Source organism: Nocardia sienata NBRC 100364 (assembly GCF_001613205.1).
In the GTDB taxonomy this organism is placed as follows: domain Bacteria; phylum Actinomycetota; class Actinomycetes; order Mycobacteriales; family Mycobacteriaceae; genus Nocardia; species Nocardia sienata.
The window spans coordinates 1-57671 of record NZ_BDBX01000038.1 but is presented as its reverse complement, the minus strand read 5'-3'; the positions used below and the strand labels follow the sequence as shown (position 1 = coordinate 57671).

The 57671-nt window shown below is 69.3% G+C and carries 53 protein-coding genes (1 of these 53 running past the window's edge); 18 read left to right on the top strand and 35 right to left on the bottom strand.

Annotation, left to right across the window (positions count from 1 at the left end; all coding sequences use genetic code 11):
* The 4 genes in view from tal to pgl are tightly spaced (at most 5 nt apart) and all read left to right on the top strand, a layout consistent with a single transcriptional unit that may run on beyond the window.
* Positions 1 to 450, top strand: the 3' portion of a protein-coding gene (gene tal, locus NS4_RS20590) for a transaldolase (protein ID WP_063061157.1). Its footprint begins 690 nt before the window's first position; the window shows 450 of its 1140 coding nt (coding positions 691–1140); its start codon lies beyond the left edge, outside the window; its stop codon occupies positions 448 to 450.
* A 5-nt stretch (positions 451 to 455) separates the two neighbouring features.
* Positions 456 to 2030, top strand: coding sequence for a glucose-6-phosphate dehydrogenase (gene zwf / locus NS4_RS20585; protein ID WP_063061156.1), 1575 nt, complete (start codon positions 456 to 458; stop codon positions 2028 to 2030).
* A complete protein-coding gene (gene opcA / locus NS4_RS20580) occupies positions 2027 to 2938 on the top strand; it encodes a glucose-6-phosphate dehydrogenase assembly protein OpcA (protein WP_174552118.1) in 912 nt (303 codons plus the stop codon). The genes zwf and opcA overlap by 4 nt, the downstream gene beginning before the upstream one ends.
* Positions 2928 to 3671, top strand: coding sequence for a 6-phosphogluconolactonase (gene pgl, locus NS4_RS20575; RefSeq protein ID WP_063061154.1), 744 nt, complete (start codon positions 2928 to 2930; stop codon positions 3669 to 3671). Before opcA ends, pgl begins: the two co-directional genes overlap by 11 nt.
* A 110-nt stretch (positions 3672 to 3781) precedes the next feature.
* Here the strand turns inward: pgl and NS4_RS20570 are convergent, their stop codons facing one another.
* Complete coding sequence (locus NS4_RS20570) at positions 3782 to 4219, bottom strand: DoxX family protein (RefSeq protein ID WP_063061153.1); 438 nt, start codon at positions 4217 to 4219, stop codon at positions 3782 to 3784.
* Between the two features lie 92 nt (positions 4220 to 4311).
* Between NS4_RS20570 and NS4_RS20565 the strand changes: the two genes are divergently transcribed.
* Both NS4_RS20565 and NS4_RS20560 read left to right on the top strand, forming a co-directional pair.
* Positions 4312 to 4878, top strand: coding sequence for a TetR/AcrR family transcriptional regulator (locus tag NS4_RS20565; protein WP_063061152.1), 567 nt, complete (start codon positions 4312 to 4314; stop codon positions 4876 to 4878).
* A 172-nt stretch (positions 4879 to 5050) separates the two neighbouring features.
* Positions 5051 to 7381, top strand: a complete 2331-nt coding sequence (locus NS4_RS20560) for a transketolase C-terminal domain-containing protein (RefSeq protein WP_063061151.1) — start codon at positions 5051 to 5053, stop codon at positions 7379 to 7381.
* Positions 7382 to 7400: 19 nt separating this feature from the next.
* Here NS4_RS20560 and NS4_RS20555 read toward each other — a convergent pair whose 3' ends face one another.
* The gene (locus tag NS4_RS20555) at positions 7401 to 8438 is read right to left on the bottom strand and encodes a peptidase associated/transthyretin-like domain-containing protein (protein ID WP_063061150.1); all 1038 of its coding nucleotides are present in this window, start codon (positions 8436 to 8438) and stop codon (positions 7401 to 7403) included.
* 176 nt (positions 8439 to 8614) lie between these two features.
* Complete coding sequence (locus tag NS4_RS20550; protein WP_063061149.1) at positions 8615 to 10663, bottom strand: glycosyltransferase family 39 protein; 2049 nt, start codon at positions 10661 to 10663, stop codon at positions 8615 to 8617.
* A gap of 317 nt (positions 10664 to 10980) precedes the next feature.
* Between NS4_RS20550 and NS4_RS20545 the strand changes: the two genes are divergently transcribed.
* On the top strand, positions 10981 to 11205 hold the full coding sequence (locus tag NS4_RS20545; protein WP_157106146.1) for a hypothetical protein: 225 nt from the start codon (positions 10981 to 10983) through the stop codon (positions 11203 to 11205).
* 197 nt (positions 11206 to 11402) lie between these two features.
* Positions 11403 to 11795, top strand: a complete 393-nt coding sequence (locus tag NS4_RS20540; protein ID WP_063061147.1) for a hypothetical protein — start codon at positions 11403 to 11405, stop codon at positions 11793 to 11795.
* 112 nt (positions 11796 to 11907) lie between these two features.
* On the opposite strand, the gene NS4_RS20535 is transcribed toward NS4_RS20540, so the two are convergent.
* The 3 genes from NS4_RS20535 to NS4_RS20525 all read right to left on the bottom strand — a co-directional run bounded on the left by NS4_RS20535 (position 11908) and on the right by NS4_RS20525 (position 13998).
* Positions 11908 to 12744, bottom strand: coding sequence for an SMP-30/gluconolactonase/LRE family protein (locus NS4_RS20535; protein WP_063061146.1), 837 nt, complete (start codon positions 12742 to 12744; stop codon positions 11908 to 11910).
* Positions 12745 to 12841: 97 nt separating this feature from the next.
* Positions 12842 to 13510: an HAD family hydrolase gene (locus tag NS4_RS20530; RefSeq protein WP_063061145.1), complete on the bottom strand. Its 669-nt coding sequence runs from the start codon at positions 13508 to 13510 to the stop codon at positions 12842 to 12844.
* Between the two features lie 5 nt (positions 13511 to 13515).
* Positions 13516 to 13998, bottom strand: a complete 483-nt coding sequence (locus NS4_RS20525; RefSeq protein ID WP_218020377.1) for a MarR family winged helix-turn-helix transcriptional regulator — start codon at positions 13996 to 13998, stop codon at positions 13516 to 13518.
* 80 nt (positions 13999 to 14078) lie between these two features.
* Between NS4_RS20525 and NS4_RS20520 the strand changes: the two genes are divergently transcribed.
* Positions 14079 to 14948 carry an alpha/beta fold hydrolase gene (locus tag NS4_RS20520; protein ID WP_063061144.1) on the top strand — a complete coding sequence of 290 codons (870 nt, stop codon included), beginning with the start codon at positions 14079 to 14081 and terminating at the stop codon, positions 14946 to 14948.
* Between the two features lie 42 nt (positions 14949 to 14990).
* Here NS4_RS20520 and NS4_RS20515 read toward each other — a convergent pair whose 3' ends face one another.
* On the bottom strand, positions 14991 to 15356 hold the full coding sequence (locus tag NS4_RS20515; protein ID WP_063061143.1) for a DUF2511 domain-containing protein: 366 nt from the start codon (positions 15354 to 15356) through the stop codon (positions 14991 to 14993).
* Between the two features lie 100 nt (positions 15357 to 15456).
* Positions 15457 to 16386, bottom strand: a complete 930-nt coding sequence (locus tag NS4_RS20510; RefSeq protein WP_063061232.1) for an alpha/beta fold hydrolase — start codon at positions 16384 to 16386, stop codon at positions 15457 to 15459.
* A 96-nt stretch (positions 16387 to 16482) separates the two neighbouring features.
* Between NS4_RS20510 and NS4_RS20505 the strand changes: the two genes are divergently transcribed.
* Complete coding sequence (locus NS4_RS20505) at positions 16483 to 17331, top strand: SDR family NAD(P)-dependent oxidoreductase (RefSeq protein WP_063061142.1); 849 nt, start codon at positions 16483 to 16485, stop codon at positions 17329 to 17331.
* An 8-nt stretch (positions 17332 to 17339) separates the two neighbouring features.
* Here NS4_RS20505 and secG read toward each other — a convergent pair whose 3' ends face one another.
* The 3 genes from secG to NS4_RS20490 all read right to left on the bottom strand — a co-directional run bounded on the left by secG (position 17340) and on the right by NS4_RS20490 (position 20902).
* Entirely contained in the window at positions 17340 to 17573 is a 234-nt protein-coding gene (gene secG, locus NS4_RS20500; RefSeq protein ID WP_030521441.1) for a preprotein translocase subunit SecG, read from the bottom strand.
* Positions 17574 to 17802: 229 nt separating this feature from the next.
* Positions 17803 to 19410 (bottom strand): MFS transporter, encoded by a 1608-nt coding sequence (locus tag NS4_RS20495; protein WP_157106145.1) that lies wholly within the window; start codon positions 19408 to 19410, stop codon positions 17803 to 17805.
* A gap of 142 nt (positions 19411 to 19552) precedes the next feature.
* Entirely contained in the window at positions 19553 to 20902 is a 1350-nt protein-coding gene (locus NS4_RS20490; RefSeq protein WP_063061141.1) for an MFS transporter, read from the bottom strand.
* A gap of 145 nt (positions 20903 to 21047) precedes the next feature.
* On the opposite strand from NS4_RS20490, the gene NS4_RS20485 reads away from it, so the two are divergent.
* Entirely contained in the window at positions 21048 to 21842 is a 795-nt protein-coding gene (locus NS4_RS20485) for an META domain-containing protein (protein WP_063061140.1), read from the top strand.
* 274 nt (positions 21843 to 22116) lie between these two features.
* On the opposite strand, the gene tpiA is transcribed toward NS4_RS20485, so the two are convergent.
* From tpiA to gap, 3 genes are read right to left on the bottom strand one after another with little or no spacing between them, the layout of a single operon-like run.
* On the bottom strand, positions 22117 to 22902 hold the full coding sequence (tpiA, locus tag NS4_RS20480; protein WP_063061139.1) for a triose-phosphate isomerase: 786 nt from the start codon (positions 22900 to 22902) through the stop codon (positions 22117 to 22119).
* On the bottom strand, positions 22903 to 24126 hold the full coding sequence (locus tag NS4_RS20475) for a phosphoglycerate kinase (RefSeq protein WP_063061138.1): 1224 nt from the start codon (positions 24124 to 24126) through the stop codon (positions 22903 to 22905).
* 8 nt (positions 24127 to 24134) lie between these two features.
* Positions 24135 to 25154 carry a type I glyceraldehyde-3-phosphate dehydrogenase gene (gap, locus tag NS4_RS20470; protein WP_063061137.1) on the bottom strand — a complete coding sequence of 340 codons (1020 nt, stop codon included), beginning with the start codon at positions 25152 to 25154 and terminating at the stop codon, positions 24135 to 24137.
* A gap of 165 nt (positions 25155 to 25319) precedes the next feature.
* On the opposite strand from gap, the gene NS4_RS20465 reads away from it, so the two are divergent.
* Positions 25320 to 25919 (top strand): GNAT family N-acetyltransferase, encoded by a 600-nt coding sequence (locus NS4_RS20465; RefSeq protein ID WP_063061136.1) that lies wholly within the window; start codon positions 25320 to 25322, stop codon positions 25917 to 25919.
* 87 nt (positions 25920 to 26006) lie between these two features.
* Here NS4_RS20465 and whiA read toward each other — a convergent pair whose 3' ends face one another.
* The 4 genes from whiA to uvrC all read right to left on the bottom strand — a co-directional run bounded on the left by whiA (position 26007) and on the right by uvrC (position 31201).
* A complete protein-coding gene (gene whiA, locus NS4_RS20460) occupies positions 26007 to 26984 on the bottom strand; it encodes a DNA-binding protein WhiA (RefSeq protein ID WP_174552119.1) in 978 nt (325 codons plus the stop codon).
* The gene (locus tag NS4_RS20455) at positions 26981 to 28045 is read right to left on the bottom strand and encodes a gluconeogenesis factor YvcK family protein (protein WP_063061134.1); all 1065 of its coding nucleotides are present in this window, start codon (positions 28043 to 28045) and stop codon (positions 26981 to 26983) included. Before NS4_RS20455 ends, whiA begins: the two co-directional genes overlap by 4 nt.
* Positions 28042 to 28917, bottom strand: a complete 876-nt coding sequence (gene rapZ, locus NS4_RS20450; protein ID WP_063061230.1) for an RNase adapter RapZ — start codon at positions 28915 to 28917, stop codon at positions 28042 to 28044. The genes NS4_RS20455 and rapZ overlap by 4 nt, the downstream gene beginning before the upstream one ends.
* 223 nt (positions 28918 to 29140) lie before the next feature.
* The gene (uvrC, locus tag NS4_RS20445; RefSeq protein ID WP_063061133.1) at positions 29141 to 31201 is read right to left on the bottom strand and encodes an excinuclease ABC subunit UvrC; all 2061 of its coding nucleotides are present in this window, start codon (positions 31199 to 31201) and stop codon (positions 29141 to 29143) included.
* 231 nt (positions 31202 to 31432) lie between these two features.
* On the opposite strand from uvrC, the gene NS4_RS20440 reads away from it, so the two are divergent.
* Positions 31433 to 33385 carry a gamma-glutamyltransferase family protein gene (locus tag NS4_RS20440; RefSeq protein ID WP_063061132.1) on the top strand — a complete coding sequence of 651 codons (1953 nt, stop codon included), beginning with the start codon at positions 31433 to 31435 and terminating at the stop codon, positions 33383 to 33385.
* Between the two features lie 72 nt (positions 33386 to 33457).
* Positions 33458 to 34804 (top strand): DUF1254 domain-containing protein, encoded by a 1347-nt coding sequence (locus NS4_RS20435; protein ID WP_063061131.1) that lies wholly within the window; start codon positions 33458 to 33460, stop codon positions 34802 to 34804.
* A 95-nt stretch (positions 34805 to 34899) separates the two neighbouring features.
* Here NS4_RS20435 and NS4_RS20430 read toward each other — a convergent pair whose 3' ends face one another.
* The 4 genes from NS4_RS20430 to NS4_RS20415 form a co-directional block, all read right to left on the bottom strand.
* Positions 34900 to 35322 carry a PH domain-containing protein gene (locus NS4_RS20430; protein ID WP_245665584.1) on the bottom strand — a complete coding sequence of 141 codons (423 nt, stop codon included), beginning with the start codon at positions 35320 to 35322 and terminating at the stop codon, positions 34900 to 34902.
* 81 nt (positions 35323 to 35403) lie between these two features.
* Positions 35404 to 35883 carry a 6,7-dimethyl-8-ribityllumazine synthase gene (ribH, locus tag NS4_RS20425; protein WP_039825524.1) on the bottom strand — a complete coding sequence of 160 codons (480 nt, stop codon included), beginning with the start codon at positions 35881 to 35883 and terminating at the stop codon, positions 35404 to 35406.
* A gap of 28 nt (positions 35884 to 35911) precedes the next feature.
* Positions 35912 to 37156: a bifunctional 3,4-dihydroxy-2-butanone-4-phosphate synthase/GTP cyclohydrolase II gene (locus NS4_RS20420; protein WP_063061130.1), complete on the bottom strand. Its 1245-nt coding sequence runs from the start codon at positions 37154 to 37156 to the stop codon at positions 35912 to 35914.
* A 77-nt stretch (positions 37157 to 37233) separates the two neighbouring features.
* Positions 37234 to 37854 carry a riboflavin synthase gene (locus tag NS4_RS20415; RefSeq protein ID WP_063061129.1) on the bottom strand — a complete coding sequence of 207 codons (621 nt, stop codon included), beginning with the start codon at positions 37852 to 37854 and terminating at the stop codon, positions 37234 to 37236.
* Between the two features lie 659 nt (positions 37855 to 38513).
* Between NS4_RS20415 and NS4_RS20410 the strand changes: the two genes are divergently transcribed.
* Entirely contained in the window at positions 38514 to 38975 is a 462-nt protein-coding gene (locus NS4_RS20410; protein WP_063061128.1) for a hypothetical protein, read from the top strand.
* Positions 38976 to 39184: 209 nt separating this feature from the next.
* Here the strand turns inward: NS4_RS20410 and rpe are convergent, their stop codons facing one another.
* Complete coding sequence (rpe, locus tag NS4_RS20405; protein ID WP_063038931.1) at positions 39185 to 39856, bottom strand: ribulose-phosphate 3-epimerase; 672 nt, start codon at positions 39854 to 39856, stop codon at positions 39185 to 39187.
* A gap of 236 nt (positions 39857 to 40092) precedes the next feature.
* Between rpe and NS4_RS20400 the strand changes: the two genes are divergently transcribed.
* The 3 genes from NS4_RS20400 (at position 40093) to NS4_RS20390 (ending at position 43749) form a co-directional block, all read left to right on the top strand.
* Positions 40093 to 40515 (top strand): ATP-binding protein, encoded by a 423-nt coding sequence (locus tag NS4_RS20400; protein ID WP_030521463.1) that lies wholly within the window; start codon positions 40093 to 40095, stop codon positions 40513 to 40515.
* 113 nt (positions 40516 to 40628) lie between these two features.
* Positions 40629 to 41402 (top strand): SigB/SigF/SigG family RNA polymerase sigma factor, encoded by a 774-nt coding sequence (locus NS4_RS20395; protein ID WP_063061228.1) that lies wholly within the window; start codon positions 40629 to 40631, stop codon positions 41400 to 41402.
* Between the two features lie 196 nt (positions 41403 to 41598).
* On the top strand, positions 41599 to 43749 hold the full coding sequence (locus tag NS4_RS20390) for a molybdopterin oxidoreductase family protein (protein WP_063061127.1): 2151 nt from the start codon (positions 41599 to 41601) through the stop codon (positions 43747 to 43749).
* A 49-nt stretch (positions 43750 to 43798) separates the two neighbouring features.
* Here the strand turns inward: NS4_RS20390 and NS4_RS20385 are convergent, their stop codons facing one another.
* The 12 genes from NS4_RS20385 to mihF form a co-directional block, all read right to left on the bottom strand.
* On the bottom strand, positions 43799 to 44146 hold the full coding sequence (locus NS4_RS20385; RefSeq protein ID WP_063061126.1) for an MmcQ/YjbR family DNA-binding protein: 348 nt from the start codon (positions 44144 to 44146) through the stop codon (positions 43799 to 43801).
* Between the two features lie 68 nt (positions 44147 to 44214).
* Entirely contained in the window at positions 44215 to 45525 is a 1311-nt protein-coding gene (locus NS4_RS20380) for an RsmB/NOP family class I SAM-dependent RNA methyltransferase (protein WP_063061227.1), read from the bottom strand.
* Between the two features lie 836 nt (positions 45526 to 46361).
* Positions 46362 to 47282: a methionyl-tRNA formyltransferase gene (gene fmt, locus NS4_RS20375; RefSeq protein WP_063061125.1), complete on the bottom strand. Its 921-nt coding sequence runs from the start codon at positions 47280 to 47282 to the stop codon at positions 46362 to 46364.
* Positions 47282 to 47824, bottom strand: a complete 543-nt coding sequence (gene def / locus NS4_RS20370) for a peptide deformylase (protein WP_063061124.1) — start codon at positions 47822 to 47824, stop codon at positions 47282 to 47284. The genes fmt and def overlap by 1 nt, the downstream gene beginning before the upstream one ends.
* 239 nt (positions 47825 to 48063) lie before the next feature.
* On the bottom strand, positions 48064 to 49017 hold the full coding sequence (locus NS4_RS20365; RefSeq protein ID WP_063061226.1) for an esterase/lipase family protein: 954 nt from the start codon (positions 49015 to 49017) through the stop codon (positions 48064 to 48066).
* A gap of 134 nt (positions 49018 to 49151) precedes the next feature.
* Complete coding sequence (locus tag NS4_RS20360) at positions 49152 to 49811, bottom strand: PadR family transcriptional regulator (RefSeq protein ID WP_063061123.1); 660 nt, start codon at positions 49809 to 49811, stop codon at positions 49152 to 49154.
* A 448-nt stretch (positions 49812 to 50259) separates the two neighbouring features.
* On the bottom strand, positions 50260 to 52941 hold the full coding sequence (locus NS4_RS33475; protein WP_245665592.1) for a primosomal protein N' family DNA-binding protein: 2682 nt from the start codon (positions 52939 to 52941) through the stop codon (positions 50260 to 50262).
* A 158-nt stretch (positions 52942 to 53099) separates the two neighbouring features.
* Complete coding sequence (gene metK / locus NS4_RS20350) at positions 53100 to 54311, bottom strand: methionine adenosyltransferase (protein WP_084487542.1); 1212 nt, start codon at positions 54309 to 54311, stop codon at positions 53100 to 53102.
* A gap of 274 nt (positions 54312 to 54585) precedes the next feature.
* The gene (coaBC, locus tag NS4_RS20345) at positions 54586 to 55806 is read right to left on the bottom strand and encodes a bifunctional phosphopantothenoylcysteine decarboxylase/phosphopantothenate--cysteine ligase CoaBC (protein ID WP_063061121.1); all 1221 of its coding nucleotides are present in this window, start codon (positions 55804 to 55806) and stop codon (positions 54586 to 54588) included.
* A gap of 42 nt (positions 55807 to 55848) precedes the next feature.
* Complete coding sequence (rpoZ, locus tag NS4_RS20340) at positions 55849 to 56127, bottom strand: DNA-directed RNA polymerase subunit omega (RefSeq protein WP_030521475.1); 279 nt, start codon at positions 56125 to 56127, stop codon at positions 55849 to 55851.
* A gap of 62 nt (positions 56128 to 56189) precedes the next feature.
* Positions 56190 to 56762: a guanylate kinase gene (gene gmk, locus NS4_RS20335; RefSeq protein WP_063061224.1), complete on the bottom strand. Its 573-nt coding sequence runs from the start codon at positions 56760 to 56762 to the stop codon at positions 56190 to 56192.
* A gap of 20 nt (positions 56763 to 56782) precedes the next feature.
* On the bottom strand, positions 56783 to 57103 hold the full coding sequence (gene mihF / locus NS4_RS20330; RefSeq protein ID WP_039825551.1) for an integration host factor, actinobacterial type: 321 nt from the start codon (positions 57101 to 57103) through the stop codon (positions 56783 to 56785).
* Positions 57104 to 57671: the final 568 nt, after the last annotated feature.

Sequence of the window (57671 nt, the reverse complement as noted above, 5' to 3'; positions counted from 1 at the left end):
AAGGCCGGGGTGGCCAACGCCCGCCTCGCCTACGCCGAATACGAAGACGTTTTCGCCCCCGGCGGCGGTCACGTCTCCACCTACAACCACTTGGCCTCGGCCGGTGCCAACCGGCAGCGGCCGCTGTGGGCGTCGACCGGTGTGAAGAACCCCGACTACCCGGACACCCTCTACGTGACCGAACTGGTCGCAGCAAACACGGTGAACACGCTGCCGGAGAAGACGCTCGAGGCCGTCGCCGATCACGGCGAGGTCCGCGGCGACACCGTCTCCGGCACGGCCGCCGAGGCCGCCGAGGTCTTCGATCGGCTGCGGGCGGTCGGTATCGATCTCGACGATGTTTTCGCCGTGCTCGAACGCGAGGGCGTGGACAAGTTCGAGAAATCGTGGGAGGAACTGCTGGAGGCCACCGCGGCCGAACTCCGGTCCGCGGACGCAGGAGGTAACTGACCACGATGGCCGGCGCTCCGGAGAGCACACAGACGGCATCCGGCACACCGTGGCGTAACCCGCTGCGGGACCACCGGGACAAGCGGATTCCGCGGATCGCGGGCCCGTGCAGCATGGTGATCTTCGGGGTCACCGGGGATCTGTCCCGGCGCAAACTCATGCCGGCCATCTACGATCTGGCGAACCGGGGGCTGCTGCCCCCGGGTTTCGCGCTGGTCGGGTTCGCCCGCCGGGAGATGTCGGACCCGGACTTCGCCGAGATCGTGCACGACGCCGTGCGCGCCCACGCGCGCACCCCGTTCCGTCAGGAGGTCTGGGACCATCTGGCCGAGGGATTCCGGTTCGTGCAGGGCACCTTCGAAGACGATGCCGCGTTCGGCCGCCTCGCCGACACCCTTGCCCGCCTCGACGACGAGCGCGGCACCGGCGGGAACCACGCCTTCTACCTGTCGATTCCGCCGAACGCCTTTCCGGTGGTGCTGGACCAGCTGCACCGCCACCGCCTGACCAGTTCGGCGGCCGCGCTCGGACGCGCGCCGTGGCGGCGGGTCGTGATCGAGAAGCCGTTCGGGCACGATCTCGACAGCGCGCACGAATTGAACGCCCTGGTGAACCGGGTGTTTCCTGAGGAGACGGTCTTCCGGATCGACCATTATCTCGGCAAGGAGACGGTGCAGAACATCCTGGCGCTGCGTTTCGCCAACCAGCTGTTCGATCCGATCTGGAACGCCAACTACGTCGACCATGTCCAGATCACCATGGCCGAGGACATCGGCCTGGGCGGCCGGGCCGGGTACTACGACGGTATCGGCGCCGCCCGCGACGTGATCCAGAACCATCTGCTGCAGTTGCTCGCGCTCACCGCCATGGAGGAGCCGATCAGCTTCGAACCCCGGCAATTGCAGAACGAGAAGATCAAGGTCCTCTCCGCCACCAAACTCGTGGAACCGCTCGACGAGACCACCGCCCGCGGCCAGTACGCCGCCGGCTGGCAGGGCGGCCAGGAAGTGGTGGGCCTGCTGGACGAGGAAGGTTTCGATCCGCAGTCGCGTACCGAGACCTACGCCGCACTGACCCTCGAGGTCGATACCCGGCGCTGGGCGGGGGTGCCGTTCTATCTGCGCACCGGGAAACGCCTGGGCCGCCGGGTCACCGAGATCGCGGTGGTGTTCAAACGCGCCCCGCATCTGCCCTTCGATCAGACCATGACCGAGGAACTCGGCGAGAACGCGCTGGTCATCCGGGTGCAGCCGGACGAGGGCATCACCATGCGGTTCGGGTCGAAGGTGCCCGGGTCGTCGATGGAAGTACGCGATGTGAACATGGACTTCAGTTACGGCGAGGCGTTCACCGAATCATCCCCGGAGGCCTACGAGCGGCTGATCCTGGATGTGCTGCTCGGCGAGCCCTCCCTGTTCCCGGTCAATGCGGAGGTCGAATTGTCCTGGCGCATCCTGGACCCGGTATTGGCGCACTGGGCCGCCGACGGTAAACCCGAACAGTACGAGGCCGGAACCTGGGGTCCGGATTCCGCCGACGCCATGCTGGCCCGCACCGGCCGGGAATGGCGGCGGCCGTGATCATCGATATCCCCGACACCACCACCGGCGCGGTCACCAAACGCCTGGTCCAGTTGCGCGAGAGCAACGGTGTGATCACCATGGGCCGGGTGCTGACCCTGGTGGTGTGCACACTGGACAGTTCCGAGGCCGAGGAGGCCATCGACGCCGCCAACGACGCCAGCCGCGAACACCCCTGTCGCGTCGTGGTTCTCGCGCGCGGCGACCGGTCGGCACCGACCCGGCTCGACGCGCAGATCCGCGTCGGCGGGGACGCCGGCGCCGCCGAGGTGATCGTGCTGCGGTTGCAGGGGCAGCTGGTGAACCACGAGAACAGTGTGGTGATCCCGTTCCTGCTGCCCGATACCCCGGTGGTGGCGTGGTGGCCGCGGGGCGCTCCGGAGTTCCCGTCCCGGGATTCGGTGGGCCGGTTGGCGACCCGGCGGATCACCGACGCCACCTTCGCACCCGACCCGCAGGCGACCATCAAGAAACGGCGCGGCTCCTACGCGCCCGGCGATTCCGATCTGGCGTGGAGCCGGATCACCTACTGGCGGGCGCTGCTGGCCGCCGCGATGGACGAACCCCCGTTCGAGCCCGTTCAGTCGGTCTCCGTTTCGGGTCTGCGTGACGAACCCGCCCTGGATATGCTGGCGGGCTGGCTGGCCCGGCGACTGGGTTGCCCCGTGTATCGGCAGACCGGGGAGCTGCGGGTGGAGTTGCATCGCAAGTCGGTGTCCATCGCCATCGCGCGCCCGCAGACCGGTGTCACCGCCACCCTGACCCGCACCGGCGACCCGGTGCAGCGGATCGCGCTGGCGCGCCGCGAAACCCGCGACTGCCTGGCGGAGGAACTGCGCCGGCTGGACGCGGATGAGATCTATGCCGAGGCCCTGGCCGGAATCGAAGGGGTTACCTATGACCACTAGCTCCGCAGCCGCCGTCGAAGTCCACGCCGACGGTGACGCCCTGACCACCGCCGCCGCCCGGCTGTTCGTCGAGGTCCTGGTGGCCGCGCAGGCCGAGCGCGGATCGGCGTCGGTGGTGGTGACCGGCGGCGGGACCGGTATCACCCTGCTGGAGAAGGTCCGGGACGATCCGGGCGATCTCGACTGGTCGAAACTCGACGTGTTCTGGGGCGATGAACGTTTCGTGCCCGCCGGGGACCCGGAGCGCAACGAACTCCAGGCCCACCGGGCCCTGCTGGACCACGTCCCGGTGGACCCGGCCCGGATCCACACCGTGGCCACCTCCGACGGCGAATACCCCGACCCCGTCGAGGCCGCCGCCGAATACGCCACCGCCGTGCGCGCCCATCTCGCCGCCCACGGCGCGTTCGACCTGCACCTGCTGGGGATGGGCCCGGACGGGCACATCAATTCACTGTTCCCCGGCCATACCGACGCGCTCGAAGAGGAACACGAATACGCGGTCGCGGTCACCGATTCCCCCAAACCGCCGCCGGTGCGGGTCACGCTGACCTATCCGGCGATCCGCCGCTCCCGTCATGTGGTCCTGGTGGTCTCCGGCTCCGGGAAGGCCGCGCCTGTCGCGGCGGCGGTGAACGGAGCCGACACCCGTGAGATCCCGGCGGCGGGTGCGCGCGGTGCGGAGTCGACTCTCTGGTTGCTGGATGAGGACGCCGCCGCCGGACTACGCTGATCGCGGTTCGACGGTAGCCGGCGGTTGCGTGCGAGCCGCGGAACCGGTGGCTGTGGGGCCGCGTGCCGCGCAACCGGGCGCTGCAGCACCGCCCGGCGCGGCGGAGCGTTTCACGCGACCACGACCATCGCGCAAGCGCCGATGAAGAAAACCTGAACCAGGGTGCGCAGCGGTAGCGGCATCGTCTTGATGCCGAGACCCGCCCGGGCGGCACGCACATTGGCCGGGAACATGATCAGCAGCAGGACCAGCAGTGCCGCGGCGGCGAACCGCGAGGTGGCGGGTACGAGCAGTCCGATCGCGCCGGCCAGTTCGAGGATGCCGGTGAGCGTGACCAGCGCGGGCGCCGCGGGCAACCGCGGCGGGACCATGGCGATCAACCCGTCACGCCGTGGCTGCTGGAAATGCGCGCTCGCGGTGAGCAGGAACATGGCCGCGAGGCCCAGCGCGGTCGCGTGCGGCCAGGAGTCGAGCCATTCCAGATCGAATGCCCGGCCGAGGAGCCGGACGAGCCCGGCGACAACGACAAGAGTGATGAGCGGGGCCATTGAACCTCCCGACGAGCGAATCTTGACAACGAAAAGATAGGTTGGCGCGCCAGAACTTGTCAATGGCAAGATTGTGGGCAAGGATCGCTCTTATGGCGAAAACCGGATACCACCACGGCGATCTGCGGGCCGCGATGCTCGCCGCCGCCGCCGAGCAGATAGCGGCCGACGGTATCGACGCAGTGTCCCTGCGCGCACTGGCCCGCCGGGCGGGCGTATCCCATGCCGCGCCGGCCCATCATTTCGGTGACCGCGCCGGGCTGTTGACCGCGCTGGCAGCCGAGGGATTCGGACTGCTGGCCGCCGAATTGGAAGCCACCTCCGACGCCCGCGCGGCCGCGGTCGCCTATATCCGGTTCGCCCTACGATATCCAGGCCATTTCGACGTCATGTTCCGTCGCCGGTTGCTGCGCACCGAGGACGCGGAACTGGTCGCCGCGCGTGCTCGTTCGAGCGCTGCGTTGCGTTCGAGTGTCGTCGATGGCCGCACCGGTGCGCCAAGTGTCGATCAGCAGGCCGTCCAGCTCGCCGCCTGGTCCCTCGTCCACGGTTTCGCCTCGCTGTGGCGCGAAGGCGCCCTGGAGACCTCACCGCTGGCCTCCTCCACCGATCCGGAGACCGCAGCACAACGCATGCTCGACACCGTCCGATTCGAGTGATCGGCGAGGAATCGAGCACCGCGGGCGACACGAGGACGGCCTTGTCGGATACGCCGCGAGGTCCACCCCATCGCACCTCCTGAACGCCCCGGGCCGGCCCGATCCCGCTGCACGACACGAGGCCGGCTCGCTTCGCCACCAGATCACCACTGTCGCGCTTAGGCTGATCACGGTGAGTATCCAGGATCCCGACCAACGGTTCCGCGCGGAGATCACGGCGCTGCACGCCCCCGCGTCGCCCCTGCCCGAGCAGAACCTGCCTCCCGGGTTCACCGGGCGGGACTTCGTGGAGTTGTTCGAGGCGCAGGTGCTGAGCCGGCAGGCCGATCTCGCCGCGCGGCGGCTGGGGGCGAACGGGCGGGGCTTCTACAGCATCGGTTCGTCGGGGCACGAGGGCAATGTCGCGCTGGCTGCGGCGAGCCGCGTCACCGATCCGGTACTGCCGCATTACCGTTCGGGCGCATTCTTCGTCCATCGCGCCCGCCGGGCCGGAGTGGCAGACCCGGTGCGTGACATCCTGCTCGGCGTGGTGGCCGCGGCGGCCGACCCCATCTCCGGGGGCCGGCACAAAGTGTTCGGTAGCGCGGTGGCGAATATCATCCCGCAGACTTCCACCATCGCCTCGCAACTGCCGCGCGCGGTCGGGCTCGCGTTCGCGCTCGAGCGCGCCGACCGGCTCGGAGTGGCCTGTCCGTGGCCGTCGGATGCGGTAGTGCTCTGCAGTTTCGGAGATGCCTCGGCCAACCATTCGACCGCGACGGGTGCGATCAACGCCGCCGTCCACACCGCCCATCTCGGGGTTCCGCTCCCGGTCCTGTTCGTCTGCGAGGACAACGGGATCGGGATCAGTGTGCCCACCCCGCCCGATTGGATCGAGCACGCCTACGGCCACCGGCCGGGCCTGCGCTGGTTCGCGGCCGACGGCTGCGTTCTGTCCGACGCGGTGGAGCGCGCCGTGGCGGCGGTGGACTGGGTACGCGCGCAGCGCCGCCCGGCATTCCTGCACCTGCGCACGGTGCGACTGTTCGGACACGCCGGCTCCGATGTGGAAAACGCCTATCGTGACCCGGCCGCGATCGAAGCCGGCCTGGCCCGCGATCCGGTCACCGCGACCGCGCGAGACCTGATCACCGCCGGTATCTGTACTCCGCGCGAGCTACTCGACCGCTACGACCGCCTCGCCGAGCAAGTGGTCGCGACCGCATACGAGGTATGCGCCGAACCGAAACTCGCCACCGCGGAAGCGGTATCCGCACCGCTGGCCGCCGACCGTGCGAACCTCGCTCGTGACGACCTCCCGCACCTCGATTCGCGCGCGCAGAAATCCGCCGAATCCTCCCCCGCGCCCCCACCGGCAGCGAAGCCCCGCGCCCGCCGAGACGATCGGCCGCCGGGCCCCGTTCACCGGATCGGCCGAGTCGTCGAAATCGAGGGTGATCTGGCCACGGAGGCCCCGGCCGGGGCGGCCGCCGCACCGGAAGCGCCCGCGCAGACCCTGGCGCAGGCGATCAACCGCACCCTCGCCGACCTGCTCGCCCGCGACCCCCATGTCCTGGTCTTCGGCGAGGATGTCGCCCGCAAAGGTGGCGTCTACGGCGTGACCAGAGGACTGCGCAAACGGTTCGGGCCCCGGCGGGTGTTCGATACCCTGCTCGACGAGCAGAGCATCCTCGGCACGGCACTGGGCGCCGGCCTCGCAGGGTTCGTACCGATTCCGGAAATCCAGTACCTGGCCTACGTGCACAATGCGCTGGACCAATTACGCGGCGAGGCGGCGACCCTGTCCTTCTTCTCGGCCGGCCGTTACCGCAATCCCATGGTGGTGCGTATCGCCGGCTACGCCTACCAGCGCGGTTTCGGCGGGCACTTCCACAACGACAATTCCGTTGCCGCGCTGCGCGATATACCGGGTGTGATCGTCGCGTCACCGGCGCGGCCGGATGACGCCGCGGCTGCGCTGCGCACCTGCGTCGCCGCCGCCCGCGCGGACGGACGGGTCTGTCTCTTCCTGGAACCCATCGCGCTATACCACACCCGCGACCTGTACGAACCCGACGACGGGCAGTGGGCGGCAGCCGGCTCGGAAACTGTCTCTGCGCCGATCGGCCGGGCCCGCGTCTACGGCGCCGGAACCGACCTGACGATCGTCGCCTTCGCCAATACGGTCCCGATGAGCCTGCGCGTGGCCCGCCGCCTCGCGCGGCGCGGCATCGGTGCCCGTGTCCTCGATCTGCGCTGGCTCGCCCCGCTCCCGCACGCCGACCTGATCCAGCACGCCGAGGCGACCGGGCGTGTCCTGGTCGCCGACGAGACCCGGCGCAGCGGCGGGGTCTCCGAATCAGTGTGCGCGACACTGGTGGACGCCGGCTTCACCGGCACGCTGACCCGGGTCACCAGCGCGGACTGTTTCGTACCGCTGGGGCCGGCCGCTGCGACCGTCCTGCTGAGCGAGGCCGATATCGAGGCGGCCGCCGATCGTTCGCTCTCCCCGGGCCGGGCGTGATCCGCCGCCGCGCCGCAGATCAGCGGTCGATACCGAGATTGATCGCAGCGAGGTAGGTGTCGTCCTGCCGCCCGATCGCGAACATCCCGGACTCGTCGAAGACGAAATCGGCGGAGTTCTGGGTGTTGTCCGCCCATCCGGGATGGTCGGTGTAGGGCGCGGTGGCGTACACCGCTTTCTTGGTCTCGTCGTCGAAGTAGAGCTGGGTGGTCAGGACCGTCTTCTTGTCGATGTGCACCTTCACATGGATATGGGTGGTCCGGCCGGTGTACCAGCCCGGGAAGATCGTGGTGAAGTAGGCGATCCCGTCCGCGCCGGTGGGCTGCGCGCCACGCAGATAGGTTCCGTCGTCGGTGGTCGCCGACTCCGCGTCGCCCGTGCTGTAGGAACCGTCCGAAGAACCACCGGAACCGGTGCCCTCCACCTGATCTCCCGGCATTGCGCCGGGCGGCGGTCCACCGGGCGCACCGGCGGGCGGCTCACCCTCGGGCATACCGCCGTCCGGCCGTCCCGGCCGCGGGCCGCCCGCCGGGGGCCGGCCCATCGGCGGACCGCCCGCGGGCGGCAGTCCCGTGGGAGGCGCACCGGCCGGCGGCTCGCCGGCTCCCGTTCCGCTACCGGCGGCCACCGAACTCTGTTCGAAACCGGAATAGACCCCGCCCGCGTCGCAATGCCATAGTTCGACTATCGCGTTCGCCACCGGTGCCGCCGTGCCACCGGCGGAACACTGGGAGACATCCTGTACCCGCAACGCCAATCGAAGCGGTGTCCCCGGCCGGTCCTCCCGGATATCCGCCCGGATGTCGTCCACATCGAACCAGTACGGTCCGACGATCGCCGTCGAGGTGAGCACGCAGGTCGGCGCCGTGCCCAGCAGCCGCTCGAGCTCGCTGCCCCCGGCATTCGGATCCGGCGTGGCAGTGGCACCGGAATCGGTCGCCGCCCGATCGTCACCGCAGGCGGCGGCGAGCAATGCTCCCATACTCAGGGTTCCGCCCAGGGCGAGCGCACGCCGCCGGCTCACCCGGCGGCGGCTCTCCGCTACCGACTCGTTCATCCGCGCAGACTCCTTCGCTTCGACGGTTCGCCCGCGCGCTCGCGGGTCGAACCGTTCACACGCTAGAGCCGGCGCGGCCCGGGAAACTCACACTCGGCTGCGAATCTCCTGCGAATCGGCTGTGTGCGCGCCGGGTTCACCACCCGGCGGGCCACGCGACCCTCGGCCTGCCGGTGTCAGTCGATCGCCGTGAGGTCGTACACGGTGACACCGTCGACCTCGGTGGCGGTGAAGTTTTCCTGCACCCACCCGCCGATCTTCGAGGCCTCCGATTGCGATGCCGATCCCGGTCCGCCACCGTGGCCACCGGCGACGAAGTAGTGGATCGCGCCGTCGGCCACGTACTGCTGGAACTGTTCCAGCGTGGGGGACGGATCGCCGCCGCCGAAACCGCCGATCGACATCACCGGCACATCTGCGGCCAGCTGATAACCCGCGGCATTCATCGAACTCACGGTGGCCGCGGCCCAGGTGTAGGCCCCGGCGTTCTGCTGTAGCAGCGCGGTGACGGCCGCGCTGCTCTGGCGGCCGGCCCCGCCGCCCTGCCCCGGTGTGCCCGCACCGGCACTCTGCTGCCCGTCGGGCCGTCCGCCCGCACCGTCGCCTCCCGCTCCGGCGGACGCGGCACCGGAACCCCCGGATATCGCGCCGGCGTCCCCGGACCCCTCACCCGCGGCCCCCGGCGTGGTGCCCATCTCTCCCCGGGCGGTATCCGCTCCGCCGGGAGCACCGTCCATACCGCCGGGTCCTCTGCCCGGACCTCCGGGTCCGCCGATACCACCCGAGCCGGTACTCGGACCGGCCAGCACGATCGAACCCGTATGCGGCGTGGCCAAGGTGTCGACGGTGTAGGCGACCGGACCGGCCAGCCCGACGAACAGCGCCGTCAGCGCCGCGACCACCGAAACCTTCCGTGCACGGATCAGCACGGCCACCGTGGCGAGCACACCGGCCGCCGGCACCACCCAGCGCAGCCAAGGTAGGAACTCCGCGGACCGGCCCAGGAATACCCACGAGGTCACCGCTGTGAGTGCCACGGTCACCGCGAGGACCGAGCGCACCCACAGCCGGTCGCGTTCCCGCCACATCGCAACCCCGCCCGCACCGGTCACCGCCGCGACCGCCGGGGCCAGTGCCACCGTGTAGTACTGGTGGAAGGTTCCGGTCATGAAGCTGAACACCACACCGGTGACCAGCCCCCACCCACCGAACAGCAGCAGGGTCGCCCGCTGCCGATCGGTGCGCACCGCACGGCCGCGCACCACAGTCGCCGCGACCAGCAGGATCAGTGCCGCCGGGATCAGCCAGCCGATCTGGCCGCCGATCGAGGCACCGAACAGGCGCGCGATCCCGGCATCGCTGCCGAAGCCGCCGCCCGGCCCGCCACCGGCGGAACTCAGCCGGTCGAGCCCGTTGTATCCCAGCGTCAGTTCGATGATCGAATTGTGCTCCGATCCGCCGAAGTACGGCCGCGAATCCGCCGGCCACAGCTGGGCGAGAAGAATCCACCAGCCCGCCGCGGCCACCATCGCCGCGCCCGCCGCACACAGTTGCGCGATCCGGGTGCCCAGCCGCGGCGGTCCGGCGAACAGGTAGACCAGAGCCAATGCAGGTAGCACCAGCATCACCTGCAGCTGTTTGGCCAGGAATCCCGATCCGACGAAGACGCCGCACAGCACCGGCCAGCGCCAGCGTCCGTCCTCGACGGCCCGGGCCATCGCCCAGACCGCCGCGACCATGAGCAGGACCAGCAGCGCATCGGGGTTGTTGAACCGGAACATCAGCGCGGCGACCGGGGTCACCGCCAGCACCAGGCCCGACAGCAGCCCGGCGGCGGGGCCGAACGAGCGCCGCACCGTCGCCCACAGCAACGCCACCGCGGCGACCGCCATCAGCACCTGCGGCGCCAGCATGCTCCAGCTGCCGAATCCGAACAATCGCGCAGACAGCTCCATCGGCCACAGCGCGGCCGGGGTCTTGTCGACGGTGATGGCGTTGGACCAGTCCGAGGAGCCGAAGAAGAACGCTTCCCAGGATTTCGCGCCGGATTGCACGGCCGCCGCGTAGAACGAGTTGGCGAACCCGTTGGCGGTGAGATTGCAGAAATAGGCCGCCGCCGTACCCAGCAGCAGCATCGCGAGGCCGATTTTCTCCCAGGGCATGTTCCGCCGGACGGGCGCCGCCGCCGGGGCGAGGGCCGGACGGCGCGTGATCAATGTGGTCATGGCGCCACCTCCCGCACGGAACGGCCGGCGCCGTCGGAACTGCTCGAAGTCTCGGTCATGCGCTCCACGATCGCCGTCGTTGCTCCTTCCCCCCCTGGGCGCCGGCTGGGAAGAAGCTGGGAGTCCGGTCGGCCCGGACCGGTTTCCCTGCGCCGGAGCGGGGCGATTCGCGGTTGCCAGGAAGTTCGCAGGCCGTTGGCAGCCCACCTCGAGGCGGGTTGCCCAGGATGGCCGTTGCCGGGCGGGGATCGCCCCGGACCGGTGGTCTGAGGGTCAGGCCGCACGCAGAGGAGGAAAATCTCGCAATGGCGAAGGTGATGAAGTCGAAGCTTGCGAAGGCGGCCGTGGTCGGCGGTGTCGGACTCGGGATGATCGGCCTGGGCGCGGGCGCGGCGAGCGCACAGCCGGGCCCGGTCCAGCACGGGAACCAGCCGCAGCAGAACCAGCCGCACCGGGACCAGCACCAGAACAACCCGGGTCCGAATCATCCGAACGGCCACGGCTTCTGGTTCTTCGACCGGTGGGTGCCGCTGCCCTGGTGATCCGATGGGGAACGGCGATCGGACCGATCGCGACGCCGGCCCCGCGGTGCGTTCTGTTGGCACAGAACACACCGCGGGGCCGCGGTCGTCCGGCGGGAGCCACACCGGACAACAGGCGGCCGACCACACCGCCACAGCCGGATTTGTACGAATTCCGCTGTGCCCGAGTGCTTTTTACGGCACCATCTGATCGTGTGATGATCAGACGATTTCATGGAGCCGCCCTGTCGGCGCTGGCCGCCGCGACGTTCGCACCCCTCACCGCCGCCGCGCCCGCGGTCGCGAACGCACCGTTCACCGCACCTCAGGTCACCTTCGCGGGTACCGCACCGGGAACGGTGACCGCGACCCTGCACAACCCGAACGACCGGGGGCAGTGCTGGGCGGAGGCCGGCGTCGGCCCGGAGAACAACCACGTCTTCTTCGGAGAGGCGAAGCCGGAATCACTGGCCGGCCCCGGCCGGACCGTCGAAACCTCGCTGACGGGTCTGGAATCGGGCACCACCATCAACGCCCGCGGCGGCTGCGCGGATACCGGCCCCGCCGGCGGATACGAGCTGGGCGAATTCGTCACGGTCGTCGTCCCCTAGCCGGATACGGCCCGCGGTGTGGTCCCGCGGGCCGCCCGCGCCGTGACCGGCCGTCCTACCCGGCGGTCGGTTCGAGCGGTAACCCCCGCGCCGGCATCGCGGTACGAACCGATCAGGGCCGGCCCGCTCCCGGCGCGGGCGCGGGAAAGGCCACCACCCGGCCGGTGGGTCCGGACGTCCGGGCGCCGTACTCCTGGCCGACCACGAAGAGCCGCGGACTGCCGGGGTCGCGGTCGAGGACACAGGCGAAAGCACCGCGGTCGAACTCGACGGTGCCGAGGACCGCGCCGCCTTCGGCCACTCGGACGCAGTGCCGGTTACCCACATCGGCATACCAGGCCGCACCTTCGGTATCGAGGCAGATACCGTCGGGATGGTCGCCGGGTGTGGCCGCCCAGATCCGGCGACCGGCGAGATCACCCGAGGCCGTGATGTCGTAGGCGGTGAGTCGCTCGGCATAGGATTCGGCGACGATCAGGGTGGCGCCGTCCGCGGTGATCGCCATACCGTTGGGGAACGCGAGATCGTCGGCGACCCGGCGCACCGTGCCGTCCGCAGTCACCAGCACGATGAAACCGGGCGCGAAATCCCCGCCCGGGAAGTCGAATCCGATGCTGTTGACGTAGGCGTTTCCCTGGGCGTCGACGACGATATCGTTCCACGGTGTATCCGTTTCACCGGAGAGATCGGCATGGGTCACCAGGCCGGCGCCGGGTTCACGGCGCAGCAGGCGCCGCCGAACCGAATCGACGATCAGCAGCCGCCCGTCGGGCAGGAAGTCGATACACATCGGGAACGAGGGCACCGAGGCCATCACTTCGCCACGTCCCGGGCCGTCGACCGAGATCACCTGATTCGCGCCCCAGTCGGAGAGCCACAGCCTGCCCTCGTGCCAGCGCGGCGATTCACCGAACACGATTCCCTCGAGGACTACCTCTGGTGCCTCCACGTGATACTCCCTTCGTTCGCCGGTGGTGATACAGACCTGGCGACTGCCCGGAATTCATCGCTCGGCGAGACCGTGGCGTACGGCGGCGGGTTTGCGATCAGCCGACTCCGTGCGCGGCGAGGGCGTCGAGCAGGGCGCGCGGCCGCTGATCGGTCGGTAGTGGATCGACGAGTTCGACCATGCAGCCGATCTCGGCGGCGGCGCCGTCGGCTTCGGCACTGTCCCCGATCATCAATGTCTCGTCCGGCGATACCCCGATGCGTTCGCAGGCCAGCGCGAACAGCCGAGGATCGGGTTTCACCGCTCCTTCGCGATAGGAGAGCACGAATTCGCGCACGTGATCGGCCGTTCCGGCGCGCTCGAACACCGGCCGGATATCCCAGGCGATATTGCTGAGAACCGCGACCGGCAACTCGAGGCCCGCCGCCACCTTCAATGCGGCCGCCGTATCCGGGTACGGAACCCAAGCGTCGGCCGATACCAGCTGGTCATAGAGGTGGCCCGGGTTACCGACTCCCGAACCCTCCAGCACGGCCGTATACAGTTCGCGGTGCAGTGGCGGGTCGAGATCCCGGCGGTTCCACTTGTCGTGGAAACGTTCGGGGAGCCCCTCGGGTCGTCCGGCCGGAGCGGTCATCCGGCGCACGATCTCTGCCTGGCGCGCACCCGCGAGAGGTTCTCCGCGACGATCGGTCAATCCGTCGAGAATCGGTTCGAATCGGAATAGTGTGCCGGAGAAATCGAAGAGTACGCCGCGGATGGTCATGCGGGTCAGGTTACGGATGGCCGCGAGCGGCCGGGCACGGGCCGCAGTCGCGACAGGGTTCCCGGGGTCAGCCGCTGCGCAAGTGTCTCCAACGTGGTGACCACCCCGGCCACTTCCTCGGGATCGTCGGTACCGAGCGCCGCCGCGAGCGCGGTATCGATCGTGGTCGCACGGACCGTATCGACCCGATCGGAGGCATCGGGGGCCTGGCGGATCAGGACGCGACGCCGGTCGGCCGGATCGGGTTCGCTCACGATCGCGCCCGCCTCCCGTAGGCGCGCAACACATCCGGAGACCTGGCTCTGCGGCAGACCCGTGCGCGCGGCGATCTCGCCCACCGCGCTGCCGGGGTGCTCGACGATATCGCTGGCCACGATCAGCACCGACCGCACACTCGTCGAGTATCGCGGCAGCCCCTCGGTCGGCATCGCCTCCTCGCCGATCTTCATCAGCGTGCGCCCGAGCAGAAAGAGTTCGACTCCGTTCACCCCGGGCACGCTACCCCAAACGCATCACTCCAAATACATCTTTCTTGATGTATCTAAAAAGATGGAATAAGGTGCTCGATATGAGCGACTTCAGAACCGGCCGCCTCCCGGTCCCCGGCGCGACCCTGTACTACGAGATCCGCGGCAACGGCCCGCTGCTCCTGTTGCTACAGGGCGGCGACGGCAATACCGCCCGTGGCGCCGACCTGGCCGGAAGACTCGCCACCGACTACACCGTGGTCATCCCCGACCGCCGCGGCCTGTCCCGCAGCGTGCTCGACGACCCGGCCCTCCCCGTGACGGTGGCCACCCACGCCGACGACGCGCACCGCCTCCTGGCAGACCTCACCGACGGGCCGGCCCGGATATTCGGCTCCAGCTACGGCGCGCTCATCGCGCTCACCCTGGCCGCCGACCACCCGGAACAGGTCCGCACGCTCATCGCCCACGACCCCGCCACGATCGGCCTACTGCCGACCGCGGCCCGCAACCGTGCCGACCACGACCTCGCCGCACTCGACGAGGTCTACCGTCGCGACGGCACACGGCCGGCGCTGCGGAAACTCGCCGAACTGGTCCATGCCGATTTCTCCGATCGCGAGCCCGGCGTCGCGCCACCGGCACCGCGTGGCCCCGGAGATCTGAACGACCTGGACTTCTTCCTGTCCCGGGACCTGCCGGAGATCCGCTCGTCGACGCTGGATGCCGCGCATATCGCCGCACTCGTCAGGTCCCCGGTCCACATCGTGCCCGCCGCCGGGCACGGCTCCCGGGAGATCTGGAACTACGATTGCGCCCGGGCCCTCGCCGCCCTACTGGACAGCACGGTCACCGAATTCCCGGGCGGCCACAGCCTTTCCACCCATCCGGCCGCATTCGCCGCCCGGCTGCGCGAAGTCCTGCACGAGGCCGATTGCCCGGCGGCCGCGACAGCCACACACAACACCTGACCGCCGATCTCCGGCCACGGCACAGCGTGGGGCAGTTCCGGCCTATCCGGCAAATTCGCACAGCCCCAGTGCCGTACTGCGCAGGGCGCCGAGCCCGATCGCGTCACCGTCGGCTCCGGTGGCACGCAGCGGAGCGATATCGGGGATCCCCGCCGCACCGGCCTTGTCGTTGAGCGCATAGCTCTTCCCGTCCGGGGCGATGAACACCACCTGCACACCGGGCCGGCACTCCAGTTCACCGCGGTCGACGGTCAGCGGCCACAGATACCCGAAGTTCTCACTCGCCACCGCCTGCCGCGCCGATGTCGGCGCGGGCAACGGCACCGGGCTCGGATGTTCGGGATCCGTGGGTCCCGAGCCACCGCCGCACGCGGACGCCGACAAGGCGGCGCACACTGCACCCGTCACGAAACAGGCGGAAAGTCTGGACAACACGTCGAATACCCCCGAACTCGATCCGCGGGGAAGACCCCGCGCACCGAAATTACCTCGGCGGACGCTCCGGCGGCTACTTCCCGGGGGTGAGCTCTCCGAGCGCGCCCAGCAGGAAACCGTTCACAGCGTCGGTCGCCTCCAATTGCACCAGATGGCCGGCGCCCGGCACCGATTGCACGGCACGCAGATCCGGAAGCAGCGCACGCATCGTGGCGAGCGGGTCGCGGCCGCTGAACCCTTCCATATCGGGGTCGTTCTCGCCGTAGAGGAAGTACACCGGGACCGTGGGTACCGACTCGGCATACTCGGCCGTCAGTTCCCAGTTGCGATCGATGGCCCGGTACCAGTTCAAGCCGCCGGTGAACCCGGTGCGTTCGAAATCTCCGGCCACGGTGTCGAATTCGTCCTTCGAAAGCCACGACCAGGGCAGTTCCGGCGCCGCGGGCAGCGCATCGATATAGCGGGTTCCCGGCGGGTTCTTCCACACGTCGAGATAGTGGAAGTCTCCGCTCAGCGCGAAGTAGACCCGGGAAAGGAATTCGCGTGGCCGTTCGGCCAGATGCGCGTCGGCCACACCCGGTTCCTGGAAATACTGCAGATGCAGAAAATGCCGCTCGGCCATCTTCCCCCAGTAATACCCGGGCGGTTTCGGAGCGCGCGGGGCGAAAGGGTTGTTCAGGATCACCAGTCCACGCACCCGGTCCGGTGCGCGCAGCGCGAGTTCCCACAGCAGAGCCGCGCCGAAATCGACGCCCACGAAAACCGCCTGGTCGGCATCGATATCGTCGAGCAACGCGAGCAGGTCACCGACCACGGCCTCGTTGGTGTAGTCCTCGATCGACTCCGGCGCTCCGGTTCGGCCCGCGCCGCGCAGATCGGGCGCCAGGGCCCGGTACCCGGCCGCACCGGCCGCGGCGAGCTGGCGATGCCAGACATACCAGGTGTGCGGGAACCCGTGGCAGAAGATCACCGGGTGGCCCCGGCCCTGTTCGGCTACGTGCATCCGCACGCCGCCGGTGTCGACGAACCGGTGTGTGGGACCCACCGCACCTCCCGAATACTAGAACGCGTTACAGTTTCACGGTAACGTCCCGGGACTGTGAGCGGAACACCACACCCCCTGCAGAACCGGATAGCGGTCGTCACCGGCGCCAGCCGCGGGATCGGCAAAGGTATCGCCCTGGAACTGGGCGCCGCCGGCGCGACCGTCTACGTGACCGGACGATCGGACCGGCCGGGCGCCCTCCCGGGCACCGTGGGCGAAACGGCCGCGCGGATAGACGAACTCGGCGGCACCGGTGTGCCCGTGGTGTGCGATCACCGCGACGACGAGGCGACCGCCGCGCTCTTCGAGCGGATCGGCAACGACCACAACCGGCTCGACATCCTGGTGAACAACGTCTACAACTCCCCCGCCGCCGCCCGCTGGCTCGGCCGCAGATTCTGGGAGGTGCCGCCCGCGGCGTGGGACGAGACCTTCGAGGTGGGCGTGCGCTCGCACTACGCGGCCGCCGTCTACGCCGCACCGCTGTTGCTGAAGGGCGACGGCCTCATCGTCAATGTGTCCTCGCCGGGATCCCGGCGGTATATGCACAATGCGGTGTACGGGATCGCCAAGACCGCACTCGACCGGATGACCGCCGATTTCGCGCACGATCTCGCCGGCACCGAGGTGACCGTTGTCTCGATCTGGCCGGGCATCGTCGACACCGAACTACTGCAGATGGTGCCCGCCGACGCGGACGGCAATCGGGTGGTCACACTTCCCGGAGAGGGCAGTTTCGACCTGAACCAGGCGGAAAGCCCACGGTTCGCGGGCCGTGCGGTGGTGGCCCTGGCCACCGACCCCGAACGCGGGAAACGATCCGGACAGGCCTACAAGGTCGCCGAACTGGCCGGCGACTACGGATTCACCGATGTGGACGGAAGAATTCCGCGCCACGACTGACCGGACGGTCAGGCGAATTTGATCTCCAGCCCGATCCCGAGAATGGCGATGAACCACACCATGCCGGTGAAAATGGTGATGCGGTTGAGGTTCTTCTCGGCAACGGTCGACCCGGACAGACTCGACTGCATGCCACCACCGAACAGGCTGGACAGACCTCCGCCCTTGGCGCGGTGCAGCAGCACCAGCAGCACCAGCAGCAGGCTGGTGACGATCAGGAGGATATCCAGGAACATCCGCATGCCGGACAGTCTAGAGGGTCCGGCGGGGGGAATCCCATTCGCCGTCCGAGCACGACCACAGCGCCCGCAGGGCCCGGGAAGCGCACGGTCGCAGCCCCCACGAAACAGCCCTCACCCAGGCGAGGACCGAGGTGGGCAGACAGCGACGGCCGGAGCGGAGGCGGGAGGTACCCAGAGGGCGCCCCGGCCGGAGCGGAGGCGGAATACGCCCCGGGCCGCGGTGACACGCCTATGACCGCGGTTCCACCGATACCAGGTGGGTGAGCGTCTCGTCGTGCGCGAACTCCGACACCGCCCGTTCACGCATCAGATCCTGGGCCGTCAGCCGCACCTTGTGCTGCTGCATATGCTCGGACCAGGAGCGCACCACGAACGCCTCCACATAGCGGTCCGTAGTGCCCACATCGCGGTACACCCGCCACTCCATCGCGCCCGTGCGCTGCCGTGATCGGCCGACGAAGCTCATCGCCGCGAGGAATTCCGTCACCTTGTCCGCCGGGACGTCGTAGTCCTTGAGCACCAGCACCGGACCGTCGTCGGGGTCCGGCTCCACCACCAGTTGCGGTTCCGGCCAGTACGCGTGCGGTGTCAGATCGAAGCCGGGCGTGAACTGCCGCAGCGGCAGCCAGATCGTACTGAGCGCGCACACCCCGAGCAGCACCGCCGCCACCAGCAGCGCGGTGACCGCGCCGTAGGCCCCGGCGACCAGGCCCCACACCACCGAGCCGATCGCCTGTCCGGCCATGAACACCAGCAGATAGACCGACAGACCGCGCGCCCGGACCCAGCCGGGCAGCAGCAACTGCATGGTCGCGTTCATGGTGGCCAGCGTCAGCAGCCACGACGCGCCCGCGAAGACGAGCAGGAGCAGCACCAGCGCCTCCACCCGCAACAGTGCGGTACCACAGCAGGCGATCCCGAACACCACCGCGGCGACCGCGACCTGCTGGGTCGGGGTCAGCAGGGCCCGTACCCGGGCCAGACCCAGCGCGCCGAGGACCGCCCCCACGCCGAGCGCGCCCAGCATGAGGCCGTAGCCGGAGGAACCGAGACCGAGCTGGTTGCGCGCGATCACCGGCAGCAGCGCCCACAGCGCGCTGGCGGGCGCGACGAACAGGGCGGTGCGCAGCAGCACACGCCGGATCGCGGGCGCGGACTTGATGAAGCGGGTCCCCGCCTGAAGTGCCGCCAGCGGCCGTTCACTGGGCAGATCCTTGGCCACTCGCGGGCGGCGCCAGAACAGCAGCGCCGCGACGATCGCGGCGAACGAAACGGCGTTGAGCGCGAACACCAGTGCCGGGCCCGACAGGGCGACCAGTACCCCGGCGATGGCCGGTCCCACCGCCCGGCCGATGTTCATGTTCATACTGCCGAGCGCGGCGGCCGAGGGGATCTGGTCCCGGGGCACGAGCTCGGGCTGGATCGCCTGCCAGGCCGGCCCCACCAGCGCCTGGCCGCAACCGAGCAGGAACAGCAGGGTGAGCAGTACCGAGGGGGTGGTGTGCCCGGCGGCGGTGGACACCGCCAGGGTGATCGCCAGGACCGCCATGGTGGATTGGGCGCCCAGCAGCAGGCGGCGGCGGTCCAGCAGGTCGGCCAGCACCCCGGACGGGATGGCCAGGATCATCACCGGCAATGTCGTCGCGGTCTGCACCAAGGACACCAGCGTGGCGGCATTGGGCTCGTCGACCAGCACCCACTGCGCTCCGACCATCTGCATCCAGGTGCCCAGATTGGATACCAGCTGCGCGATCCACAGCGCCCGATAGACCCGTGACCGCAATGGCGCCCAAGTGGAAACTGGTTTCGCTGCGGCTGTAGTCACTCGGGACAGCATAGCGTCGAGCTCTGACCGGCCCACCGGGCGAAGGCGCCCGCGACCAGTTCACGGCCGGGCGCGGGACCGGCCCCCAACGGCCCGGCGCCGGAGCGTACCGGCCCCCGGACCGGCTCCGCGCGCGATCCGCCGCCGCGGGGGCTCACGCGGTGAGCCGGTCGTCTTCGCTGATGAACCAGGTGGCGATCACGCTCACCACCGCGGTCGTCACCAGATAACCGCAAGCCAACCACGGTGTCGAACCGCCCACTGCGATCAGCGCCGTGACGATCATCGGAGTCAGGCCCGAGGCGTAGATCCCGGAGAACTGGTAGACGAAGGACAGTCCGGTGTACCGCACCTCGGCCGGGTACAGTCCCGCGTACAAGGTGCCCTGCGCTCCGTAGAACACTGCGTGTGCCACGCCGAACACCGCGATGATCGCGACGGTGAAGACAATGAGGTTCCCGGTCTCGAAGAGCGCGAACACCGGATACACCAGCACCCCGTAGGCGGCGATCCCGGCGATGTAGACCCGGCGCGGGCCGAAGCGGTCGGCGAGCAGACCGGACACCGGGATGAGCGCCGCCATCACCACGGCGGCGACGGTGACGGCCACCAGCACCGGGACCTGCTCGAAGCCCAGATGCCCGGTTGCGAACGTGATCGCGAAGACACCCCAGGTGTTGAACGCCGCGCCCTCGCCCCAGCGCGACAGCAGTCCGAGAACGGTGTTGCGCCGGGACCGGGCATTGCGGAACAGCTCGACCACGGGCACTTTCGAAATCCGGTTGAGCCGGTCGACCTCCCGGAACGCGGGCGTCTCGTCGATCGTGAGGCGCACCGCCAGGCCGATCAATACCAGCACCAGACCGGCGCCGAACGCGATCCGCCAGCCGTAGTCGAGGAACGCCGTTTCGCTCAGCGTTGTGCGCAGCACCGCGAACACACCGGTTCCCAGGGCGAGCCCGAGTGCCAGTCCGACCTGCGGATAGCTGCCGAACAGGCCGACTTTCCGCCGCGGGCTGTGCTCGACGGCGAGCAGCACCGCGCCGGCCCACTCACCGCCCAGCGCGAAACCCTGCAGCATCCGCAGCAGCAAGAGCAGGATCGGCGCCACGACACCGATCGCGGCGGCAGTGGGCAGTACCCCCATCAGGGCGGTGGAGCCGCCCATGATCGCCATGGTCAGGGCCAGTGTCTTCTTCCGGCCGATCCGATCGCCGATATGGCCGAATACGAGTCCGCCGACCGGCCGCATCACGAAACCGACTGCGAAGGTCGCGAACGACAGCATGGTTGCGACGAACGCGCTGTTGTTCGGGAAGAAGAGTTTGTCGAAGACCAGGCCCGCCGCGGTGGCGTAGAGGAAGAAGTCGTACCACTCCACGGTGGTGCCGATCAGGCTCGCCACCACTGCTTTCCTGGTGCCGGCGGCCCCGAGCCCGGCGGCGGGCGTCGTGGCGCGATCGTCCGGGTGGGTCGCGGCCGGCCCTGTGTTCAGTAGTGACATCGTGTTCCCTTCGCTCCCGCGTCGATCGCCGAGCGAGGATATGAGGACAACGGCGCAGGTAGGAAGCGTTGTAATCAGCAAGATTCGAGCAGCGGGCGGGTTTCGGCGCCGGGCGCCCGGCCGCACTCCGGGTAGCATCGCCGTCATGCCGGGACCAGCGCTCCGAATCGGTGCGGCACTGTCGCTGCTTCTGCTCGCCGCGACAGCGTGCTCGGACAACGAGCCGGCGCCGACCGCACCCGAACCCACCCCCATGGGTCATACCTATATATCCACCGAGGTCACCGGCACACCCATCCCCGGTGGCGGCCCGCTCACCCTCACCTTCGCCGACGACCGGATCTCGGCGGAGGCCGGATGCAATACCCACAGCGGTGCGGTGGATCTGCGCGACCACGTCCTGCACGTCTCCGATCTCGCGAGCACGCTGATCGGATGTCCGGGCGACCGGGCCGATTCCGATGCCTGGATCGACGACCTGCTGCGTACGGATCCCACCTGGCAGCTCGATCAGGATCGGCTGACGCTCACAGCAAAAGGCAGCACGGTCGTCCTCACCGACAAGAAGACGCTGCAACCGGACCGCCCGATCCGCGGCACCGAATGGGTGGTGACCTCCCTGCTCACCCCCGACGCCCGGATCAGCTCACAGACCATCGATCAGATCCGGCCGGCGCTCACCATCGCCGACGACGATTCGCTCACCGGTTTCGCCGGCTGCAACCGGATGACCGGCCGGGCGGTGGTGACCGAAGCACCGGCCGGAGCCGAAATAGCGTTCACCGCGGCCACGACCCGGAAGATGTGCGGGCCGGAGATCATGGAAGTCGAACGGGCGGTGCTGGCCGCGCTGGACGGTACCGTCCAGGCCACCGTGGACGCACAGGTCCTCACCCTGCGCAACTCCAACGGTCACGGACTGACCCTGCGCGCCGGATAACTCGCCCGTCCGGGCGACGGTTTTCCGCAGCGGCGATGTGAGAACCGCGCGCACGGCCATGACGTCGCCCGGCTCGGTCGGGCGGCCGATTCAGCTGTCCCACGCACTCACGACCGATCCACCACGGCGACGAGTACCGACCGCTACGCCCACCGACCGCTACGCCGACAACCCGCGTGCTCGTACCGGTCCGTCCGGCGGCAGCACACGGTGACACGAACCGATGAGGCCCGCCGGTCGGGAAACCGGCGGGCCTCAGCGGATGTCGATCGAGTCAGGGCAACGGCCCGCCCGCCGCGATGGCGGACAGGGTGGCGAATTCGTCGCCCTTGAGCGACGCCCCGCCCACCAGGGCCCCGTCGATATCGGTCTGCTTGGTCAGCTCGCCGACATTCTTCGCGTTGACCGAACCGCCGTAGAGCACCCGGACGGCCTCGGCGACCTGCTCGCCGGCCAGCTGCACCAGTTCGCCGCGGATCGCACCGCAGACCTCCTGCGCGTCGGCGGGGGTCGCGACCTTGCCGGTACCGATCGCCCACACGGGTTCGTAGGCGATCACCACCTTCGCGATCTCCTCGGCGGACAGGCCCTTCAGCGAACCCCGCAACTGCTCGAGGTTGTACTCGACATGGGTGCCCGCGTCGCGGACATTCAGACCCTCACCGATGCAGACGATCGGCGTGATGCCGTGCTTCAGCGCCTGCTTGGCCTTCGCCAGCACCGTGGCGTCGTCCTCGTTGTGGTACTGGCGGCGCTCGGAATGCCCGACCACCGCGAACGCGCAACCCAGCTTCGCCAGCATCGCCGCGCTGATCTCGCCGGTGTAGGCGCCCGATTCGTGCACCGACACATCCTGGGCACCGTAGGTGATGCGCAGTTTGTCGCCCTCGACCAGCGTCTGCACGCTGCGGATATCGACGAACGGCGGAATCACCGTCACATCGACCTTGTCGAAGTACTTGTCGGGCAGCGCGAACGCGATCTTCTGCACCAGGGCGATGGCCTCGAGGTGATTGAGGTTCATCTTCCAGTTGCCCGCGATCAGCGGCTTCCGGGCCATCTACGCACCCTCCGCTTCCTCGAGCACGCTGATACCGGGCAGCGTCTTACCTTCCAGGTACTCCAGCGACGCACCGCCACCGGTCGAGATATGCGAGAAGTCGCCCTCCGGGATACCGAGTGCCCGCACGGCCGCGGCGGAATCGCCACCACCGACCACGGTGAACGCGCCCTTACCGGTGGCCGTGGCGATGGCCTCGGCGACCCCGCGCGTTCCGGCCGCGAACTTCTCGAACTCGAAGACACCCATCGGGCCGTTCCAGAACACGGTGCGCGCCTCGGTGAGCAGCGCCGCGAAACGCTGCACCGACTCGGGACCGATGTCCAGACCCAGCCAACCGTCCGGAATCTCATGCGCCGGAACGACCTTCGACTCCGCGGCGGCGGAGAAGGAATCGGCGACGACGATATCGCGCGGCAGATGGATGACGTCGGCGTAGCGATCCAGCAGATCCTTGCAGGTCTCGATCATCTCCTCCTGCAGAAGCGAGGAACCGACCGAAAGGCCCTGGGCGGCGAGGAAGGTGAAACACATACCGCCACCGATGACCAGGGTGTCGACCTTGGGGGCCAGCGCCTCGATCACCGCCAGCTTGTCCGACACCTTGGACCCGCCGAGCACCACCGCGTACGGGCGGTCGGTGGATTCGGTGAGCTTGGCCAGCACATCGGCTTCCGCCGCCACGAGCGTGCCCGCGTAGTGCGGCAGCAGTTTCGCCACGTCGTACACCGACGCCTGCTTGCGATGCACCACACCGAACCCGTCGGAGACGAACGCACCGTCGTCACCGACCAGCTCCACCAGCGCGGCGGCCAGTTTCGCGCGCTCGGCATCGTCCTTGCTGGTCTCCCGCGGATCGAAGCGGATGTTCTCCAGCAGCAGCACATCTCCGTCGGTCAGGCCCTCGGACCGCGCCAGCGCGTCCTGACCCACCACATCACCGGCGAGCTGCACATTGCGGCCCAGTTCGGCGGCGAGCCGGGTCGCCACCGGAGCCAGCGACAGGGCCGGGTCCGGGGCGCCCTTCGGACGACCGAGGTGCGCGGTGAGAACCACCTTCGCACCGGCTTCCACCAGCGCGCGGATGGTCGGTACCGACGCCACGATGCGGCCGGGATCGGTGATCTGCCCGTTGTCCAGCGGAACATTGAGGTCGGAGCGCACCAGCACCCCGCGCCCCTCGACACCCTCGGCGAGGAGGTCTTCCAGAGTTTTGACAGTCACGCCGTTCCTCAGAGGGATTTGCCGACGAGGCCGATGAGGTCGGCGAGGCGGTTGGAGTAGCCCCACTCGTTGTCGTACCAGGAGTAGACCTTGACCTGGTCGTCGATCACCTTGGTGAGCGGCGCGTCGTAGATCGACGAGTGCGGGTCGGTGACGATATCGCTGGACACGATCGGGTCGACGCTGTACTTCAGGATGCCCTTCAGCGGTCCCTCGGCGGCCGCCTTGAACGCCGCGTTGATCTCGTCCACTCCTGCCTTCTTGGCGAGGTCGGCCGTCAGGTCGGTGATCGAGCCGGTGGGGATCGGCACCCGCAGCGAGTAACCGTCGAGCTTGCCGTTGAGTTCCGGCAGCACCAGGCCGATGGCCTTGGCCGCACCGGTGCTCGTCGGCACGATGTTCACCGCGGCGGCGCGGGCGCGGCGCAGATCCTTGTGCGGGCCGTCCTGCAGGTTCTGGTCCTGGGTGTAGGCGTGGATGGTGGTCATCAGGCCCTTGACGATGCCGAACTCGTCGTTCAGCACCTTGGCCAGCGGGCCCAGGCAGTTGGTGGTGCAGGAGGCGTTGGAGATGATGTTCTGGCTGCCGTCGTACTTGTCGTCGTTGACACCCATCACGATGGTGATGTCCTCGCCCTTGGCCGGGGCCGAGATGATGACCTTCTTCGCGCCCGCGGCCAGGTGCCCCTTGGCCTTGGTGGCGTCGGTGAAGATACCGGTGGATTCGACCACCACGTCCACGCCCAGATCACCCCACGGCAGCGCCGCCGGGCCCTCCTTGATGGCCAGCGCCTTGATGCGCTGATCGCCCACCACGATGGTGTCCTCACCGTCGAGCGACACATCCTGGGGCAGCCGGCCCAGGATGGAGTCGTACTTCAGCAGCGTGGCGAGGGTCGCGTTGTCGGTGAGGTCGTTGACCGCCACGATTTCGATATCGGTGGTGCCGAGCGCCTTCTGCGCCTCCACCGCCCGGAAGAAGTTACGCCCGATACGACCGAAGCCGTTGATACCTACCCGGACAGTCACGTTATCGCTCCTCAGCTGTCAAGCGGATCGTTCCGATGCCCTGTCAACCCTAATGCCTGGCGGTCACCTCCCCGACAGGCACCTGGTGTTCGTGAGCACCGGGTATCCGCGCACCCGGACGGAACGCTCCGGCAGTTCCGCCCGCCGTCCGGAAGGATGAGGGATATGCCGAACCAACCCGCCCCCGCGATCCCGCACATCCGCCTCGCCACCGCCGCCGACACATCCCGCGCCGTCGGCACCCTCACCCGGGCCTTCGCCGACTATCCGTGGACCCGGCACACCCTCGCCGCCGACGACCACGAGCGCCGCCTGGCCATCTTCCAGGAACTGTTCCTCACCCGGATCGGCCTCCCGCACGGCAGGGTGTGGGTGGCCGACGACGGTGACGCGGTAGCCGTCTGGACCACCCCGGCCACCGACGCCGAGGCCGTGTTCACCGAACTCGGTCCACGCTTCGCCGAACTGACCGGCGATCGCGCCGCCGCCTACAGCGCGGCGGAGGCGGCCCTGGCGCCGCATCGCCCGGCCGGCCCCGTCTGGTTCCTGGGTACCGTCGGCGTCGACCCCGTACGCCGCGGGCAAGGCCTGGGCCGCGCGGTGATCGAACCGGGCCTGGCCGCGGCGGAGCGCGACGGAGTCCCCGCCTTCCTGGAGACGTCCACGGAGGCCAACGTCCGTTTCTACGAACATCTCGGATTCCGGATCACCGCCGAAGTGGAGATCCCGGACAACGGCCCCCGCACCTGGTGCATGCTGCGCTGAGGCCACCGGCAACGCACACCCGCCACCTCCGCGGATCGGCGGGGACGGACCGGTGCGGACCGTCCCGGCCCCGGCCGTCGGATGGCCTCAGGCGTCGTCGAGCAACTCCGCGGTGACCGCCGATTCCGTATCCGGCACCCCGAGCTCCTTGGCCCGCCGATCGGCCATCGACAGCAATCGCCGAATCCGGCCCGCCACCGCGTCCTTGGTCATCGGCGGATCGGCGAGCTGACCGAGTTCCTCGAGTGAGGCCTGCCGGTGCTCCACCCGCAGCTTCCCCGCCGCGGCGAGATGGTCGGGCACATCGTCACCGAGCAACTGCAGCGCCCGTTCCACCCGTGCGGCCGCCGCGACCGCGGCGCGCGCCGAACGGCGCAGGTTCGCGTCGTCGAAGTTGGCGAGCCGGTTGGCGGTGGCGCGGACCTCGCGGCGCATCCGGCGCTCTTCCCAGGTGAGCCGGGTGTCCTGGGCGCCCATCCGGGTGAGCAGGGCGCCGATCGCCTCACCGTCGCGGACCACGACCCGATCGGTGCCGCGTACTTCACGGGCCTTGGCGGAGATGCCGAGCCGCCGGGCGGCGCCGACCAGCGCAAGCGCGGCCTCGGGTCCCGGGCAGCTCACTTCGAGGGCCGAGGACCTGCCGGGCTCGGTGAGCGAACCGTGCGCCAGGAAGGCGCCGCGCCACGCGGCCTCCGCGTCCGCGACGCTACCGCCGACGACCTGGGCGGGCAGTCCGCGCACGGGCCGGCCGCGCACGTCGAGCAGACCGGTCTGCCGCGCCAGGGCTTCGCCCTCTTTCGCGACCCGGACCACGTAGCGGGAGGATTTGCGCAGGCCGCCGGCACTGAGCACATGCACATCCGACCCGTATCCGTAGAGTTCGAAGATCTCCCGCCGTAGCCGCCGGGCGATGGAGCCCATATCGACTTCGGCTTCGACTATCACCCGCCCGCCGACGATATGGAGGCCGCCGGCGAAACGCAGCAGGGCGGACAGTTCGGCTTTGCGCGCACTCACCTGTGTTACGGCGAGCCGGCTCAGCTCGTCTTTCACTTCGGCTGTCATCGCCACGAGACGTGCTCCTTTCCACCCAACCCGGACCGCACATCCTGACCCATGTGCCGTCCCTCGACTCGAAGCCCCGGCAACTGTGGCCGAGGCTCGTGGATCAGTTGATCCAGTGCGGCGGCGAGCTTTCCGGGGTCGTGCCGGTCGGTTCCCGCGTCGGCGACATCGGAAAAGACTACTCGCGCCCGTAATTGGCCGGCAGCCCTGGCCACATGCTCACGTTCCCGCCCTTCCGGCACGCACCCGGAGTCGACCAGAACCTCGTCGACCGCGAAATCCGGTGCGTGCTGGGACAATACATGCAGATGTCGTTCGGCGGAGAACCCCGCGGTCTCACCGGGCTGCGCGGCGAGGTTCAGAATCAGCACTTTACGCGCCCGGGTGTGGACCAGTGCGTCACGGAGCCCGGGTACGAGCAGATGCGGTATCACACTGGTGAACCAGGAACCCGGGCCCAGGATCACCGCGTCCGCGCGTTCGATGGCGGCGGTGGCCTCCGCGCAGGACGGTGGGTCGGCGGGCAGCAGCCGCACCCGCCGCACCTTGCCCGGTGTCGTGGCGACCGCGACCTGGCCGCGGATACAGCGGCTCACCCGCGGATCGGCTTCCAGCCCGGATACGTCGGCCTCGATATCCAGCGGGATATTCGACATGGGCAGGACCCGTCCGCTGATACCGAGCAGTTCGCCCACCTGGTCGAGGGCGGCCACCGGGTCCCCGAGCACTTCGGTGAGCCCGGCCAGCAGCAGGTTGCCCACGGAATGCCCGGCCAGGGCGCCGGTGCCGCCGAACCGGTGCTGCACGGTCCGGGTGAGCACCCCGTCGGCGTCGGCGGCGAGTGCGGCCAGCGCCATACGCAGGTCACCTGGCGGCGGCACCCCGAGTTCGGCGCGCAAGCGGCCGGAGGAACCGCCGTCGTCGGCGACCGTCACCACCGCGCTGATCCGGCGCGTGACGCGCCGGATCGCCGTGAGTGTCGCGTACAGTCCGTGGCCACCGCCGAGTGCGACTACCGCGGGGCCGGACGGGTCGGCGGCTCCGGTGTCCGCGCGACTCATTCGCGCCCCAGATCCCGGTGCAGTACCCGTACCGCGTCCACCGGGCCGTCCGCGCCCGCGTCGATCCGGCTGCCGGTGATCTTGCCGAGGGCCTCGGCGATCGCGACGCTGCGATGTCTACCGCCGGTGCAGCCCACTGCGACCGTCATGTAACGCTTCCCCTCTTGGCGATAACCCTGGGTGGTCAGCTCGATCAGATGATCACAGGTCCGCAGATAGTCGTCGGCGCCCGGACGCGACAGCACATAGTCGCTGACCACCGCTTCCTGACCGCTGTGCTGCCGAAGTTCTGGTACCCAATGCGGGTTGGGCAGGAAACGCACATCCAGCACCATGTCCGCGTCCAGCGGGACACCGTACTTGAAGCCGAAGGATTGAACGGTCAACTGCAGCGCCGCGGGCGTGCCGCCGCCGTAGACTTCCTCCAATTTCCGGTGCAGCTGGTGGATCGACAATTCGGTGGTGTCGATGACCACATCGGCGGCGGCCTTCACTCCCGCGAGCCGGACCCGTTCGGCGGTGATCCCCGCCGACAGGGTCCCCTCGGCGCTGTCGTTCTGCAGCGGATGGCGGCGCCGGGCGAAACCGAACCGGCGGATCAGCACATCGTCGGAGGCCTCCAGGAACAGGATGCGGGTGGGGACCCCGCGGGCGCGCAGCTGTTCGGTGACAGCGGGCAGGTCCCCGGTGAAGAACCGGCTGCGCACATCCATCACGATCGCCAGCCGCCGGATGGGCGGATCGGCCGAGGCGCCCAGTTCCACCATGCGGCCGATCAGTTCCGGCGGCAGATTGTCGGTGACATACCAGCCCAGATCCTCGAGTACCCGCGCGGCCGTGCCCCGCCCCGCGCCGGACAGGCCGGTCACCATCACGACTTCGACCGGGGTGCCCGAGCCGGAATCGGCACCCGGCACCACTGTCGTACTGTTGTTCGATTCGACGCGAGTCATGTACCACCCGGATCTTGTTCGGGAATTGCGTTTCGGTCACCCAGCTGTAGGTCGGCTCCCCGGAAACTGTCGCGGGGCGCAGAACAAACGTACGTGACCGGCGCCGGTCGCCGCGCGGTTGCCGCGGCCGCCGCGCCGGACGCTATTGCTCGTGCAGGGCCGCCAGCACCGCCTCCGCGGTGGCGCGCCCGATACCGGGTACCTCGATGATCTCCTCGACGGTGGCCTCTTTGAGTCGCGCGACCGAGCCGAAATGGGTCACCAGCGCGGTCCGCCGGGTCTCGCCGAGGCCGCGGACCGCGTCCAGCGCCGACGCCGTCATCCGCCGCGACCGTTTGCTGCGATGGAAGGTGATGGCGAAACGGTGGGCTTCGTCACGAACCCGCTGCAGCAGGTAGAGGGCCTCGCTGGTGCGCGGCAGCACCACCGGGTCGGGCTCGCCGGGAACCCACACCTCTTCCAGGCGTTTGGCCAGGCCCACGACGGCGATATCGGTGATGCCGAACTCCTCGAGCACCTCGGCCGCGGCCGCCACCTGCGGCGCGCCGCCGTCGACGACGTAGAGGTTGGGCGGATAGGCGAACTTGCGCGGCCGGCCGGTTTTCGGGTCGATACCGGGCCGGGTCACGATCTCCGCGTCGGCCTGCGCACCGGCCGGGCCGGTGCCGTCGTCCGCCGGCGGCGTACCGAATTCGGGTATCTGCGCCGACCCCGCGAGATCGGCCTGCTCGGTGGCATCGCGCTCCCGGCGCAGCCGGGCGAACCGGCGCCTGGTCACCTCGGCAATACTGCCGACGTCGTCGGAGCGCCCCTCGCCGGCGGCCTCCCGGATCGCGTAATGGCGGTAGTCGGACTTCTTGGGCAGCCCGTCCTCGAAGACCACCAGCGAGGCCACCACATCGGTGCCCTGCACATGGCTGATGTCCACACATTCGATCCGCAGCGGCGCGGTATCGAGGTCGAGGGCGTCCTGGATGTCCTGCAAGGCCACCGATCGGGAGGTCAGGTCACCGGCGCGGCGGAGTTTGTGCTGGGCCAGCGCCTCCTTCGCGTTACGCGCCACCGTCTCGGCAAGGGCCTTCTTGTCACCGCGCTGGGGTACCCGCAACCGCACCGACGCGCCGCGCAGGGTCGACAGCCAGCGCTGGACCTCCTCGGCATCGGCGGGGAGTTCGGGGACCAGCACCTCACGCGGCACCACGGCCGCGGCCTGCTCGCCCGCGGTCTGCTCGGCCACGGCGGTCTGCTCCGCATAGAACTGGGTGAGGAACTGTTCCACCAGTGCGGCCAGTTCACCGTCCTGCTCGGGGGTATCGGCCGCATCGCCGGATTTGTCGACCACCCAGCCACGCTGCCCGCGCACCCGGCCGTCACGGACATGGAAGATCTGCACCGCGACCTCGAGGTCGTCCCCGGCGAAGGCGATCACATCGGCGTCGGTGCCGTCACCCAGTACGACGGCCTGCTTCTCCAGGGCCCGGCGCAGGGCCTGCACATCGTCGCGCAGCCGGGCCGCGTTCTCGAAATCGAGGTCCTCGGCGGCCGCCTGCATCCGGCGTTCCAGGTCCTTGACCATCCGGTCGGTGCGGCCGGCCAGGAAATCGCAGAAATCGTCGACGATCTGCCGGTGCTCGGCGGCGGAGACACGGCCCACACACGGGGCCGAGCACTTGTCGATATAGCCGAGCAGGCAGGGACGGCCCATCTGGCTGTGCCGTTTGAACACCCCGGCCGAGCAGGTGCGGGCGGGAAAGACCCGCAACAGCAGATCGAGGGTCTCCCGGATCGCCCAGGCGTGGGCATAGGGGCCGAAATAGCGGACCCCCTTCTTCCGGGCGCCCCGGTAGACGAACAGCCGCGGGTACTCCTCGTTCAGCGTGACCGCCAGCACGGGATAGGACTTGTCGTCGCGATAGCGGACGTTGAACCGCGGATCGAATTCCTTGATCCAGTTGTACTCGAGCTGTAGCGCTTCCACCTCGGTGGAGACCACGGTCCATTCCACGCTCGCGGCGGTGGTGACCATCTGGCGGGTCCGCGGATGCAAGGCGGCGATATCGGCGAAGTACGAGTTGAGCCGATTGCGCAAGCTTTTCGCCTTGCCGACATAGATGACCCGGCCGTAGGAGTCCCGGAACTTGTAGACACCGGGTTCGAGTGGAATGGAGCCGGGCTGCGGCCGGTACGTCGCGGGATCTGCCACGTATCCAGCGTAGTAGCGGCCTCGGACACATCCGGCCGCCGGTCGGCGGGGCCGAGGAAAGGCGATGCGGCCGCACCGGGCGACCGGTCGCGGCATCGGCGGGCCTGCCGGGCCGCCCACCCCCGGCCCAGGCGCCGTAGGCATCCACCATCACCCGGCCGCTCGCCGCCGTTTCCCCCACACGGGGCGAGTTCGGCCGCCGCTGTCGCCGCGTCCCGCTAGAGTTCGAATATGCGCCCGATACAACGGATTCGGTACGCGCTGACGGTAACGGCGCTGCTCGTGGCAGGCTCGCTCAGCGGATGCTCCGACGATACCGGGGCCGTGGGCCCCTGTACTCCGGTACCGAACGGCACCGCGGTGACCGCCGCGCCGGCCGCGGGTTCGGCCGCCCCCACCTCACGCGATCTGGCGACCAACCCGGAGATCGCGTCGGGCTACCGCAGCGAGATGACCGCGGTCCGCACCAGCGGCTACGCCGTATCCACCGCGAATTCCCACGCGACGCGCGCGGCCTGCGAGGTGCTGCGGGCCGGCGGCACCGCGGCGGACGCGCTGATCACCGCGCAGACCGTATTGGGGCTCACCGAACCCCAGGCGTCGGGCCTGGGCGGTGGCGCGTTCCTGCTCTACTACAACGCCGAACACGAGACGCTGGATGCCTACGACGGCCGGGAGACCGCACCGGCCGCGGCAACCGAGAACTATCTGCGCTGGATCAGCGATTCGGATCGCACCGAACCGAAACCGGACACCCGCGCCAGCGGGCGCTCCATCGGGGTGCCGGGCGTGGTCCGGATGCTCGAGCTCGCGCATACCGAGCACGGCCACATCCCGTGGCGGGAACTGTTCGATCCCGCCGTGGCGATGGCGGACCGGGGATTCGAGATCAGTCCACGACTCGCCGGGCAGATCGCCGACTCCGCGGCCGATCTGGCCCGCGACCCGGCGGCGGCCGAGTACTTCCTGAACCCGGACGGCTCCCCCAAGGCTGCGGGCACGGTCCTCACCAACCCCGCGCTGTCGAAAACCCTCACCACGGTGGCCACCGAGGGTGCGGAGGGGTTCTACACCGGGCCGATCGCCGAGGACATCGTCGCCGCGGCCGCCTCGCGGGCCGGCGGGCGCACCCCGGGTCTCCTGGAAGCCGCGGACCTCGACTCCTACCGCGCGGTGAAACGCACCCCGTTGTGCACCGGTTACCGCGCGCACGAGATCTGTGGAATGCCCGGGCCGTCCTCCGGCGGTATCACGGTGGCGGCCACGCTCGGCATCCTGGAGAATTTCGATCTTCCGGCCCTGCCGCCGCAGAATGTCGACCGTAACGGCGGTGTTCCGCAGGCCGAGGCCGTGCACCTCATCGCCGAGGCCGAACGGCTCGCCTACGCCGACCGGGACAAGTTCGTCGCCGATCCGGATTATGTTCCGCTGCCGGGTAATTCACCGGAGACGCTGGTGAACCCGGAGTACCTGGACAAACGCGCCGAACTCATCGACCCACGCCGGAGCATGGGCACCGCGCAGCCCGGGAACTTCGGTGCCGCGCCGGTGGGTATCGGTCCCCAGCAGCCCGAACACGGCACCAGCCATATCTCGGTGGTCGATTCCTACGGCAATGCCGCGGCCATGACCACCACGGTGGAATCGGCCTTCGGTTCCTTCCATATGGTGGACGGATTCCTGCTGAACAACCAGCTCACCGATTTCGCCACCGACCCGCTGGGCACCGACGGCAAGCCGGTCGCCAACCGGATCGAACCGGGAAAGCGGCCACGCAGTTCCATGAGCCCGACTCTGGTGTTCGAGCAGGGCAAGGACTCCGAGCGGGGTGCGCTCACCCATGTGGTCGGCTCCCCCGGCGGCTCGGTCATCATCCAGTTCGTGGTCAAAACCCTTGTCGGCATGCTGGATTGGGGACTCGACCCACAACAGGCGGTCTCCGCGCCGGCCGTCGGCGCCGCGAATACGCCGGTGACGAATGTGGGCGGCGAGCATCCGGCGATCGACGCCGGTGACGACGGCGCCCACGACCCCCTCGTCACCCGGCTGCGCGAACGGGGCCATCAGGTCTCGGTGGCCCCGCAGACCAGTGGGCTCAGTGTGCTCGGCCGCGACGGGGACAACAGTTGGATCGGCGGGGCCGACCCCCGGCGCGAAGGCGAGGTCCTCGGCGATACGCGGTGAACCACACCGTGCCGTGGCGGCTCACCCGCGCCGGGTGAGCCGCCGAGCGGTCTCCGGTGGTCCCCTGGTGTCATGCCGAGCACCGATACCGCCGGACTGTCGCGGGCCGAATTCACCACCCTGGCGGCCGACGCGTTCGTCTACGGATTTCCGCTCGTCTACGACCTCCAGCAGGTCGCACGGTTCACCAGAGAAGGGGTGGGCGGGCTGCCGCCGACACCGCTCAACGCGTTCGGCCATGCCACCGCTCTGGCCGGACCGCAGGACACCTTCGTCTCCGTCAACAACGACACCGTCTATTCGATCGCGAACGTCTCCACCGCGGCCGGCCCGGTGCGCTTGGACGTACCGGATACGGCGGGCCGCTATTACGTCATGCAGTTCGTCGACGCCTGGACGAATAATTTCGCCTATATCGGTCATCGCGCCACCGGCACCCTTCCGGGTGCCTATCTGCTGGTAGCACCCGGCTGGGACGGTATGCCGCCGGAGAACGTGACCGTCATCGAGTTCCCCACCACGGTCGCCACCATCGTGGGCCGGTGGGCCGTGGACGGAGAGTCGGATCTACCAGCGGTCCGCGCTCTGCAGAACGCCCTGCACCTGCTACCGACGGCACCCGCACCGGACCTGCCCGCCCCCGAGCCGGGAGTCCCGGAAGATCTGCGCTTCTTCGAAGAACTCCGGGTCGGCATCCGGGCCTTCCCACCCGCCGACCGCGACCGCCGCTACCAGCGGCGTTTCGAGCCGCTGGGATTGCTGGACGCCGTTACGCCCTATACCGATCTCACCCCCGAGCGGGCAGCGGCGCTGCGGGAGGGCCTCGCGGCCGGAAGGCAGCGCCTCGAAGCTGCCGCGACCCACAGCAGGGCGCCGCGGCAGAACGGCTGGCACCTCACCTACCACGTCTTCGACTACAATCTGGATTTTTTCGGCGTCGGTGCCCTCGACGATCCGCACTGGAAACTCCCCGACGATCCGGACCGCTATCTACTACGCGCGGGCACCGCCCGCGCCGGGCTCTGGGGCAACCACGGCTACGAGGCCGCCTACGCGATGGCCTTCACCGACTGTGAGGGCCGGCCGCTGCACGGCTCCCACCGCTACGAGGTGCGCTTCACCGAGCCCCCGCCGTGCGGCGCGTTCTGGTCGTTGACCATGTACGACACTCCGAATTTCTTCCTCGTCGCGAACCCGATCGGACGCTACTCGCTGGGCGACCGGACACCCGGGCTGCAGACGACCGACGGATCGCTCACCGTGGTGTTGCAGCACGACGAACCCGCCGATCCACAGCAGCGGGCCAACTGGCTACCCACCCCGGCCGGCCACTTCCGGCCGATGCTGCGCATCTACGAACCGCATGAGCCCGTATTCGACGGCAGCTACCAGCCGCCGCCGATCCTCAGGGTGGAGTAGCCGACCATTCGGCCCCAGGAGACCCCGCGGTCGCGGCCCCGGCCGGGCGGAAGCAGGCGATACGGCTCGGTCCGGGAGCCGAGCACCGGGCACGATCAGTCGGACGAGGCGTACTTGACACCCAGATCGCGGAGTCGGTCCAGCGCCGCCGCGGCATGCTCACCGTCGTTGGAACGCACCGCGAGCATCGGGACGTAATCGTCGTTCACCAGCTCGAGCCGTGCCCACGCCTTACGGTCGGGAAACGAAACCCCGCGGATATGCTTCCACTCGAACTCGTTGTCCCCGAGCACGTTCCGAACCACCACACCGCGGCGGCCGGCACGGACGCGCGGGCGGGTGAGCAGCAGGACGGCCGCCGCGCCGAAGATCCCGATACACGCCATCGCGAACTGATCGACCACCCGGAAGTTGACCCCGGTGTAGTCGATCCGCAAGAAGATTCCGAGCAGTACGAAGGCCACCAGTAGCACCACCGCGACGATCGCCGCCGTGCGACGCGACTTCCGCGGGCGCACCTCGAGCTCCCATTCGGAAGCGACGCCCGAGTCACCGCCGGAAGCCCTCCCCCGGCGCCAGATCCGTACCACCGGCACGGCTCAGCCCGCCGCGCGCAGGCCGCGGAGCGTGAGGGCGGCGTCCAAGGCGGCGGCAGCCGCCTGCTCACCCTTGTTCTCCGCAGAATCCGGCAGTCCGGCCCGGTCGAGGGCTTGCGCTTCGTCATTGGTGGTGAGGACACCGTTGGCCACGGGGGTGCTCTCGTCCAGCGAAACCCGGGTCAGGCCGGCGGTCACCGAATCACAGACATAGTCGAAATGCGGCGTATCTCCCCGGATCACGACGCCGAGCGCGACGACGGCGTCGTGGGTGCGAGCGAGTTCCTGGGCGAGCACCGGGAGCTCCATCGCCCCGGCGCACCGCGCGACGGTGGTATGGCGCACTCCGGCCTCGGCGGCGACGCGTTCGGCGTTGGCGACCAGCGTGTCGCAGATCTCGGTGTGCCAGCGCGAGGCCACGATCGCCAGCCGCAGGTCCTTGGCGTCGGCGAGCGCGAAGCTCGGTACCCCGGTGCCACTCATCGGTTTCCGCCTTTCGATCCGGAGGATGTCACTGCGCTGTCTCCCCGAGGTCCAGATCGTCGAGACCCACCAGATCGTGGCCCATCCGGTCGCGTTTGGTGCGCAGGTAGCGCAGGTTCTCGGCATTGGCCCGGATCGGCATGGGTACCCGTTCGGTGATCCGCAATCCGTAGCCGTCGAGCCCGACCCGTTTGGCCGGGTTGTTGGTGAGCAGCCGCATGGACCGCAGCCCCAGATCGACCAGGATCTGCGCCCCGGTCCCGTAGTCGCGGGCATCGGCGGGCAGGCCGAGCTCGATATTGGCATCGACCGTATCGTGACCGGAATCCTGCAGCTGATAGGCCTGCAGTTTGTGCATCAGCCCGATACCGCGGCCTTCGTGCCCACGCATATAGAGCACCACGCCGCGGCCCTCGGCGGCCACCATCTCCAGGGCCGCGTCCAGCTGCGGCCCGCAGTCGCAGCGCAGCGAACCGAACACATCACCGGTCAGGCATTCCGAGTGCACCCGGACCAGCACATCCTCGCCGTCACCGACGTCCCCGCGGACCAGCGCGACATGTTCGACATCGTCGTAGATGCTCTGGTATCCGACGGCGGTGAACTCGCCGTGCGCGGTCGGGATACGCGCCTGCGCCACCCGCACGACATGCTTTTCGTGCTTACGCCGCCACGCGATCATCTCGGCGATCGAGATCAGCGCCAGTTCGTGCTCGTCGGCGAAGACCCGCAGTTCGTCGGTGCGGGCCATATGCCCGTCTTCCTTCTGGCTCACGATCTCGCAGATCACCCCGGCCGGCCGCAGCCCGGCCATCCGCGCCAGGTCCACGGCGGCCTCGGTGTGACCGGGCCGGCGCAGCACGCCCCCGTCCTTGGCGCGCAGCGGCACCACATGACCGGGGCGGGTGAAATCGTTCGGTTTGGCATCGCCGTCGGCCAGCAACCGGATGGTGGTGGCCCGGTCGGCGCCGGAGATACCGGTGGTCACGCCCTCTCTGGCATCCACCGAGACGGTGTACGCGGTGCCGTGCTTGTCCTGGTTCACCGCGTACATCGGCGGCAGTCCCAGGCGATCGCAATCGTCACCGGTAAGCGGTGCGCAGATGTAACCCGAGGTGTAGCGGATCATGAACGCCACGAGTTCCGGGGTGGCCTTCTCCGCGGCGAAGATGAGGTCGCCCTCGTTCTCCCGGTCCTCGTCGTCGACCACGACGACCGGTTTACCGGCCGCGATATCGGCGACCGCGCGCTCGATGCTGTCGAACCTGGTCACGTCTGCAATGCTCCATCTCGATAGGTCCCGATCACACTACTGGGTCTGTTCGGCCGGTCCGGGTGCGGCCGGAGTCATCAGCCGCGCTGCTGGAGGCGCTCGACATACTTGGCGATCACGTCGACCTCGAGATTCACAACGGTTCCGAGGGCGGATGTACCCAGATCGGTGAGGCTCAGTGTGGTCGGGATCAGCGAGACCTCGAACCAGTCCCGGCTGCCGTCGGTGGCCGGTGTCTCGGTCCGGCCCAATCCGGAGACGGTGAGCGAAATGCCGTTCACGGTGATGGAGCCCTTCTCCACCACATACCTGGCGATCGCGTCGGGCAGCGATATGCGCACCACTTCCCAGTTGTCCTCCGGGGTCCGCGCCAGAATGGTGCCGGTGCCGTCCACGTGCCCCTGGACGATATGACCCCCGAGCCGGCTGTTCACCGCGGCCGCGCGCTCGAGATTGACCCGCGAACCCGGCTCCAGACCGCCGATACTCGACCGGCGCAGCGTTTCGCCCATGACATCGACGGTGAACGCGTCGTCGATGACGTCCACGACGGTCAGGCAGACACCGTTGACCGCGATCGAATCGCCGTGCCCGGCATCGGAGGTGACCACCTTCCCGCGGATCGTCAGCCGCGCCGCGTCGGCGGATTGTTCGCGGGCGACGATTTCGCCCAATTCCTCGACGATGCCCGTGAACATGTCTTCTCCCGTTCGCGTCGGTGTTGCGCATACGGAACGGCGGGAGTGGTACCGAGTATTCCCAGTTCGCCGTCCACGACCAGACTAGTTCCCGCCCTCCGGCCCGGCCATGACGCGGACCACCCTGCGGGAACGCCTGGTCACGAGGCCGCGGCACCACCGGAGGCGATCCGGAAATTTTCCGGTCGAGAGATGGTGGTCACATTCGGCCCCCAGACGCCCACACCACTTCCGACGGGCCGCGATCCGGTCCGGACCGAACTCGACCGCCTCCGCTTTGCCCCACCGATACCGCATCGAAACCCGAAATGTTCCTCGATTTGCACGCTCACAGCGGCTGGCGCAATATTGTGAGGTGACCGGTTCACCGACCTCGACCACCCCGCGGTGCGGCCCGGCGCAGTACTCGTACGAGGACGGCCACCGCCGCGGAACACCGTGCGCCACAAGCCATCACGACAACTGGATCCGCCCGCAACAGTCCGGGCCGGAAAGACCCCGCACCGCCGCGGTGATCCAGCGTCCCTCGGCCCCGCGACAGTGTTGTGCGGGCACCGGATCCCCGCAGTGACCACACCCGACGGATCCCTGCGACATCCGCCCCGGCGGATGCCCTCGCCCCAGCCAGGCACGCCACCACTCGAGGAAGCCGAACCGCAATGACCACTTTCACCGAAACCGCCCTGGAGCGGCACTGCCGGCGGTACCGGGAGAAGGATCTGCTGCCCGCGGTGGTCGATCCGGCCTCCCGGCGGATCCTGCTACATGTGGGCGCCACCCACGGCGCCGTCACCATGCCGACCGAACTCGGCGAACAGGTGCTGGCACGGCTGCGGGCGGCGGGGATCGCCGGACCGGTCTTCGCCCATCCCAGGGCCCAGCGCTGGACTTTCCTCACCGGCCCCACCCGGCACGACGAATTCACCGCTACCGCGGCCGCCGAGCTCTTCCGCCTCTACACCACCGTCGCCGGTACCGGCAGCCAGATCGTGCTGCCCTCACCCGAGGACGAGATCAGCGGCTACCGACTGTGGGTGGCGGGCACCGACGCGCAGGGGACCCGGCCGCCTCAGCACGCGGTGGTCGACGCCGCCCGTGAGTGCGCCCCCGGTTCCCGCTGAACCCTGGGCGGTCCTGGCCGCAGGGACCGGGTCGGCGGCACCCCCGCTCGACTTCGTCTCGCCGATCTCGCAGGATGGGACCGAACCCCCCCGCTACAGACATGAATTCGAGCCCAGGGGATCGATACCGCGGATCGGCGGGTTCGCGGCAGCAGCCCGTCGGCCGGAAGATACCGTGCGCCGCGGCCGGGCCGATGCGGCCACGGACCTCAGTGGGCGAGGTGATGCGCCGACCAGCTCGATTCCGCCTGCCGCCGCAACTTCTCCACGGTCGCGCCGGGATCCTCGGTGTTGTACACCGCCGAGCCCGCCACGAAGCAGTCGATACCGGCCGCCGCGGCCTGCTCGATGGTGTCGGCGTTGATCCCGCCGTCGATCTCCACCACCAGCCGCAGCTCCCCCGCATCGACCAGACGCCGCACGATCCGGGCCTTCTCCAGCACCTCCGGAATGAACGACTGCCCGCCGAACCCGGGCTCGACACTCATCACCAGCAGCGTGTCGAAATCGCGCAGAATCTCCAGGTACGGCTCGATGGGCGTGTTCGGCTTGACCGACAACCCCGCCTTGGCACCGGCGGCCCGGATATCGCGGGCCACGGCCACCGGATCCTCGGTCGCCTCGGCGTGGAAGGTCACGTTGTAGGCGCCCGCCTCCGCGTACGGCGGCGCCCACCGGCCCGGATCCTCGATCATGAGATGGCAGTCCAGCGGAATATCGGTGGCCTTCAGCAGGCTCTGCACCACCGGCAGCCCCAGGGTCAGATTCGGGACGAAATGCGCATCCATCACATCGACGTGCAGCCAGTCGGCGGTCGATACCGCGTCGGCCTCGTCGGCCAGCCGGGCGAAATCGGCGGACAGAATCGACGGGGCGATCATCGGAACCGGAGGACGGGTGAACGTGGGCTCGGACGCAGTCACAGCGGGAGTGTATGGCGGCGCCCCCGGCGGCGCGGGCCCGGGGGCCGCCTTCGTCGGTGGCGCCTCCGGCACGGCGTGTCCCCGGCCGTCCGGAACAGGCGTGCGGCACCGACGACCACGCTTCCCCGCCGGATTCCGCCCGCGGGCGTGCCCCGCTCCCCTCTTTGTGACGAAGCGCCCATACACTCGGCTGCGTGATCAATACTTCGGCGGAACAAGGGCTCCACGGTGCCCCGGTGGAGATTCGGGTGGCGGCATCGGTGACACAGTTGCCGATCGTGCGCGGTCTCGCCGAGACTCTGGTCCTGCTCAGTGATTTCACGCTGGACGAGGTCGCCGACATCCGGCTGGCGGTGGACGAGGCCTGCTCCACGCTGATCGGCCTGGCGGCGCCCGAGACGAGCCTGCAGTGTGTGTTCAGCATCGGTGATACCGAGTTACGGGTGCAGGTCGCCGGGGTGGCGGCGCAGGAAGGACTGCCCGACGCGCGCAGTTTCGGCTGGCATGTCCTGCGTACCCTGACCGATTCGGTGGATGCCCGGCAGGACCCCTTCGATCAGCAGGTTTCCGGATATCCGACAGCGGTCGAGTTCCGTCGGGTCCGGGGGAAAGCGTGAGCGAGCAGGACAAGCCGCTCGAATCTTCCGAGGACGAGCACGACAGGGAATCGGCGAGCGAGGCCGACACCGCCGCAGCCGACGCCGAGGCCGATACCGAAACCCGCGCCGAGCTGGAGAACTCGTCGGCGGCGGGCGGATACGACGATGTCGCGGATCTGTTCGTCCGGCTCGCCGGGGCCCAACCGGATTCGGCGGAGCAGGCGGCGCTGCGCAACGAGTTGATCGCGCGCTGCATTCCGCTGGCCGACCATATCGCCCGTAAGTTCAGTGGCCGTGGCGAACCGTTCGACGATCTGACCCAGGTCGCCCGGGTGGGTCTGGTGCACGCGGTGGACCGTTTCGATATCTCGCGCGGTTCGAATTTCCTGTCGTTCGCGGTGCCCACGATAATGGGTGAGGTACGCCGGTATTTCCGGGACAACACCTGGGCGATGCGGGTGCCGCGCCGGGTCAAGGAGACTCACCTTCGAATCGGTGCCGCGGTGGATTCGCTATCGCAGTCGCTGGGCCGTTCGCCTACGGCCAAGGAGATCGCCGCCGAGCTGGATGTCGATCCGGACGAAGTGACCCAGGCCGTTATCGCCGGTAACGCCTATCAACCGACGTCGATCGACGCCGCCTCGGTGGGACGCGATACCGACGCTTCCCTGCTGGACACGCTCGGCGAGGAGGAGGCGCAGTTCGACCGGGTCGAGGAATATGTGGCGATCCGGCCGCTGCTGGCCGGGCTGCCCGAGCGTGAGCGGCGGATTCTCACCATGCGATTCTTCGAGTCGATGACCCAGACGCAGATCGCGCAGCAGATGGGTATCTCGCAGATGCACGTCTCGCGCATTCTCGCCAAGACGCTGGCCCGGTTGCGCGAACAGTCGTCGCGGGAGTAACCGCCGCACCTGTTGTGCCCGCTTCGCCGTTCGGTCTACCCTCATCTCTGAGAGTATGAGTGGGTATTCATCTCAATCGACCATCTTTCGAGAGCCCGCTTTTCTCCCCCAGCAACCGACCAGCCGGATCAGCCCGTAATCCGGCGCTCCTGCGGGTCGCGCGTCGACGACGACGCGGCGGAAGGTGATGTGAGTTATGACCGCTGAAACCATCGCCCGGCAATGCACTCTGTGCGAAGCGCACTGCGGCATCCTGGTGACCGTCGAGGACACAAAAGTGGCCAAGGTCGAAGGTAATCCCGACGATGTGCTGTCCAAGGGCTACATCTGCCCCAAGGCCACCGCCATGGCGGGCCTGCACGAGGATCCGGACCGGTTGCGCACCCCGGTGCGCCGGGTCGGCGAGAAGTTCGAGCCCATCGGCTGGGACGAAGCCTTCCGCGAGATCGGCAACCGCCTGCGCCGGGTGCGCCGGGAGCACGGACCGCATTCGGTGGGCATGTACCTGGGCAATCCGGCCGCCCACAATTCGGCGATCATGTACGCCTTCGCGCTGCGCATGGCGCTGATGACCCGCAATTTCTACACGGCCTCCTCGATCGACCAGTTCCCGCAGGAATTCGTGGCGTGGCAGATGTACGGGTCGAATTTCCTCATGCCCATCGCCGATATCGACCGCACCGACCGCATGGTGATCATCGGCGCCAATCCCGCGGTGTCCAACGGGTCGGTAACCACCATGCCCGGCGCCCGCAACCGCATCAAGGATGTGCGCGCCCGCGGCGGCAAGGTCGTGGTGATCGATCCGCGGCGTACCGAGACCGCCCGCCTGGCCGACGAACACATCTCGGTCCTGCCGGGTGGCGATCCCTATCTGCTGCTGGCCGTCCTGCACGTACTGATCACCGAGGATCTGTGCGACCGGACCGCCGTCCGCACCCAGTGCGCCGGACTGGACGAGCTGCGGGAACTGGTCGCCGGTTTCACACCCGAGGACGCCGCCCCCTACGCCGGTGTGGACGCCGAGACGATCCGGCGGCTGGCCCGCGAGCACGCGGCCGCGAAATCGGCGGTGATCTACGCGCGGATCGGGGTGTGCCAGACGCTGACCGGCACGGTCACCCACTGGTTGGTCAACACCATCAACGCGATCACCGGAAACCTCGACAGCCCGGGTGGCCAGATGTATGCCACCCCTGCCGTGGACCTGCTGCCGCTGGCTCGCCGGGTGTCGCCCAACTACGGCGCGTGGACCGACCGCTCCGGTAAGTACAAATCGTTCCGGTTCGAGCTGCCGGTGGCCGCGCTGGCCTCGGAGATCCTCGACGACGGCCCGGACCGTATCCGCGCCATGATCACCTACGCGGGCAACCCGGTCCTGTCCACCCCGCAACGCGGACAGCTCGACAAGGCGCTGGGTTCGCTGGATTTCTATGTGGCCGTGGACATGTACATCACCGAGACCACCCGGCACGCCGACATCATCCTGCCGCCGCTGTCGCCGCTGGAACGCGAGGATCTCGACATCCTGCTCACCATGTTCAGCGTGCACAACAATATTCGTTTCAACGCGCGAGCGGTGGCGCCCGAACAGGAGGGACTCGAGGACTGGGAGATCATGGCGCGGCTGACCACCGAGATCCTGCCGCTCCCACTGCGCTCGCTCACCGGCCGCGCCCTCAACGCGGTCTTCGCCCGGTTCAGCCCGCTGCGAGCCGCGGCACTCGGTATCGCGGTCGGCCCGCACGGCGTACTGCGCCGGGGCCGCAAGGGCGTGACCGTGCGGAAGGTGCGTGAAGCGCGCGGCGGTATCGACCTCGGCCCGCTGCAGCCGCGACTGCATTCGCTCATCGCCACCGCCGACCGCAGAGTTCAGCTGGCGCCGCGACAGTTCGTCACCGAGGCGCGCCGGCTCCTCGACGAGGCACGCGCGGGCGGCGCGGACCGCGACCACGGTTTCGATCTGCGTCTCATCGGGCGGCGCCATCTACGCAGCAACAATTCCTGGCTGCACAATGTGCCGTCGATGGTGAAAGGCCGCGAGCGCTGCACCGCGCTCATGCATCCGCAGGACGCGACCGCGCGCGGACTGTCCGACGGCGGCCGGGTCACGGTGAGCTCACCCATCGGCTCCATCGTGGTGCCGGTGGAGATCAGCGACGAGATCCGGCCGGGTACGGTCGCCATCCCGCACGGCTGGGGTCACGGCGAGCCGGGTGTCGGCTGGACCGTCGCGGCCGCGGTACCGGGCGCGAACGTGAACCTGCTGCACGATCCGGAACAGGTGGACCGAATCTCCGGTAACGCGGCGGTCAACAGCACCTGGGTGAAGGTCCACCCCGTATAGGCGGCGCGCCCGAGGACCGGGCCAGCCCCGTGGCGAGCGAGTAGAACGGTCAGAGATCGCGCTCGCGGGCGCGCCGCAACCGCGCGGGCGCGACCAGCCACCAGGCCGCGTCCAGCAGTTCCCGTAGCTGCCCGGAATCGACGCGGTGGAGATCGATGAGGATGTAGGGGTAGCCGTCGTAGTGCGGGGTGGTGTAAAAGGCGGGGTTACCGGAGGCCAGCAGCGCCTCCTTCTCCACCATCTCGCAGCGCAGCGCGAGACCGCCCTCGGCTTCGGTGCGCAACCGTGCGAAACTCTTACCCGCCGCTTTCAGCGCCGGGGTGCGGTAGGAGGTCGATTCGGCGACCTCCGGCAGCTCCGTCGCCATCCGGACCACGTGCGCCCAGGTGATACCCATAGCGACAGTGTGCCGGGCGCGGGCGCGGCAGGTCCGGAAATCCGTCGCCACTCGCGCGCGCCCAGCGGTTATGCCGGTTTGCGCAGCGCGGCCACGAACATGGCGTCGGTCCCGTGCCGATGCGGCCACAGCTGAATCGCCGGGCCCGCGCCGAGCCCGGTGACCCCGGGTAGCAGCGGGCGGGCGTCGAGCTGTTCGGCGCCGGTGCGGCGTACGGTATCCGCCACCACGGCAACAGTTTCCGGCAGATGGGGCGAGCAGGTGGAATACACCACCACACCGCCGGGGCGCACCAGGTCCCAGGCCGCGGTCAGCAGTTCGCGCTGTAGGGCGACCAGATCGGCGATATCGCCGGGCGTGCGCCGCCACCGGGCCTCCGGGCGGCGGCGCAGCGCGCCGAGACCGGTACACGGGGCATCCACCAGAATGCGGTCATAGCCTGCGGCCAGGCCGCTGTCGCGGCCGTCGGCGATATGCACCTGTACGGGCAGCCCGCGCGTCGCGGTGCGAACCAGTTCGGCCCGGTGCGGGGCCGGCTCCACCGCATCGACCCGGAAACCGTCGATATCGGCCAGTGCCCCGAGCAGCGCGGTCTTGCCGCCCGGACCCGCACACAGGTCCAGCCAGCGGCCACCCTCGGTGCCGTGCAGGGGCGCGCGGGTGAGCGCCAGGGCCACCAGCTGACTGCCCTCGTCCTGGACAGCGGCCATGCCCTCCCGCACCGGTTCCAGCGCGCCCGGGTCACCGCCTTCCAGGTACACCGCGTACGGCGACCACCGGCCCTCCTCGCCACCGGTGACCAGCGCGAGCTCCTCGGCGGTGATATCGCCGGGACGCGCCACCAGGTGCACAAGCGGCCGGGCGTCGTCGGCGGCGAGCAGCTCCGGCAGTTCGCCCGCGTCCGCGCCCAGCGCGTCGGCGAACGCCTGCGCGATCCACATCGGATGGGCGTATTCGAAGGCCATGCGACCGATCGGATCCGCGGGGGCGAGCCGATCGATCCACTCCTGCGGACTCCGCTCGGCCACCCTGCGCAGCACCGCGTTGACGAAACCGGCACGCCCCGTACCGGATTCGGCGCGGGCGAATTCGACCGCGGTGTGCACCGCAGCGTGGGGTTCGACCCGGGTGCGCAGCAACTGGTAGGCGCCGAGGCGCAGAATATCCAGCAGCGAGCCGTCGATCTCGTCGATCCCACGTCCGGCGCAGTCGGCGATCACCGCATCCAGCACACCCAGGGCCCGGCACGCTCCGTAGCCGAGTTCGGTGGCCAGGGCCGCGTCACGTCCCTCCACTCGGTACTCCCGCAGCAGACCGGGCAGCACCAGGTTGGCGTAGGCGTCTCGTTCCCGGACAGCGCGCAAGGTCTCCAGTGCCACCGTGCGCGCTGGATCCGCCGGAGTGCGCGCCGGGCGGCCGGTACGCGGGCCACCGTTGCCCCGGCCGGGCCGTTCCCGGCCCGGACCGTCGGCCCGTTTCCCGGCGCCGCGGCCCCGCGCGGCCGGCGCCGGTCCCCGGCGCCGATCGTCGCGGCTGCCGTCCTCACGTTTCCGGGACGGCTCCGTACCCGCGGCGGAGGCCGCTCCGCCGCGGCCGGGCCGGCCGGTAGGGCCGGCCGCGCGGCTCGCTCCGGGGCGATCGGCACGGCGACTCCCGCCGGCACTGCGATCGGGCTCGGCGCCGCGGTGACGCGGTTGTCCGTGTTCGCCGCCGGACTCACCGGAACTCCGGGTCTCGGGGCGTTCCCGGCGTTCTCGTCGGCCGGCGGGGCCATCGGGCTTACCCCGGGCTTCCCCGGCCGGACGGTCTCGGCGAGGACCGGCCGGACGGTCCGGCCGGTCACCGCGGGCGCGCTGGTCCGAGCGGTGACCACTCTCACGCTGATCCTGACCGGCACCGGCCGTACGCTCACCGCGGCGGAAACCCGCCGGACGCCGCCCCTGCCCGGAACCGGCCGAACGCTCACCCTGACGGAAACCCGCCGGACGCCGCCCCTGCCCGGCCTCGCTCGAACGCTCACCCTCCCGCGAACCACTCGGACGCTCGCCCCGCCGGGATGCGGCCGGACCCCGATCCTGCCCGGACTCCGCCGAACGGCCGCTCTGCCCGGGAGCACCGCGACGCTCCGGCGGTTCGTTCCGTGGGGCGTCGGACTCCGCCGGGCGGGATTCTGCGTGACGCCGGAAGCCCCGGGGCCGGTCACCGCCCGAGCCGGTCATTCGACCACCGCGCCGGGCGCCAGCCGGGCACCGCGTGCCCAGTCGAGTGCGGCCATCATCCGTTTGCCCTGCGGCTGCACCTGGTCCAGCCGTACCGCGGTGGTGGCGGTACCGACGAGAACACCGTTCTTGCGCACTTCGATCTGCCGTTCGGGCAGCGCCTCTTCGACCAGTTCCACCGGCCCCAGTTTGAGGCGGTTTCCGCCGACCGTGGTCCAGGCTCCCGGAAGCGGGGTCACCGCCCGGATGGCGCGGCCGACCGCCAGCGCCGGCTGATCCCAGCGGACCTGCGCCGCCTCGACGGTGATCTTGGGTGCATAGGAGACCCCGTCCGCCGGCTGCGGGATCGCCTGCAGCGTTGCGTCCTCGACACCGTCGAGAGTCTGCTCCAGCAGGGCCGCGCCGCTGTCGGCCAGTCGGGCGAGCAGATCCGCGGCGGTATCGGTGACCCCGATCCGCTCGGTCACCACACCGTAGACCGGGCCGGTGTCCAGCCCGGCCTCGATCCGGAAGGTGGACGCACCGGTGATCTCGTCACCGGCCGCGATGGCGGCCTGGACCGGCGCCGCGCCGCGCCAGGCGGGCAGCAGTGAGAAATGCAGATTGATCCAGCCGTGCTTGGGGATCTCGAGCACGCGCGGCGGTAGCAACGCGCCGTAGGCGACCACCGGGCAGCAGTCGGGCGCCAACTCCATGAGCGCCTCGACGAATTCGGGGTCGCCGGGCTTGTCCGGGGTGAGGACCGGTATTCCGTGTTCGTCGGCGAGTTGCCCGACCGGTGAGCGTTTCAGCTTCCGGCCCCGCCCGGCGACGGCGTCGGGCCGCGTCACCACGGCGACCACCTCGTGCCGGGAATCGAGAAGCCGGCGCAACGACGGAACCGCCGGGTCGGGCGTGCCGGCGAAGACGACCCGCATCAGCGGTCCCGCTCGGCGAGGGCGCGGCTCGGGCGGACGGTCAGCCCGGCGATGAACCAGTCGGATTCACGGATGGTACGCATGGCCTGCTTCCGGTCGGGCGGATCGAGCCGGTCTATGAACAGAGTGCCGTCCAGGTGGTCGGTTTCGTGCTGCACACAACGCGCCAGCAGCCCCTCGGCCTCGAATTCGACCGGTTTGCCGTCCATATCCACGCCGGTCACCCGTACCCGCATGGCCCGCCTCGTGTCGTGATTGACTCCCGGGATGGACAGGCAGCCCTCCGGGCCGATCTGCTCCTCCTCGTCCAGCGCGGTCCACATCGGGTTGACCAGATGTCCGCGGGCGTCGCCGGTGTCGTAGACGAACACCCGCAGACCGACACCGATCTGCGGGGCCGCCATTCCCACTCCGCCGTCGTCGTACATGGTGTCGGTCAGATCGGTCACCAGCTGCCGCAGTTCGGGGCCGAACTCGGTGACCTCCGCCGCGCGGGCTCGCAGGATCGGATCGCCGAAGAGGCGGACGGACTGGACGGTCACGGTAGCTCCCGAAGGCATGAGGCAGGGCAGGAAGGTCTCATTCTAGGTAGCCCGGCACGGCCGTGCTCAGGGCCTCCGTACACACCTCCGTTCACTCCGGACGCCCAGCATTCGTGGTCCGGGCCCGCCCCGGTCCCGGAGCGAGCGAACGCAGGAGCGCAGCGACCGGTGACAGAGTGCAGAACCGGGTCACGAGGGCCCCGGCCCGCGGCGCAGGAAGCGACACCGCCGACCCGGCATCAGATATTTCCGCCGATGATCACTTGGGGGATGCCGGTCCCCAGCGCTACCGGCACGCATACGGGTTCGGGGGCGTGTTCGGGGTCGAGGACTTCGAACAGCAGCTGGAACACATACGGGTTGTAGACCATGTGGAAGTGGCCGGTGAGGTCGACCGGGCAGCGGTCCTGCAAGACGATGTTGTGTGCCCCCGGCCCGCGCAGGGCGATATTGCCGAAAGGCTGGATCACTTCGTCGACCCGGCTGCCGATCGTGGTGTAGCTCACCCCCGGCACGGTGTCGCCGCCCGCGTTGAGTTCGCGCATGAACGGCGATCCCTGTACCTGCTGGACCGCCGCCACGGAGACCGCCTGTGTCGCCAGTTCCATCGCGCCCGGAAGCTGCTGGGCGATCGGGACCAGTCCGTACAGGACCCCGCCGTAAGTGGGTGAGGCCAGGCCTACCCAGTTACCGACGTGGGGCGCGCCGCCGAGTTTATTGATGTAGTAGCGGGTGACATTGGCGCCCTGGGAGAAGCCGACGAGATCGACCTGCCGGGCTCCTGTCGCGGCGCGTACCTCGTCGACGAACTGCGCGATCTGGTAGGCGCTCAGCACGATGTCTTCGGTGCCGTAGGTTCCGGCACCCGGTTTCCCGCCGTAATTCAGCGCGAAGACGCAGAAGCCGTGGTCCACGAGCTGCGGCCCGATGACCGACCAGTCCGTATAGGCGCTCGCGTCGGTGCCGTGCGCGAGGATCACCGGCCGTGGATGGGCCGCGTCCGGGACACATCCGAAATCGTTGGCGCCGCGCGGCACCGCGTTCGGATGGGATTTCATATAGAGCACCGCCCCCAGCTGGTCGGGTTGCGGTGGAGCGGGATCCGTGGGAACCGACGCGGGGAGGTAACCGGCCGGCTGGGCGGTGCTCTCGACACTCGCGAGCAACACCGACCCAGCCAGTGCGACAGCCACGGTCACCGCCCGCAGGACACGCCTGCCGATTTGTGACCTGCCCCGCCCCGTCGGCCATCGAAGTTGTTTCACACCACAATCTTCCACCCTGCCGGTTCGGGGGAAAACCGAGGCCGGAGGTTTTGATCACCCCGTTACTTTCCGGAATCCTCATCTTCGGCGAGGATGCGGTACAACGCTTTCCGCGCCTCCGTCAGCACCTCGGCCGCTTTGGCCGCCTGTTCCGGGGTTCCCGCCGCGGCGACCTGCGCGACCGCGCCCATGAGCGGGCCTATCAGGGCCCGTAGATCGCTGGTGTGCGCGCCGACCCCTTCCTTGACCTCGGCCCACGGGTCCCCGAGCTCCGCCCGTTTCTCCGTAACATGGGCGGTCCCTGTCTCGGTCAGTTGCGCGGTCTTACGACCGGCCACTTTCTCGATGGCGATCAGACCCTCGTCCTCCAGCTGCGACAGCGCCGGATAGATGGATCCCGGGCTGGGCCGCCAGAGGTCGTCGCTGCGTTCGCGGATCTGCTGGATCAGCTCGTAGCCGTGCATGGGGCGCTCGGCGAGCAGCAGCAGAATCGCCGCCCGTACGTCGCCGCGGCGGCCGCGGCCGCCGCGGCCACGGCCGCGCCCGAAGCCCGGGCCGAAACCCGGACCGAAGCCGGGACCGAAGTCCCCGCCGAATCCCGGACCGAAGCCGTGCGGGCCACCGTGACGGAACGGCCCGCCCGGACCGAAACCACCCGGACGAGGGCCGCGCCCCCGCCGCCGGCGACCCTTACGAAATTCCGCGTTCTCGATGTTCTCCATAGCAGCCTCCCGAGCCACTCGATTGGTTTGCATAGCATCGACGATATATCGGCAATCTATCCAACGCAACTATTGGCCGAGAACTCCTCGATCGTCACGAGACAACGCGAACAGCGCAGTCGACCGGCTCGCACCCGCCAGAGCGGGTACTGCCGAAACGAAGGGGTGCCATGCGACCGGCCGCCGGAGGTTTGTGGATGGGTGCCGGTGGCGCATCCGGCGGGACGCTCGGATCCGGCCCGGAGGATCGGTTGCCATGCCGGGCGGGCCGTCGCATCAGAAAAGGCACTCGGCAAGCCCGCGGGATCGGCCGGCGGATCGCGATCGAGGGAAGCGACCGCGATACCGGTTCCGCGCATCGATACCGGCCAGTGGCATCGCCCGGACGTGACCGCCCGCCCGCTCTTACACTCTGCCGGAAGGCCCGAGGCGCCACACGGCTCGCGGGTCAGCCTATTTCCAGCGGATCCATCTGGATTCGCGGCGGCGCCTCCGCCCGCTGGCTGCTCCGCACCGCCTGCGCCGCCGTGAGCGCCCGCGCCAGCGCCGCACCACGCGCTCGCGGCGTACGCAGAAGCACCCGTTCGACTTCTGCACCCGGATCCCCGGCGTCGCCGCGGGCACCGGAGGGCAGCCGCGCGGCCGGAGGTAACGGCACCGGGCCCAGCATCTCCACCCCCGCCGGGAGTTCGGCGGCGGCGAGCAGACCGGCGATCCCGTCCGGGGTGCCGTCGACCGCCGCCATCCGCACCGCCGGCGGAAACCCGACCTCGGTCCGCTGCGCCAGTTCGGCGGCCGCGTGGCCGGCCGGGTCCCAGCGCAGCAGTGCCTGCACGGTGGGTACGGCCGGATCGGCCATCACCAGTACCTCACCGTCGGACCTCACCAGAGCCGCGGCGCTCAGCCAACGGCGCAGCGCGTCCTCGGCAGCGCGCAGATCGGCGCGGCCGAGCAGCGCCCAGCCGTCCAGCAGCAACCCCACCCCGTAACCACCGGCGAGCAATGGCTCGGCCCCGACGGTGGCCACCACGACCTGGGGCCCGGGCGGCACCGTGTCCAGTACGGCCGCACCGCTGGATCCGCGGATGGGCACCCCGGGAAATGCCCTGCCGAGTTCCTCGGCGGTCCGCGCCGCACCGATGACCACGGCGCGCAACGCCCGGCCCCCGCAGGCCGGGCAGCGGAAGGCCGCCTCGGTACGCCCGCACCAGCGGCAGAGCGGACTGTGCGCCGTCCCCGGGTCACCGGCGGGCCGATCCGATCCGGGTAACGACAGCGGCCCGGCACACCGGCGGCACCGGGCGGGTGTTCGGCATTTCGTACAGGCCAGCGCCGGAACGTACCCGCGGCGCGGCACCTGCACCAGCACGCCGGATCCGGCAGCGAGCGCCTTACGGGCCGCGGTGAAGGCGGCGGCGGGGATCCGGATCGCGCGCGCCATCGGATCGCGTTCGAGCGCGGCATCGCTGTCCCCCGGGGCGCTGATCCGCGGCGCGGCGGTCCGTACGATCGACCGATCGGCGAGCAGATCGTGGGCCCATCCCGTTTCCACGACGGCCTGGATCTCGGCGGTTCGGGCGTACCCGGCCGCGACGAAGGCCGCGCCGGTGTCGTGAGCGCGGAGCATGGCGACCTCCCGCGCGTGCGGGTAGGGGGCGCGGGGTTCGGCATAGGTGTCGTCGCCGTCGTCCCAGATCGCAACGAGAGCCAGATCCACGACGGGCGCGAAAACCGCACTGCGGGTGCCCACCACCACGCGCGCGGTACCGCGTAGGACGGCCAGCCAGCGCCGGTACCGTGCCGCCGGGCCCAGCCCCGCCGACAATCCCACGGCCGAATCACCTACCAGCCGTTCACATTCGCGCAGTACCCGGTCGAGGTCGCGCTGGTCGGGCACCATCAGGATCGCGCTGCGGCCGTCGGCGGCCACCACCGCCGCGAGTTCGGCCAGTCGCCGCGCCCAGTCCTCTCCCGGCAGTGCCTGCCACGCCGCCCGCGGACCCCGGCGGCTCGCGAGTGCGGTCAGGAAGGCGTCCCCGTGCCGGTACCGGCGCCAGGCGCCGACGTCCACCACCTCGGGTAACGCCGTGCGTTCCGCCGCATCGGAGCGGACCGTCTCTCGTGCCCCCACGCCGCCGGTACCCGAGTAGCGAACCGGCGAACCGGCGGATTCCCCTGGTGCCTCCAAGGCTCCGGGCGCGCCGGCCACACGCAACGCCACCACCGCACCGCCAGAGCCGGAACCGGCCGTTGTGCCGGCATACCTCGGCGCGCCCACCTCGGCGCTCGCGTCCACGCCGTTGCCAGTGCTCGGTCTGTGGTCCGCGCGCGGCCCGGTGTCCGCACTCGACTCGGCGTCCGCACTCGTGGCGGCCTCCAGACCCGACCCGGCATCCGCAGCCAGCTCGGCGTCGGCACCGAACATCGCGTAACTGCCCGATCCGGCATCTGGTCCCGGATCGGCGTCTCGACGCGGCCCGGCGTGCGCACCCGACGCAGTGTCCATCCGCGGCCCGGCTCCTGCTCCCGCCCCGGCGACTGCTCCGGGGTCGGCGCCTGTCCCCGGCACGGCATCCGCCTGGAACTCGGCGTTCACGCATGTCCCGGCACCCACATCCGACCCGGAGGCCGCACCGGACCCGGCATCCACATCGGACCCGCAGGCCACACCGGACCCGGCACCCACATCCGACCCGGCGTCCGTGCCCGGCCCGTCATCTGCGCCGCGCTCCGGCTTCGGCCCCGCCGCCGCGGACACTGCCGAAACAGTCGGCCCGTCGGACTCCTCGCCCTTCTTCGCCGGCCCACCGTTCTCCACCCGCGCATGCCGCGGCGGGATCGCCAGCCGCAGTACGTCGGCACGGGTTCCGGCGCACCGTGCCGCCACGGTCGTCGCGAGGCGCAGGATCTCCGGGGTGAGTACCTGTTCGGCGGATACCACCCGCTCCAGCCGGACCAGCTTGCCCGGATGGTCCGATACGGGATGCCGCGACAGCAGATAACCGTCCACCAACCGCCCCGCGAACCGGACCCGGACGCGCACACCGGGACGGGCGATATCGTCGAGCTCCGGCGGCACCAGATAGTCGAAATCGCGGTCCAGGTGCGCGGGGGTGAGCAGCGGCAGCACCCGGGCGACCGGGTTCTCGACCTGCGCGGGGTCCGAAGTCGTGGTCTTCTTCGCACGAGCGCCCCGGCGGCGCACCGGCCCCGACTCGGCCGACACCCCCGCCGGCTCGGGGTCGGCGGGGGTGTCGGTGGGTGGTCGATCCACGCGGGACGTGGGACTTACAGTCCGGCGGCGGCGCGCAGCTTGTCCGCGCGGTCGGTGCGCTCCCAGGGCAGATCGATATCGGTGCGGCCGAAGTGCCCGTAGGCGGCGGTCGGCGCGTAGATCGGGCGCAGCAGATCGAGGTCGCGAATGATCGCGCCCGGGCGCAGGTCGAACACCTCGGTGATCGCCGCCGAGATCTGGGCCGGATCGACCTTCTCGGTACCGAAGGTCTCCACGAACAGCCCGACCGGCGCCGATTTGCCGATCGCATACGCGACCTGCACCTCGACCCGATCCGCCAGACCGGCGGCGACCACGTTCTTGGCGACCCAGCGCATGGCGTAGGCGGCCGAGCGATCGACCTTCGACGGATCCTTACCGGAGAACGCGCCGCCACCGTGGCGGGCCATACCGCCGTAGGTGTCGACGATGATCTTGCGGCCGGTCAGGCCGGCATCGCCCATCGGGCCGCCGAGCACGAACTTGCCCGTGGGATTCACCAGCAGGCGGATATCGGAGATGTCCAGGTCGGGAATGGCGATATCGGCCAGCACCGCGTCGACCACCTTTTCCCGGATATCGGGGGCCAGCAGATTGTCCAGGTCGATATCGGCGGCGTGCTGGGTGGACACCACGACGGTGTCCAGCCGTACCGCCTTGTCACCGTCGTATTCGATGGTGACCTGCGTTTTGCCGTCCGGCCGCAGATACGGCAGCACACCGGTCTTGCGGACCTCGGTGAGCTTGCGCGACAGCCGGTGCGCCAGCGCGATCGGCAGCGGCATGAGTTCGGGCGTGTCGGTGTTGGCGTAACCGAACATCAGGCCCTGGTCACCGGCGCCCTGCTGTTCGATCTCGTCGTCGGAACCGCCGACCCGCGCCTCATGGGAGGTGTCGACACCCTGCGCGATATCGGGCGACTGCGCACCGATCGCGATATTGACACCGCAGGAGTTGCCGTCGAATCCCTTTGCCGAGGAGTCGTATCCGATCTCGAGGATCTTCTCCCGGACGATATGCGGAATATCCGCATAGGCCTCGGTGGTGACCTCGCCCGCGACATGCACCTGACCGGTGGTCACCATGGTTTCCACGGCGACCCGGCTGCGGGGATCCTGGGCCAGGAGTGAGTCGAGGATGGAATCGCTGATGGCGTCACAGATCTTGTCCGGATGACCTTCGGTCACGGACTCACTGGTGAATAGCCGGCTACCGGACGTGCGCACAGTTTCCCTCTTCCTCAACGGTTACTCGTGTCCGGAGGGACCGTAGCGCACGGCTCCGGTCTCGCCCCTGGACTCCCAGACTATTAGAACGGGCGGCGTAATTGGGGTTTCGGACACCATCCTGGACGGGTTTCCGACCACGTGTGCCCGCTCCCCGGCACGCGCACCCCCAGCGGGCTGGATCGTATCGCGTTCATGCCCTCGACGAGCGCCTCTCGCATCGCCACGGCCGTGGCAACAGACGGATTCCGCGGTTCGGCGGGCCGCCCGGGGCTCAGCTCAGCAGCGGACCCAGCGCGTCGAGGACACGACTGGCCAGCAACGCCTTGGATCCGTGGTCGAGCGCCTGTTCGCTGCCGTCCGCGCGCAGTAGCCAGCCGTCATTGGTGTCGACCTCGAACGCCTTACCGTCGCCCACCGCGTTCACCACCAGCAGATCGCAGCCCTTACGGGCCAGTTTGGCCCGCGCGTGGGTGATCACGTCGCCGTCCGCGTCGCCGGTTTCGGCGGCGAATCCGACAATGGCCGTTCCGGGCAACCGGCCCTCCCGGCGCTCCTGGACCAGACCGGCGAGGATGTCCTCGTTCTTGGCCAGGGCGATGGTGTCGGGTTCGTCCTTGCCCTTCTTGATCTTGGCGGCGGCCACCGTGGCGGGCCGGAAATCGGCGACCGCGGCGGCCATGATCACCGCGTCCGCGCCGACCGCGTGCTTGTCGACCGCGGTTTTCAGCTGCTCGGCCGTGGTGATGTGGACCAGCTCGACCGCGGCCGGTGGCGCCATCTCGATGGTGTTGCCGGCGATGAGCGTGACCTGGGCACCACGCTGGGCGGCGACCCGGGCGAGCGCGTACCCCTGCTTACCGGAGCTTCGGTTGCCGAGGAAACGGACCGGATCCAGCGGTTCCCGGGTGCCGCCCGCGGTGATCACCACCCGCCTGCCCACCAGATCCCGCGGGATCGCGTCGGGGCGTTCGAGCAGCAGGGACGCGAGCCCGAAGATCTCCTCGGGTTCGGGCAGGCGGCCCGGGCCGGTATCGGTACCGGTGAGCCGGCCGGACGCGGGCTCCATCACGGTGGCGCCGTGCGCGCGCAGAGCCGCCACATTCGCGACGGTCGCCGCGTGCTCCCACATCTCGGTGTGCATGGCGGGCGCGAACAGCACTGGACATCGGGCCGTGAGCAGAGTCGCGGTGAGCAGATCGTCGGCGCGCCCGTGCGCGGCGCGCGCCATGAGGTCCGCGGTGGCGGGCGCGATGACGACGAGTTCCGCCTCCTGGCCCAGCCGCACATGCGGCACCTCCGGCACATCCGAGAAGACTCCGGTGTGCACGGGATGGCCGGACAGCGCCTCGAAGGTCGCCGTGCCCACGAACTGCAGTGCCGCCTCGGTGGGGATCACCCGGACGGTATGACCTGTCTCGGTGAACCGCCGCACCAGCGCGCACGCCTTGTACGCGGCGATTCCGCCACCCACCCCGACAACTACCCGCGCCATAGCGCGCCTCCTGCCCTATCGGCCCATCACCCGGCCAGCGGGTCATTCGCCTTCGGTGTGTTCGAGCAGATCGCTGTGGATCTCCCGCATCGCCACCGACAGCGGCTTCTCCTGGGGCAGCGGCTCCACCAGCGGGCCGACGTATTCGAGGATGCCGTCACCCAGCTGGTTGTAGTAGTCGTTGATCTGGCGGGCCCGTTTGGCCGCGTAGATCACCAGGCTGTACTTGGACGAGGTGCGGTCGAGCAGCTCGTCGATCGGCGGATTGGTGAGGCCGACCGGGGTGTCGTAGGCGGGCGTAGCGGTATCCGTACTGCTCACTGAGGAAGCTCCTGCGGGGTCGGTGGCTCGGCTGCGCGGCGGCTCTCCGGCCGCGCAACTGGCTACGAATTGGAATTCGTGCTGACGAACAACGATACCAACTGCGCACAGGCGCTGGTCACGGTGTCGTTCACGATCACAGTGTCGAACTCGTCACGTGCGGCCAGTTCCACCCGCGCCGTCGCCAGGCGGCGTTCGATGACCTCCGGCGATTCGGTGCCGCGGCTGCGCAGCCGGTCCACCAGCTCCTCCCAGCTGGGCGGCGCGAGGAACACCAGCACGGCCTCCGGCATCACCCGCCGGATCGAGCGCGCTCCTTCGAGATCGACCTCGATGAGCACCGGCAGTCCCTCCGACAATGCGGCGCGCACCGGCGCGGCCGGCGTACCGGACCGCTGCAGCCCGCCGTGGATATCCGCCCATTCGAGCAGATCGCCGGAAGCGATCATGGCGTCGAACTCGGCCCGGCTGACGAACCGGTAGTCGCGACCGTCGACTTCACCGGGACGCGGGTCCCGTGTCGTCGCCGAGACGCTGAAAACCAGTTCCGGCAGCCGTTCGCGGACACATCGCACCACGGTGGATTTGCCCACGGCCGAGGGGCCGACCAGTACAACCAGCCGACCCTTCGTCATGTTCTCGATCACCGAGGGTGTCAGGCGCCGAGATCGAATTTGGCGAGCAGCGCCTTGCGCTGCCGGTCACCGAGACCACGCAGCCGGCGGGTCGGCGCGATCTCGAGCTCGTTCATGATCTCCTCGGCCTTGACCTTGCCGACCTTGGGCAGGGCTTCCAGCAGTGCGCGCACCTTCATCTTGCCGATGATCTCATTGGTCTCGGCCTGACCGAGGACCTCTTTGAGGTCGGTGCCGCCGCGCTTCAGGCGATCCTTCAGTTCTGCCCGCTCACGGCGAGCGGCAGCCGCCTTCTCCAGAGCAGCGGCGCGCTGCTCATCAGTCAGCTGGGGAAGGGCCACGGTTCCTCCGTCTCATCATTCCTGCATCAAAACCTGCCGAACTACCCGGCAGTCTCAGCGACCGTACCCACGACGCCCCCGGATTGCGAACCCACCCCCCAGGTCAGGGCATGAATCGGACCCGGTATCGCCCCCTTGCCGACCTACCCGCATCCCTGCTTGCCGTAACTGCGGCCCCCATCCCCATGTGCACGAAATAGCCTGCCATCAGCGGCTTTTCGTGCTGCAACCGGAGTAGCGGCACGATAACCACACTTCGGATCGACCCCCTGGCTACCTCCCAGCCGCCCTACCAGGAATTTTCTGGGAAATTTTCGCCCGAGCCCCTGCTGAGCGAGCGGAAGCGGCTCCGGCAACAAAAAACGGAATCTCTCGGACCATCCGAGGCACCCCCCGAGGCGTCCGTATCGTCCGAATATGTACAGCGTACAGCCGACAGCCGGGTGGGCACATGCAAGGACTCAGGACCGGACGCGAGAAACAGATCCCCGGCCCACACGGGCGCTACGCCGACATCCGACCCCAGCCGCGAATGCCGACGCAACCCGTATGCGTCGAGTGTTGCGAG

Coding starts and splice junctions, on each gene's coding strand:
- zwf (WP_063061156.1), top strand. CDS start 456: ATGGCCGGCGCTCCGGAGAGCACACAGACGGCATCCGGCACACCGTGG.
- pgl (WP_063061154.1), top strand. CDS start 2,928: ATGACCACTAGCTCCGCAGCCGCCGTCGAAGTCCACGCCGACGGTGAC.
- NS4_RS20570 (WP_063061153.1), bottom strand. CDS start 4,219: ATGGCCCCGCTCATCACTCTTGTCGTTGTCGCCGGGCTCGTCCGGCTC.
- NS4_RS20565 (WP_063061152.1), top strand. CDS start 4,312: ATGGCGAAAACCGGATACCACCACGGCGATCTGCGGGCCGCGATGCTC.
- NS4_RS20555 (WP_063061150.1), bottom strand. CDS start 8,438: ATGAACGAGTCGGTAGCGGAGAGCCGCCGCCGGGTGAGCCGGCGGCGT.
- NS4_RS20550 (WP_063061149.1), bottom strand. CDS start 10,663: ATGACCACATTGATCACGCGCCGTCCGGCCCTCGCCCCGGCGGCGGCG.
- NS4_RS20545 (WP_157106146.1), top strand. CDS start 10,981: ATGAAGTCGAAGCTTGCGAAGGCGGCCGTGGTCGGCGGTGTCGGACTC.
- NS4_RS20540 (WP_063061147.1), top strand. CDS start 11,403: ATGATCAGACGATTTCATGGAGCCGCCCTGTCGGCGCTGGCCGCCGCG.
- NS4_RS20530 (WP_063061145.1), bottom strand. CDS start 13,510: ATGACCATCCGCGGCGTACTCTTCGATTTCTCCGGCACACTATTCCGA.
- NS4_RS20520 (WP_063061144.1), top strand. CDS start 14,079: ATGAGCGACTTCAGAACCGGCCGCCTCCCGGTCCCCGGCGCGACCCTG.
- NS4_RS20510 (WP_063061232.1), bottom strand. CDS start 16,386: ATGCACGTAGCCGAACAGGGCCGGGGCCACCCGGTGATCTTCTGCCAC.
- secG (WP_030521441.1), bottom strand. CDS start 17,573: ATGCGGATGTTCCTGGATATCCTCCTGATCGTCACCAGCCTGCTGCTG.
- NS4_RS20495 (WP_157106145.1), bottom strand. CDS start 19,410: ATGCTGTCCCGAGTGACTACAGCCGCAGCGAAACCAGTTTCCACTTGG.
- NS4_RS20490 (WP_063061141.1), bottom strand. CDS start 20,902: ATGTCACTACTGAACACAGGGCCGGCCGCGACCCACCCGGACGATCGC.
- NS4_RS20485 (WP_063061140.1), top strand. CDS start 21,048: ATGCCGGGACCAGCGCTCCGAATCGGTGCGGCACTGTCGCTGCTTCTG.
- tpiA (WP_063061139.1), bottom strand. CDS start 22,902: ATGGCCCGGAAGCCGCTGATCGCGGGCAACTGGAAGATGAACCTCAAT.
- NS4_RS20465 (WP_063061136.1), top strand. CDS start 25,320: ATGCCGAACCAACCCGCCCCCGCGATCCCGCACATCCGCCTCGCCACC.
- whiA (WP_174552119.1), bottom strand. CDS start 26,984: ATGACAGCCGAAGTGAAAGACGAGCTGAGCCGGCTCGCCGTAACACAG.
- NS4_RS20455 (WP_063061134.1), bottom strand. CDS start 28,045: ATGAGTCGCGCGGACACCGGAGCCGCCGACCCGTCCGGCCCCGCGGTA.
- rapZ (WP_063061230.1), bottom strand. CDS start 28,917: ATGGTGACCGGCCTGTCCGGCGCGGGGCGGGGCACGGCCGCGCGGGTA.
- NS4_RS20440 (WP_063061132.1), top strand. CDS start 31,433: ATGCGCCCGATACAACGGATTCGGTACGCGCTGACGGTAACGGCGCTG.
- NS4_RS20435 (WP_063061131.1), top strand. CDS start 33,458: ATGCCGAGCACCGATACCGCCGGACTGTCGCGGGCCGAATTCACCACC.
- ribH (WP_039825524.1), bottom strand. CDS start 35,883: ATGAGTGGCACCGGGGTACCGAGCTTCGCGCTCGCCGACGCCAAGGAC.
- NS4_RS20415 (WP_063061129.1), bottom strand. CDS start 37,854: ATGTTCACGGGCATCGTCGAGGAATTGGGCGAAATCGTCGCCCGCGAA.
- NS4_RS20410 (WP_063061128.1), top strand. CDS start 38,514: ATGACCACTTTCACCGAAACCGCCCTGGAGCGGCACTGCCGGCGGTAC.
- rpe (WP_063038931.1), bottom strand. CDS start 39,856: ATGATCGCCCCGTCGATTCTGTCCGCCGATTTCGCCCGGCTGGCCGAC.
- NS4_RS20390 (WP_063061127.1), top strand. CDS start 41,599: ATGACCGCTGAAACCATCGCCCGGCAATGCACTCTGTGCGAAGCGCAC.
- NS4_RS20385 (WP_063061126.1), bottom strand. CDS start 44,146: ATGGGTATCACCTGGGCGCACGTGGTCCGGATGGCGACGGAGCTGCCG.
- fmt (WP_063061125.1), bottom strand. CDS start 47,282: ATGCGGGTCGTCTTCGCCGGCACGCCCGACCCGGCGGTTCCGTCGTTG.
- NS4_RS20360 (WP_063061123.1), bottom strand. CDS start 49,811: ATGGAGAACATCGAGAACGCGGAATTTCGTAAGGGTCGCCGGCGGCGG.
- coaBC (WP_063061121.1), bottom strand. CDS start 55,806: ATGGCGCGGGTAGTTGTCGGGGTGGGTGGCGGAATCGCCGCGTACAAG.
- gmk (WP_063061224.1), bottom strand. CDS start 56,762: ATGACGAAGGGTCGGCTGGTTGTACTGGTCGGCCCCTCGGCCGTGGGC.